Consider the following 56614-nt stretch of genomic DNA (forward strand, 5'->3'; position numbering starts at 1 on the left):
ATGTGATCGGTTTTCACCGGCCCGTATTTGGTCGCGACCGTGGTGCCTTCGACCAGCGGCAGCAGGTCGCGCTGCACGCCCTCGCGCGACGGACCGCCCGAAACCTCCGAGCGCGCGGCAATCTTGTCGATCTCGTCGAGGAAGACGATACCGTCGTCAGCCGCCGATTCGAGCGCGCGCCGCACCACCTCGTCCTGATCGAGCAGTTTATCGGACTCGTCGGCAATCAGGACGTCGTAAGAATCCTTCACCGTCGTCTTTCGCGTCCTGGTTTGCTTGCCGCCCATCGCCTTGGACAGCATGTCATTGATGTTGAGCACACCGATGTTGGCACCCGGCATGCCGGGAATTTCGAAGCCGGGCATGCCGCCGGTGCCGGTGTCAGACACCTCGACTTCGATCTCCTTGTCGTCCAGTTCACCTTCGCGCAGCTTCTTGCGGAAGGAATCGCGGGTTGCTGGCGAGGCAGTCTTGCCGACCAGCGCCTCCAGCACACGTTCTTCGGCATTGACGTGGGCGCGCGCCTTGACGTCCTCGCGCATCTTCTCGCGAGTAAGCCCGATAGCGATTTCCACGAGGTCGCGCACGATCTGCTCGACGTCGCGGCCGACATAGCCGACCTCGGTGAATTTCGTGGCCTCGACCTTGACGAAGGGCGCGCCAGCAAGCTTTGCCAGCCGCCTCGAGATTTCGGTCTTGCCGACGCCCGTCGGGCCGATCATCAGGATGTTCTTCGGCATCACCTCTTCGCGCATATGGCCTTCGAGCTGCTGGCGCCGCCAGCGATTCCTCAGCGCGATCGCCACGGCACGCTTGGCGTCCTTCTGGCCGATAATGAAACGGTCGAGTTCGGAAACGATCTCGCGGGGGGAAAAATTGCTCATCTTACCAAAACCCACTCATTGTATTGCACTTTGCCATTGCCGGATGGACTCGAACGGATGCGCCAGCATGATGACGTTGAGCGTCAGATTGTCCCGGATGACATAGCCCGTGCCGACCTCGAAGAAGATAGCCAGCGCCACGACCAGCCATATAGGAAGCGTTTTCGCCAACGCAAAGCCCAGCACCATCGCCAACGTGTCGGACACCGAGTTGATGACGGAATCCCCATAATAATCGAGCGAAATGGTGCCGGCGCGGTAACGTTCGATGATGATGGGGCTGTTTTCCAGGATTTCCCAGCCACCCTCGATCAGCATGGCCGCGACCAAACGAAACCACACCGACTGGCGCGGAAACAGCCACCGCATCAGGGCGTAGAACAGAAAGCCATGAATGATGTGAGAGGGCGTGTACCAGTCGGAGATGTGCTGTGAATTTTCCGAACTCTGAACGATGCCATGCCACAGTTTGACATAGCCGCAGGTGCAGATCGCCGGATGGCCCTGCAGATGCAGCACGAAAGCCTGAACGGCAAGCAGGCCCACCGCGATGGCCAGACCGCCTTTCCAGGTCAACCCAGCGCCCAGCCCCATGCGCGGCTTCGTAGTTTCGCTGCTCGGACTATTCATGCGCCGCCTTCCTCCTCAGCATCGATAGCCATCAAGCAAACTTCCCCCTGTTCGGTCTGCCTGCGTCCGATGGGCCGGAACCCGACCTTCTCATAGCAACGTATTGCCGCCGCATTGGCCGGGTCGGGATCGACGATGACACGCAGTGCACCTTCTTCAAGCAGCATTGCCACGAAATCAGAGAGCAGCCGTGTGCCGTGGCCCTTGCCGATCAGGTCAGGTTCTCCGATGAACTGGTCAATGCCGAGCGTTCCGAAAGGCTGATCTGCATAAGTGTTCCCGCCCTCTTCAAGATGAGGGTCATAGCTCTGGATATAGCCCAGCGGGCGGCCGTCAAGCTCAACGATAAAGGGCTCGACGGAGATGCTGTCGACATGCCCGGCGATAGTCTCCAACTCGCCATCCTTATCGCCCCACCAGGTCGCGACATGCGGCTCTGCCAGCCAGCGGGCCAGCAATTTCATGTCCGAGCCTGTGAGCGGCCGAAAGTCGTAGTGCTGCACGTCAGGCCGCGTCCAGCGTTTCGACCACGAAATTGTGATTGGTATAGACGCAGATGTCGGCGGCGATCTCCATCGCCTTGCGGGCGATCTCCTCGGCATCCTTGTCAGTGTCTATCAGCGCGCGCGCCGCGGCCAGCGCATAATTGCCGCCCGAGCCGATAGCCATAACGCCCTTCTCCGGCTCCAGCACGTCGCCATTCCCGGTAAGCGCCAGCGAAACGGACTTGTCTGCGACCAGCATCATCGCTTCCAGTCGGCGCAGATAGCGGTCGGTGCGCCAATCCTTGGCCAATTCCACACAGGCACGCGTCAATTGGTCGGGATATTGCTCCAGTTTGGATTCCAGCCGCTCCAGCAGGGTGAACGCATCGGCGGTGGCACCAGCGAAGCCGGCGATCACGCCGCCGCCCTTGCCGATGCGGCGTACCTTGCGGGCATTGCCCTTCATGATGGTCTGGCCGAGGCTCACCTGGCCGTCACCGGCGATCACCACCTTGCCGCCCTTGCGCACGCTGATGATGGTTGTGGCGTGCATGGTCAGTTCATTTCCCATTCTTTTCTCCGATCCATGCGGCCCACTTCTCGGCAGCCTGCACGTTACGAGGGGTGTTGGCCGCATATGTATGCGCCGAAGCAGCTTTTGCAAACCGATGCAAGCACGACGCGTCTTGCCGATTTTGCCAACTGGCAATCCCCGGATCATGCTGCTAGAAGGCTTTCGTTTTCAAGCACGGGAACTCAACATGACCGCCCGTTCCGCAGAAGTCAGCCGCAAGACCAAGGAAACCGACATTTCAGTGTCGATCCTCGTGGATGGCACCGGCGTCTCAGACATTGAAACCGGAGTCGGCTTCTTCAACCACATGCTGGATCAGTTGTCGCGTCATTCGCTGATCGACATGAAGGTGCGCGCCAAGGGTGACCTGCACATCGATGACCATCATACTGTCGAGGATACCGGCATCGCGCTTGGGCAGGCACTGGGCAAGGCGCTCGGCGAACGTCGTGGCATCATGCGCTATTCTTCCATCGATCTCGCCATGGACGAGACGCTGACACGCGCGGCCATTGATGTGTCGGGCCGTCCATTCCTCGTCTGGAACGTCGGCTTTTCCTCGCCCAAGATCGGCACATTCGATACCGAACTGGTGCGTGAATTCTTCCATGCCTTCGCTCAGAACGCCGGCATCACCCTGCACGTCACCAACCATTATGGCGCCAACAACCACCATATCGCGGAAACCTGTTTCAAGGCTGTGGCGCGCGCTCTGCGCATGGCGACCGAGCGTGATCCGCGCCAGCCGGATGTCGTTCCCTCCACCAAGGGTTCGCTGAAGGGCTGATCGATGTCCGCCTATGTCATAATGAAACCGCCGAACGGCATCAGCGCCGATGCGCGGCTATTGCGCGACGGTTTTTCCTGGCTGGCCTTCCTGGTGTCACCGCTCTGGCTTTTATGGCATCGGCTCTGGCTGGAAGCGTTATTCGTCTTTTTGATGATAAGCGTGTTCAACGCGGTTGGCGAGGCTACCGGTCATGGCGTGATTGGGATGGCCATGAGCGTTCTTGTTTCTCTCTTTATAGGATTGGAAGGGCAGCGCATGCGCCTTGCAGCACTCGGTCGCGGCGGCTGGCGCGAGAGCGGCGTGATCGAAGCCGACGGCGAGACAGACGCGGAAACCCGCTATGCACTGGAAGCTGCCGAACGTCCTGACCAGGAAGCGCCGCTGCCTGAAATCGTCCCCGACAATATGCAGGTACGGACCGGGCGCACCGACCTCATGCTCGGTATTTCCAATCACAGTGGAAGATACTGATCATGCGGGTCGCCATCCTCGATTATGGTTCCGGCAATCTGCGCTCGGCCACGAAGTCTTTCGAGCGTGCTGCCCGCGAGGCGGGCATTCCTGTCGAAGTCGACCTGACAGCCGACCCGCAACGCGTGCTTGACGCGGATCGCATCGTGCTGCCCGGTGTCGGCGCATATGCCGATTGCGCCGCCGGCCTGCATGCGATTCCCGGCATGTGGGAGGCCATTGAGGAGGTCGCGGTGAAGCGAGCGCGCCCCTTTCTCGGCATTTGCGTCGGCATGCAGTTGATGGCCGAGCGCGGGTTGGAAAAGACGGTGACGCAAGGCTTCGGCTGGATAAGCGGCGACGTGAAGAAGATCGTGTCTACCGATCCAGAATTGAAAGTTCCGCAGATCGGCTGGAACACCATTCGCCTGACGCGCGACCATCCGCTTTTTTCCGGCATTGCCACGGGTGATGGCGGGCTGCATGCCTATTTCGTCCATTCCTACCATCTTGCGGCGAAAAACGCCGGCGAGGTGCTGGCACAGACCGATTATAGCGGACCGGTAACAGCGGTGGTGGCACGGGACAATTGCGCCGGCACGCAATTTCATCCCGAAAAAAGCCAGGCGCTCGGCCTGGCGTTGATTGCCAATTTCCTGCGTTGGAAACCTTGAGGTGAAGCCATGAGCAAGAAGGGTTACTGGATGGCGATGGTCAACGTCCGCGATCCGGACGTCTACCAGAAATACATCGACGCCAACGGCGCTGCATTTTCCAAATATGGCGCCAAATTCATCATACGCTCCGGCCGCCATTCCAATCCGGAAGGGCCGACAGGCAATCGTCACGTCGTCATTGAGTTTGAATCCTACGAAACCGCGCTCGCCTGCTACGATTCGCCGGAATATCAGGAAGCGTTGAAATCCAGATTGGCCGCTTCAACCGCTCATGTCGTGATCGTGGAAGGTATTTAAGCCGTGATCCTTTTTCCCGCCATCGATCTCAAGGATGGCAAATGCGTTCGCCTGAAGCTCGGCGATATGGCGACTGCCATTGTCTATAATGACGATCCGGCGGCACAGGCCCACGCCTTCGAGGAACAGGGTTTCGAGTGGCTGCATGTGGTGGACCTCAATGGCGCGTTCGAGGGTCAGAGCGTCAATGGCGCAGCGGTCGAGGCGATTCTCAAGGCAACGAAGAACCCGGTACAGTTAGGTGGCGGCATCCGCACGCTTGCCCATATTGAAAGCTGGCTGGAAAAGGGCCTTGCGCGCGTTATTCTCGGCACAGTAGCGGTGCGCGATCCCGAACTCGTCAAACAGGCATGCGAGGCGTTTCCGGGCAGGATTGCCGTCGGCATTGATGCCAAAGGCGGCAAGGTGGCGGTCGAAGGCTGGGCGGAGGCCTCAAGCCTCGGCGTGATCGAACTGGCGAAAAAGTTTGAAGGCGCCGGCGTCGCGGCCATTATCTTTACGGATATCGATCGCGACGGCGTTCTTGCCGGGATCAATTGGAAATCGACTATTACGCTTGCAGATGCGGTGTCCATTCCGGTCATAGCCTCGGGCGGGCTTGCCTCCATCGCCGATATCGTACGCATGACCATGCCGGACGCCACCAAACTCGAAGGCGCCATTTCCGGCCGTGCGCTTTATGACGGCCGCATAGACCCGCATGAGGCGCTGACGCTTCTGGCACGGGCCGGGAGCAAAGGCCAATGAAACTCACCATCATTCTCGCACCTTATGACAGCGGGTATTATCATGGCGGTTGCGGACGAGGGCCTGACGCGATCGTCGCTGGCGGATTGGTGGAGGAACTGACACTACACGGCCACGATGTCATCGTCGTCGATATTGGCGAGATCGGCAACGAGCAGGGCCGGGAGATTTCCACCGGATTCGCTGTTTGCTCGGCAATTTCGGAAAAGATCACCGCAAGCCGCAAGGATGGCCGGCTCCCGGTGGTGCTGTGCGGCAATTGTCTGACGGCGGTAGGCGCGGTGGCCGGCGAGTCTGCGGATTCCATCGTCTGGGCCGACCAGCATGGCGACCTCAACACGCCCGAAACCTCCACTTACGGCTTCCTGGACGGCATGGCGCTGGCAACGGTAATCGGTCTCTGCTGGCGCCCGATGGCAAATGCCGTACCGGGCTTCAAGCCGCTGGAGGCTTCCCGCTGCATGCTGGTCGATGCGCGTGACCTCGATGCCGGCGAAAGGCATACGTTGGAAGGTCTGCCGATTCTCCACGGCACATGCGCAGAGGCGCCCGGCCTTGCCGACAGGTTGGCCGCAGCCGGCGGCCATCGCACGCATCTGCATATCGACCTCGACATTCACGATCCGGAAGTGCTGCAGGCGAACCGCTATGCTTGGCCGGGGGGCCCCAATCCGGACGAACTGCGCGAATCCATGCGTGACGTGGCGGCTTCCCTGCCTGTGGTCGGCATCACCATTTCCGCCTATGATCCGGCATTCGATGCCAAGGGCGACGTGCCGCCCGCGGTCGGCAGGCTGCTGGTCGATGTCCTCGACGCGTTGAGGAAAAAGGCATGACCCTCAAGGCCCGCGTCATTCCCTGCCTGGACGTTAAAGACGGCCGCTCCCGTGCGCCCACAGCCGCGCAGCGGCGAGGACGTGCAAACTGGAGAAAAGACGCGGGTGGAGTGTGCCTATGCTGAAAGCTCGCGTCATTCCCTGCCTTGATGTCAAGGACGGCCGCGTCGTCAAGGGCGTGCAGTTCGTCGATCTCGTCGATGCCGGCGATCCGGTCGAGGCGGCGCGCGCTTATGATGAGGCGGGTGCGGATGAATTGTGCTTTCTCGACATCACCGCCTCATCCGACAATCGTGAGACTATCTTCGATGTAGTCGCCCGCACCGCCGAGCAATGTTTCATGCCGCTGACGGTGGGGGGCGGCGTGCGCGAGGTGGCCGACATCCGCAAGCTTCTGCTTGCCGGCGCCGACAAGGTGTCGATCAACACGGCGGCGGTGAAAAATCCTGATTTCGTGGCGCGCGGGGCCGACAAGTTCGGCGATCAGTGCATTGTCGTCGCCATCGACGCCCGGCAGGTGTCGCAGGCGGGCGAGGCGCTGCGCTGGGAAATTTTCACCCATGGCGGGCGCAACAAGACCGGCATTGACGTTGTGGAGTTCGCATGCCGGGTCGCAGGTCTCGGCGCCGGCGAAATCCTGCTCACCTCTATGGATCGCGACGGCACCAAGGCTGGCTATGACACCGCCCTCACCCGCGCGGTGGCCGACGCGGTGCATGTGCCTGTCATTGCTTCGGGCGGCGTCGGCAATCTCGACCACATGGTCGAAGGCATTCGCGACGGCCACGCGACGGCGGTGCTGGCGGCGTCGATCTTCCATTTCGGCACCTATACCATTCGCGAGGCGAAGGAGCATATGGCGGCCGCCGGTCTGCCCATGCGACTCGACCCATGACTCGACATCGCTCCGAGTCCGGCCTAAAGGGCGGCGCATGACGCAGTTTTCGCTGAACGACCTGGAAAAAATCGTGCATGAGCGCGCGCATTCCGGCGACCCGGAATCATGGACGGCCAAGCTTTACGCGAAAGGCATCGGCAAGGCGGCGCAAAAACTCGGCGAGGAAGCGGTCGAGACGGTTATTGCCGCCGTCAGCGGTGATACCAAAGCGGTGATATCGGAAAGCGCCGATCTTATCTATCATTGGCTGGTGGTGCTTGGCATCAGCGGGGTTTCCCTCGACGATGTGCTGGCGGAACTGGAGCGCCGCACCGAGCGCTCAGGGCTTGCCGAAAAGGCTTCGCGCCAACGGACGGATTGAGCCGGTGCCGGGTCGGGCACGGGCAGGAGACGCGATGGACCAACTCGCCCCCACCGAGAAATATTCTCCCTATCTGTTCTTTCCCGCCGCCGAATGGGCAAAATTCCGCGCCGACACACCGCTGACGCTCACCGAGGACGAGGTGCGGCGCCTGCGTTCGCTGAACGACCCTGTCGACCTCGAGGAGGTCAAACGCATCTATCTGTCGATGTCGCGGCTTTTATCGGCGCATGTCGAGGCCAGCCAGCTTCTGTTCCGGCAGCGCAGGGCCTTCTTCAATGTCACGGAGGTCGCCAAGACACCATTCATCATCGGTATCGCCGGCTCGGTCGCCGTCGGCAAATCGACCACCGCGCGCGTGTTGAAGGAACTTCTGGCGCGCTGGCCGTCGAGCCCGAAGGTCGATCTGGTGACGACTGACGGCTTCCTTTTGCCCAACGAGATCCTACGCCGCGAAAACCTCATGGACCGCAAGGGTTTTCCCGAAAGCTATGATGTCGGGGCGCTGCTGCGCTTCCTCTCCGGCATCAAGTCCGGCCAGCGCGACGTCCGCGCGCCGCTTTATTCACATCTGACCTATGACGTCATGCCTGGCCAGTTCGTCACCGTGGACCGGCCCGATATCCTGATCTTCGAGGGTATCAACGTATTGCAGCCGGGCAAACTGCCCAAGGACGGCAAGATCGTGCCGTTCCTCTCGGATTTTTTCGATTTCTCGATCTATATCGATGCTGACGAGAAACGTATCCGCGACTGGTACACCGCCCGCTTCATGCGCCTGCGGGAAACTGCTTTCCGCAATCCCGAATCCTTCTTCCACCGCTATTCGCAATTGTCCGAAAGTGCGGCGCGCGCGATCGCCGAAGGGCTGTGGACCAATATCAATTTGAAGAATTTGCGCGACAACATCGTGCCGACGCGTGCCCGCGCCGATCTTATCCTGCGCAAGGGCGCTAATCATCTGGTCGAGGAAGTGGCGCTGCGCAAGCTGTAGCGCCATTTATGGCATGGTCACGCGCCTCAGCGTCAGATTGATGCGCCCGCCCTTTTTCAGCAGCGTTGAGGTGTCCGGATAGATGCGATCGACGCCATGATAGGCGAGGCGCCCGGCGCAGCCCAGCACGATCACGTCGCCGCTTGTCAGGCGCAATGAAACCGTCTTGCCCTTGCGCTCGGGCGTTCCGACGCGAAACAGACAGTCGTCGCCGAGCGAGATCGAGACAACGGGTGCGGCGAATTCCTTCTCGTCACGGTCCTGATGCAGGCCCATTTTCGCGATATCCGTATAGAAATTGACCAGACATGCCTGCGGCGGATGTGCGTAATCCGCCACATCCGCCAGAGCTCCAGCAGCGCATCCGGAATGGGGGGCCCACGGTGCACCCGTTATGGGGTGGGTCGGCTGGTAGCGATAGCCGTTTTCCTTGTCCGTCACCCAGCCAAGGCTGCCGCAATTGGTCATGCGCACGCTCATCGGTTTGCCGCTGCGCGGCATGGTCGGCACATAAAGCGGTGCAGCCTCGACCACGGCTCGGATGATCTCGACCAGTGCTGCCTGCGCATGCGCGTCGAGATAATCGGGGAGATGGCGTACGCCTTCGGGCAAAGTCTCTGTCATGGCCGTGTCCTGTCCGACAGGTACAATGCATGAGCGAAGAACTGCGACGACCCGAAAGCCACCTCTACCGGTTTATGCGCCACGCACCTGATAATCCTTCACCGCCGAAAAGCGGATCGCTTTCCAGCGCTCGGCCTCGTAGTTCAGCGAGAATTCGTGCTGAGCCAGAAACACCGGGTCGTCGTCGAGATCGCGGGCGATATCGCCGCGATGCACCTCGACGAAACGTGAAAGGTCCGCTTTGTCGTCGGCATCGATCCAGCGGCAGACGGAAAAGCGGGCAATCTCGAAATCCACCGGCAGCGAATATTCGATCTTCAGGCGCTCTTTCAGCACATCGATTTGCAGCGCCCCGACCACGCCGACAATGGCTGGCGAACCATCCTCCGGCTGGAAGAGTTGCACGACGCCTTCTTCGGCCATCTGCTGCAGCGCTTCCTTGAGCTTCTTGGCTTTCATGGCGTCGCCAAGGCGAACACGCCGCAAAATTTCCGGCGCGAAATTGGGTACGCCCCGAAACAGGATTTCCTCGCCCTCGGTCAGTGTGTCGCCGATCCTCAGCGTGCCGTGATTGGGAATCCCGACCACGTCACCGGCATAGGCTTCGTCGGCGGTGATGCGTGAGCGGGCGAAGAAGAATTGCGGTGCTGACAGCGACATCGGCTTGCCGGTGCGCACCAGCTTGGCCTTCATGCCGCGCTGGAGGATGCCGGAGCAGACGCGCACGAACGCGATGCGGTCGCGGTGGTTGGGATCCATATTGGCCTGGATCTTGAAGACGAAGGAGGTCATCTTCTCCTCCGTCGCTTCCACTTTGCGGATGTCGGCCTCTTGCGCGCGCGGTGCCGGGCCGTAGGCGCCCAGCGCCTCGATCAGATCACGTACGCCGAAATTGCGCAGCGCCGAGCCGAAATAAACCGGTGTCAGGTGTCCCTGCCGGAAGGCATCGAGGTCGAAAGGCCGACAGGCCTCGCGCGCGAGTTCCAGTTCCTCGATGAAGGCGGGGCGGTCATTCTCGGGCAGGAGACCGGCGGCACGATTGGAATCCGGCCCGTGGACGGGCGTGCGCTCCTTCTCCGCATCACCACGCCGCACAGCATTTTCGGCCAGATGATAGGTGCCGGCAAAGGTCTTGCCCTGGCCTATCGGCCATGTGACCGGTGCGGTGTCGAGGGCCAGTTTCTGCTCGATCTCGTCGAGAATTTCGAACGTGTCGCGGGCCTCGCGGTCCATCTTGTTGACAAAAGTGACGATCGGGATGTCACGCAGGCGGCATACCTCGAACAGCTTCAGCGTGCGCGGTTCGATACCCTTGGCGGCGTCGATGACCATTACGGCGGCATCCACCGCAGAGAGCGTGCGATAGGTATCGTCGGCGAAGTCTTCGTGACCAGGCGTGTCGAGCAGGTTGAAGACATTGTCGCCATATTCGAACGTCATCACCGATGTGACGACCGAAATGCCGCGCTCGCGCTCGATCTTCATCCAGTCCGAGCGGGTCTGGATACGGTCCTTCTTGGCTTTCACCTCGCCGGCAAGCTGGATGGCGCCGCCAAACAGCAGCAGTTTCTCCGTCAGTGTCGTCTTGCCGGCGTCCGGGTGCGCGATGATCGCGAAAGTGCGGCGGCGCGCGACCGCTTGGTTGATGGTTTCGGCCATGTCAGGATTTCCGTTGGATGCGCCGGCTTCTACCAGCGGTTTTGTGGCGTGTCGAACGGAAACGGCATGTGGACGCTGGCCCATTGGCCATGCGGGCGGCCGAATGCCATAAAGGCTGCTGTTTCATGCGGGAGTCATCATGGGCGTTGCCAAAAAAATCGTCGTTGTCGGCTCCGGCATAATCGGCGCGTCAATCGCGTGGCATCTGGCCAAGGCCGGCGCGGCTGTGACGGTGATTTCCGAAAGTGCGGTCGGCGGCACGGCCACGCCCTGTTCCTTTGCCTGGATCAATGCGAGCTGGGGCAACCCTGAAGCCTATGTGCAGTTGCGCATGCGTTCCATGACAGAGTGGTCGCGTCTGGCAACGGAAGTGCCCGGCCTGCCGCTAGCCTGGTGCGGCGGTCTTTGCTTCGACATGCCGCAAGCCGAACTGGAAACCTACGCCGCGCAGCACAATTCCTGGGGTTATGGGATTCGCGAGGTCAATGCGGCCGAGGCGGCGCGCATTGAACCCAATCTCACCGAGCCGCCGGCCTTCGCTTTACACGTGGCGACGGAAGGGGCGGCAGAGCCGGTTGCCTTGGCAAAGGCACTTCTCGCCGATGCCGCCCGGCATGGTGCCAAGATTATTGCCGGCAACGTTGAGGCGCTCAAGCTGGCGAATGACAAGATAGTGGGTGTGGAGACGGCAGCGGGGCCGCTTCTGGCTGATGAGGTGGTGATTGCCGCCGGTGCGGGCGCTCCGGCGTTGCTGGCCACGGCCGGGGTCGAATTGCCGCTGGAAACGCCGCCCGGTCTCGTCGTGCATTCGCGGCCGCATGCACCTTTGCTGAACGGCATCGTGCTTTCGGAGCCGCTGCATATGCGCCAGACAGCGGCAGGCCGCGTCATTGCGGGAACCGACTTTGGCGGCACCGATCCGGGGTTCGAGCCCGAAGAGACAGCGCGGCGGGTATTTTCCCAGCTCAAGGCCTTGCTGCGCAATGCCGATCAACTCGAACTTGATTTTTTCACGGTCGGCTACCGCCCGACACCCATTGACGGGTTTCCGGCTATCGGGCGTGCGGTCGGCCTTGACGGACTTTATGTCGCCGTCATGCATTCGGGCGTGACGCTGGCGCCGGCCATCGGCCTGTTTGCCGCGCGCGAAATACTGGAGGGCGAGCGCGATGCCCTGCTCACACCTTACGGACTGGACAGATTTTAGGAATAGTCGCCTGACTATTCGGCGGGCACAGGCTGCCGACCGCGATTATGGGTCCGCTCATAAAGTTCGCGCACGATGCGGCTCGCCGTCGTTTCGAACATGAACGGCAGGACAGCGTGGACAAGGGCGGCAAGTGCCGCAGCGAGCAGCCGCGAGGAGAACCATGCAGCAAAGGCCATGTGACCGAAATAGGTTTCACCGACCTTTGCCGGATGTTCGGTGAAAAGTCGCGCCAGCGGTGCAGCCATGATGATGTCGTCCTCGAAAGAGCTATGGCCGCATCATGACGCAGCCAGATGGGTGAATAATCCCAATTTGTCCTTGATAAGTGCTGTCCTTTGGGACATCCGTCTCATATGAATGCGGAAATCGACGCGATTGATCGAAGATTGCTGGCGGAACTGCAGCGTGACGGCACCTTGTCCGTCGACCAGCTTTCCGAGCGCGTCTCGCTGTCGCGCAATGCCTGCTGGCGTCGGGTCAAGCGGCTGGAAGAGACCGGCGTCATCACCGGCCGCGTGGCGCTGGTCGATGCCGAGACGGTCGGGCTTGGCCTGTCTGTGTTCATCCTCGTGCGCACCTCCAACCACGATCCGCAATGGCTGGCGCGGTTCCGCGAGGCCGTTACCGGCTTTGCCGAGATCATCGGCGCGTATCGTATGTCGGGTGACCTCGATTACGTGCTGCGCGCCCGCGTCTCTGATGTGAAGGCCTATGACCGGCTGTATCAGCGGCTGATTGCCAAGGTGCCATTGTCGGATGTTTCTGCTTCCTTCGTCATGGAGGAGATCAAGGAAACGACCGTGGTGCCGGTCGAATTGCGCTGACTGAGCTTTCACTCGCGTATCGTTGATATGAATATTCCGCCCATATCGGCGCTTGCCGGTTGACGCGGGGCGACACCTGTCCGATAGGCTCGCGCCATGTTGAAATCATCTTCCCCCTCCGTCATCGGTCCCGCCGTCGGTTTCGTGCGCCTGCCGCATGCCGCTGATCTGCCGCTTCCTGCCTATGAAAGCGCCGGTGCCGCCGGCCTCGACCTGCGCGCTGCCGTTCCTGAAGACCGACAGTTGCTGATCCTGCCAGGCCGCCGCGCTCTGGTACCTACCGGGCTGGTCATTGAAATTCCCGAGGGTATGGAGGGGCAGATCCGGCCGCGTTCAGGGCTGGCGTTCAAGCATGGCATCACCTGCCTCAATACACCGGGCACCATCGACAGCGATTATCGCGGCGAGGTGCAGGTACTGCTGGTCAATCTCGGCGACGAGGATTTCGCCGTCACACGCGGCATGCGCATCGCCCAGATCGTTTTCGCACCGGTCGTGCAGGTCGGCATCGAAGAGCGCGGCCTGGCCGGCTCTACCGCGCGCGGGAATGGCGGCTTCGGCTCCACCGGCACAGCCTGATGACCTGGCCAAAGCTCGTTATCTTCGATTGCGACGGCGTTCTGGTGGACACCGAAGGGCTTGCCAACCGCCGCCTTTCGCAATGGCTGACCGAGGCCGGCTACGCGGCAAGCTACGAGCACTGCCGCAAGCATTTCTCCGGCCGCAGCATGGCTTCGGTGCAAGCGGAACTGGCGGAGGCGGGGCTTGAACTCGGCTATGACCTGCCAACCCGCTGGTATGGCGAACTGGACAGCCTGTTTGCGGAGGGCGTCGAGGCTGTGCCGCATGTGCATGAATTCATCGACGCTGTGCGCACGGCCGGCATCACCTATTGCGTGGCCTCGTCCGCACGCATTTCCAAGATGAACATCACGCTTGGCAAGACCGGCCTCTTGCCGCTGTTCGAGCATGCCATGTTCAGCGCCACCATGGTTGCACGGGCCAAGCCCTTTCCGGACATATTCCTGCATGCGGCGCAAGTCATGGGCTTTGAGCCCGCCGATTGCATCGTCATCGAAGACAGCGTCGCCGGAACCAAAGCCGGCATAGCTGCCGGCATGCGGGTTTTCTCCTATTGTGGCGATCCGCACGCGGAACGTGAGGGGCTTGCCAGTGCCGGCGGTATCCTCTTCGAGGACATGCGCGCTCTGGCGGATATTGTCCCTATTCGTTGAGATGTTTTCAGTGCGCGGCGGTGCGTCAGGAGCCGCGCACTGAGCCAATGGCATTCGTTTGCCCGCCGCCAGACGGCGCTGTAGGATTGCGCCAATCTTCTACAAAAAGGACGGCGTTCCATGGACAAGGGCAAGATTTTCCGTGACCTGCATGCCTCGACCTTCGTCATTCCCAACCCTTGGGATGTCGGCACGGCGAAGCTTCTGGCCTCATTCGGCTTCAAGGCGTTGGCGACGACCAGTGCCGGCTTTGCCTTCTCGCGTGGCCTTGCCGACGGCGCGGTCAATTTCGAGATGATGATCGCGCATTGCCGGGAATTGGTGACCGCAACCCATCTGCCGGTTGCGGCCGATCTCGAAAAGGGCAAGGGCGACAGTTCCGAACAGGCCGCCGAGACCATTTTTGCCGCCGAGGCAGCCGGCCTCGCCGGCTGTTCTATCGAGGATTTCTCCGGCGACGACGATAAGCCGATTTATGATTTCTCTCATGCGGTCGAGCGGGTGACGGCGGCGGTTGAGGCGGCGCGTTCGCTCAAGCGCGATTTCGTCTTTACCGCGCGTGCTGAAAACTTCCTGCATGGCCGGACCGATATCGATGACACGATCAAGCGGTTGCAAGCCTTTGAGAAAGCCGGCGCTGACGTGCTCTATGCGCCCGGCATCACCGATATAGGCATGGTGCGCACCATCTGTTCGGCGGTGACACGACCGGTCAATGTGCTGGCGGTTCCGGATTTCACCGTGAGCGCCCTGGCCGAGGCCGGTGTAAAGCGCATCTCGCTCGGCTCCAAACTGGCGAATTATGCGTTTGGCGCACTGGAAAAGGCGTCGCGGGAGATCATCGCGGAGGGTAGTTTTGCGTTCAGCCGTGATGCCATGGCCTATGGCCGCTTGCAGTCGATGTTTGCAAAGCCCGCCAAATGACCGCACCTCTGACCGTCATCGACATGCACACCGGCGGCGAGCCGCTCAGGATTGTCACTGGTGGTTATCCCCAGCTTCCCGAGGGCCTTACGATCCTGGAAAAGCGCGCTTATGTGCGGGACCATCTGGATCATCTGCGCCGGCTTCTGATCTTCGAGCCGCGTGGCCATTATGACATGTATGGCGCGCTTTTGGTCGAACCCAACCTGCCGGGTGCCGACCTCGCCGTGCTGTTCATGCACAATGAAGGCTATTCGACCATGTGCGGTCACGCTGTCATCGCGCTGGGCCGCTATGCGGTGGACGTGGGGATTGTCGAGCGCCGGGAGCCGGTCACGACTGTCAATATCGAATGTCCTTGCGGCCTGGTCGTCGCTTCGGTCGAGATCAAAGACGGGAAGGCTGGTGCTGTCTCCTTCGAGAGTGTGCCGGCCTTTCTGTTCGCGCGCGACGAAACGATTGTCCTGCCCGGCCACGGCAATATCGCCTTCGACATTGCCTATGGTGGCGCGTTCTATGCGCTGGCCGATTGCCGGCAGTTCGGGCTGGAATTCGGCAAGAGCCGCACGCGAGATTTCATTGACGCGGCAACGGCGCTGACCGAAAAGCTCAAGGCGGAATTCCCGCTTGCCCACCCGGAGCACGCGGACCTTGCCTTTCTCTACGGCACGATCCTGAGCGATGGCGCCGACACCTTTTCGGTTGAGCCGACAAGAAATGTCTGCGTCTTTGCCGAAGCCGAGGTGGACCGCTCGCCGACCGGTTCGGGTGTGACGGCGCGGCTTGCGGCGATGCATGCCAAAAGCGAGATCGACATTGGCCAGACACGGATTTTCGAAAGCATCGCCGGTTCGCGCTTCACCGGCGCGGTAGCACGCACTGCTACGGTCGGCTCACATGCGGCGATCGTTGCCCGCGTTAGTGGCCGCGCGTTCTACAGCGGCAAGACGGAATTCATCATCGAGCCGGATGACGAACTCGGCAAGGGTTTTCTGCTGCGCTGAAGACCGGCCAGCCCGGCGTTTGCAAAACCCGCCCCCTATGGGCTACATCGCCAGCGGCCATCCGGCCGAACAGGCTGCTCGGAGATTTTGATGCCGGAATTTGACGTGCTTTGCATCGGCAATGCGATTGTGGACATCATCGCCCAGTGCGACGAAGCCTTTCTGGAAACCAACGGCATCATCAAGGGCGCGATGAACCTCATCGATGCGCGGCGCGCCGAATTGCTCTATTCGCGCATGGGACCGGCGGTGGAAACCTCGGGCGGAAGCGCCGGTAACACGGCGGCCGGCATTGCCTCATTCGGAGCGCGTTCCGCCTATTTCGGCAAGGTCTCGACGGATCATCTCGGCGGTATCTTCAGCCACGACATCCGCGCCCAGGGCGTTGCCTTCGACACCAAGCCATTGTCCGGCGAGCCGCCGACGGCGCGTTCCATGATCTTCGTCACGCCGGATGGCGAGCGGTCCATGAATACCTATCTCGGCGCTTGCATCGAACTTGGACCGCAGGATGTCGAGCCTGAAAAGGCGTCCGGCGCCAAGGTTACCTATTTTGAAGGTTATCTGTGGGATCCGCCTCGCGCCAAGGAGGCGATTCGCCAGACGGCCGGGTTTGCGCACGAAGCCGGCCGCGAGGTCGCGATGACCTTGTCCGACCCATTCTGCGTCGATCGCTACCGCGACGAATTCCTCGACCTGATGCGCTCGGGCACAGTCGATATTGTCTTTGCCAATGAGCATGAACTCAAATCACTCTATCAGATGGAGTCTTTCGATGCTGCGCTGGAGAGCATCCGCAAGGATTGCCGGCTGGCGGCGGTAACGCGCTCGGAAAAGGGCTCGGTGATCGTGCGTGGGAAGGAGACGGTTCCGGTCGAGCCAATCGCGATCAGGGAATTGGTGGACACCACCGGTGCCGGTGATCTCTACGCCGCCGGCTTCCTGTTTGGCTACACGCAGGGACTTGATCTCAAGGCCTGTGGCGATCTCGGCTCGCTGGCCGCTGGGCTGGTCATCCAGCAGATCGGTCCGCGCCCGCGCCAGAATTTGCGCCACGAGGCCGAGAAGGCAGGACTGTTGCAATTGATGTAGGATGCGCTGCCGCAGTGGCTCTCGATCAGAGGCCGTTTGCCGCTTGCGCGATGGCGGCGCGCAATTCGTCCAGCCCTCCGCCTTTTTCCGATGAGGTGGCGAGCACCGCCGGATAGGCGGCAGGGCGTTTCCTGATCCTTTCCAACGTGTTGGCAATCAACCGGGGCAGGCCGGCCTCTTTGATCTTGTCGGTCTTGGTGAGCACGATCTGGTAGGAAACGGCCGCCTTGTCGAGCAACGACAGCACCTCCTCGTCATTGGCCTTGATGCCGTGCCGGGCATCGATCAGAACATAGACCCGCTTCAGCGTCACGCGGCCTTTGAGGTAGTCGAAGACGAGTTTCGTCCATGCATCCACCTTGTCCTTCGGCGCGCTGGCATAGCCGTAGCCGGGCATGTCGATCAATGCCATCGGCGGCAGGTCGTCCTCTCCGCCAGAATAGCCGTCCGGCACAAAATAGTTCAATTCCTGTGTGCGGCCGGGTGTGTTGGACGTTCGCGCCAGCCCTTTTTTTCCGACCAGCGCATTGATCAACGATGATTTGCCGACATTCGAACGACCGGCAAAGGCGATTTCCGGCGGCCCCTCCGGCGGCAGGAATTTCATCGCCGGCACGCCGCGGATGAATACCCACGGCCGCATGAACAAGTCGGCGTCAATCACAGCCGAATCGTTCAAGCGGCATCCTCCAGCAGTTGGAGGTCGGCACCGCGTATGGCGTTGAGATTGCGACTGATCTTGTCTGCCGGCCAGTCCCACCAGGCAATTTCCACAAGCCGCTGGATCGTCACGTCGTCGAAACGCTTCTTCACCACGCGGGCAGAATTGCCGACGGCGACGGCATAGGGTGGCACATCCTTTGCCACGACCGTGCCGGCAGCTATGATCGCACCGTCACCAACCTTGACACCCGGCAGGAAGGTGGCGTCGAGACCAATCCACACATCATTACCGATCACGATGTCGCCGCGCGACTGCTTGCACCACGTGGCGGTATCGAAACCTTCCTCCCAACCCTCGCCGAAAATGTTGAACGGATAGGTGGAGAAGCCAGCAAGATCGTGATTGGCGCCGTTCATGATGAAGCGGACACCCTCGGCGATGGCGCAGAACTTGCCGATGATGAGCCGGTCACCCAGGAAAGGGTAATGATAGAGCACGCATTTTTCGACAAATTTTTTCGGCCCTTCGGGATCGTCGTAATAGGTGTATTCTCCGATCTCGACGTTCTCCGCGTCAACCAGCGGCTTCAGGAAGCCGACACGCGGGTGAAGCGCCAGCGGGTGTCTGGTGTGGGGATTGGGCCCGGTCATGGCAATCTCCTTCGTCGAAAAGTCGTCAAAACGGTTTGAACGAATGGGGTTCGCACCGGTGCGACATGCGTCATGTTTATCGGCCATGACCCGGCCCGTCCATAGGCCAGCGCGGCACTGCCATATGCCTGCGCGAGGGATCGCTAGTCGCGGCGTGCCCCTGTAAAAAAAGACCCCGGACATTGCCGGGGCCTGAGGCTGTCTCACAGGATGCGCCGGCTACTCCGCCGGCGAGGGTTTCTTCTTGAACATGCCTGCCAGATTGTCCCATAGCTCGATCTTGACGCCTTGCCGCTTCATGATGATGCCCTGCTGGACGATCGACAGAGTGTTGTTCCAGGCCCAGTAGAGCACCAAACCGGCTGGAAAACCTGCCATCATGAAAGTGAAGATCACCGGCATCCAGGTGAAGATCATGGCCTGGGTCGGGTCCGGCGGTGTCGGGTTCATGCGCATCTGCAGGAACATCGTGATGCCCATGATGGTGGGCAGCACGCCAATATGCAGGAAGGCGGGTGCTGCAAAAGGCAGCAGCCCGAACAGGTTGAACAGCGAGGTCGGGTCGGGCGCCGCGAGGTCATGAATCCAGCCGAAGAACGGCGCATGCCGCATCTCGATGGTGATGTAGAGCACCTTGTAGAGCGCGAAGAAGACCGGAATTTGCAGCGCCACGGGCCAACAGCCGGCGATCGGATTGATCTTCTCAGTCTTGTAGAGCTCCATCATCGCCTTTTGCTGCTTCATCTTGTCATCCGCGTATTTCTCGCGGATCTCGGTCATTTTCGGCTGGACCTTCTTCATATTCGCCATCGAGGCATAAGATTTGTTGGCGAGCGGGAAGAATACGCCCTTGACGATGACTGTCGTGGCCAGAATCGCCAGTCCGAAATTGCCGAAGAATTTGTAGAGCGTGTCGATCAGCCAGAACATCGGCTTGGTGATGAAGTAGAACCAGCCCCAGTCGATCAGAAGGTCGAACTGGCGGATATGGCGGTCCTTCTCGTAGGCGTTGATGGTCGAAACTTCCTTGGCGCCGGCGAAAACCAGCGTCTGTTGTGTGTTGGACTGGCCAGGAGCCACCGTGAACTGATCGGTCAGATAGTCCGACTGGTAGCGCGTTCGCCCGTCGTCGAAATAGCCGAAGCGCGGCTGGAAGGCCTGCTTTTCCGAAGGCACCAGCGCCACCGCCCAGTATTTATCGGTGATGCCGAGCCACCCATCGTTCGATTTACCGGGCTTGACCTGCTTGTCTTCCTCGATCTTGGAATATTTGATCTCCTGGAGCCCTTCCGTGCCAGTGACGCCGATCAGCCCCTCGTGCAGCACATAGGTGCTGCGATCGTCAGGCTTGTTGAAGCGGGTCACGCGGCCGTAACTGCTAAGCGAGACGGGCGTGCTGGCGTTGTTCGTCACCGTATCGTCAAAGGTGAACATATACTCGTCGTCAACGGAGATGGTGCGCTTGAAGGTCAATCCCCTGTCGTTGGTATAGGAAAGCGTCACCGGCGTTGTTGGCGTCAGCGTCTTGTTACCCTCGACGGTCCACACCGTATCCGGCCCCGGCAGCTTGCCGGCTGCCGATGATCCGGCAAAGCCGATTTCGGCGAAGTAGCCGTCCTTCAACGTTGAGGGGTTGAGCAAAACGATTTCGGGCGAGTTCTTGTCCACCGTTTCGGTGTAGTGCTTGAGCTTGAGATCATCGAGGCGCGCGCCGACCAGATTGATCGAGCCAGACAGGCTTGGTGTGTCGATCTTGACGCGCGCGCCCTCAGCCAGCGTGTCGGCACGGTCGGCCAGAGGCAGGCCGTTTACACCAGGAGCATCGGGAATTGTTCCCTCTTGCTGAGGTGTTGCGGCGTCATTCGGCGCCGGCGCCTTTTCTGCCTGCTTCTGCTCCTGGCGCTGCGCTTCGACGCGCGCGGTTTCGCGCTGCGTCTCGATGCGTGGGTTCATGTAGAACACCTGCCAGAGCGTCAGGATCAGCACCGACAGCGCGATGGTGATGAAGAAGTTGCGGTTGTTTTCCATCTGGAAATTCAGCCTCTGGACTTATCGTGTTCCGTGAATGCGGCGGGAAAGCTCTGCTTTCAATTGGCTGAACGGTGCGTGCAGCACGTCAGCGCGCCCGATAATGACATAATCATTGCCCGGCGCCATGTCATCTGCGGCATGAAGGCGAACGGCTTCCTTGAGTCGCCGCCTTATGCGGTTGCGTATCACCGCATTGCCGGCTTTGCGAGTCACGGTGAAGCCGACACGCGGCTGCCCGTTGTCGCCGCGGTCCAGAATTTCGAGCAGGAAAAACCGGCCGCGCCGCTTCTCGCCGCGCTGCACGGCGAGAAATTCTGCGCGTTTCAGAAGCCGGCGAGGCTCCTGCCGCGCAGGCTTGCCGGTTTCGGGCAACGGTTCGTTTCCGTCAGGCGCTGAGGCGCTTGCGGCCACGCGCGCGACGAGCGACGATGACGCCGCGGCCGCCCTTGGTGGCCATACGTGCACGGAATCCATGCCGGCGCTTGCGGACGAGTTTGGAGGGTTGGTAGGTGCGCTTCATTTGTTTAAATACCGCGGAGTGCGGCCCTTCTTGGTTCTGTCACTAGGTAACAGGAGCTTTTGCCGGGCTTTGCTTGGCGCGACCGAAACCGCGCCGGGACGGATGGCCCGAGCGTGAGCAGGCTTATAGATAGAAGGTTTTTCGGAGTCAATGCATCCTCAATGTGGCTCAGATGAGCAATTGCAAGCGGTGCTGCCCCGACCTTCGGCGACAAATTGGCAAAGGCGTCGTCATCGCCTACGTTTAGCTATGACCAACTGGTCGGCCGTGGCATTGGGGACGCATGAGCGCGCGAAGTTCGCCAGATGACGAAAATTCCGGTGTAGCGGCCGATGGCATACGCGCCGTGCCGCTGGCACGCGGCCTGTCGACCAAACTTCTGCTCCTGACCATCGTCTTCGTGCTTCTTGCCGAAGTGCTGATCTTCCTGCCGACGATTGCGGTCTATCGGGTCAACCGGCTCAAGGAGCGCCTGGGTACGGCCGCCGCGGTCTCCGTCGTCCTGGTGCAAGGCGATACAGCTTCCCTGTCACGCACGGCACAGAACGACGTACTGATGGCGATTGGCGCCGAGGCCATTGCCGTTCGCGACGGCGGCGTTTCCCGCCTTCTGGCCATATCGGAGACGCCGCCCAAGGTGGATGCACATATCGACCTCGCCCAGACCTCCATGCTGAGCGAGATGTCGAGCGCGCTCGACACGCTGTTCTTCGGAGGCGATCGTACATTGCGCGTTTTCGGACCGGTTGGCGACAGTGAAAAGGAATTCGAGCTCATCATGCCGGATCGTGCGCTTCGCGAGGCCATGCTGGCCTATTCGTGGAAAGTCGCTATCCTCGCGCTATTGATTTCTCTGTTTTCGGCGGCTCTCGTCTATATCGCCATCGATCGTGTCATGATCCGGCCGATCCGTCGCATGACCCGCTCCATGCTGGCATTTTCCGAAGCTCCGGACGACCCGGCCCAGGTCATCAAGCCGGCTGCGCGCAGCGACGAGATCGGTGTCGCCGAACGGGAATTGTCGGCCATGCAGACGCGTCTGCAAAAGGTACTCGCCGACCAGAAACATCTCGCCGACCTTGGCCTTGCCGTCTCCAAGATCAACCATGACATGCGCAATATCTTGTCATCTGCGCAACTGATGTCGGACCGCCTGCGCGAAGTGAAGGACCCGACGGTCCAAGCCTTCGCGCCTAAGCTGCTGCGCGCCCTCGACCGGGCCGTATCTTATTCCGAGGGTGTTCTGGCCTATGGTCGCACACAGGAACTGCCGCCAGTCCGTCGCCGGTTGCGGTTGCACCAGCTCATCGAGGATGTGCGGGGCCTTCTGAACGTTGAGGATGGCATCGAATTCGTAAACGCGGTCGATGCGGCCTTCGAGATCGACGCCGATTCCGACCAGTTGTTTCGCGTGCTTACCAATCTCAGCCGCAATGCCGTGCAAGCAATGGCCGGCGACACGGAGAGCGCGCTGGTGCGCAGGCTTACCATTTCGGCGGAGCGGCTCGGCAGCGTTTGTCGGATCCTGGTCAGCGACACCGGCCCCGGCCTGCCGCAAAAGGCACGCGAGAACCTGTTTGCCGCCTTCCGCGGCTCGGCCCGCAGCGGCGGTACGGGACTCGGCCTCGCCATCGCGCAGGAACTGGTGCGGGCGCATGGTGGCGCGGTCGAGTTGCTGGAAAGTGTCGGTGGACACACCACCTTCGCGATAACCATCCCCGACCAGCCTGTCAGGCTGGAGCGGCCAGGCAGCGGAGTTCGCCGCTTGGCATAAGTGGAAGCCCGTTTCGGGAGACATGCGAAAAAGCAAGGCTAAAACGTAAGGAACGAATCGACTTTGCTGAGATGATTGCGTTCCGGGCGTGGCGCGAAAAACTTTATCGAGGTCGTCTTGCTTTTCGCAGCATCACTCGCTAGGTAGCAGCTCAATTCACTGCTGATCGAATGATCGGCTGGTAAGGCTGTGTCAAAAGCAGCCTGTCGCGCGCCCGTAGCTCAGCTGGATAGAGCACCAGACTACGAATCTGGGGGTCAGGAGTTCGAATCTCTTCGGGCGCGCCATTCAAACCCTTAAAAACGTTGGATAAATTACTCCCCGCAAAACGCGGCGCCCGACCAAGTTTTCGCCGGATTTCCCGCTCATACCAAGTTCATACCATGCGGCATTTTAAAGCAGATCCCCTTGCCCGCACGTCATCGCAAATTGAGAACGACACCTTTCGGTGTCAGTCCGTTTCCCTGAAAACCGCCGAAATCCCATTAGGCAGCAGCCCAACGAAAAGCCCCGGTTTCCCGAGGGCTTGGGCTGGCGGGGTATTTGGGCGGGGGACTTTGCCAGCCGGAACCCGGCCAACACCCTGCCGGCGGCGTAGTCAAATCTAAATGACCCTTCGTCGGGGCCGGTCGGTCCCGCGTTCCGCTTTGCAGCGCTATGCTAACGCTCCTACGGTACATTTATTAACCGAACTCATGGCCGCGTTATGTCCCTTCCGGTCAGCATGACATTGTCCCGATGTCGGACATGCTTCCCTGCATCCTTATGCGTTGCATTCACTATTGGCCTTCCGGCTCGCGCATCGGTGCAATCCTCTGACCTCTACCGCCCCGAGTGCTAGAATTCATTCGAATCATGGGGTTCGGGCAATGGATGATTTCAGGAAGCTTCTCGTTCTAGGCGTCAACGAGGCGCTAAAGAGCGGGCATTTGTCGCTTGTCGCGCCACCGACCGACGCGCCAACCGATGAAGACGGCCACTTTTTACGACCCTCGTTGGTTTGCCCTCAGTTATCCTGTGGATGCGCACTCTGTTCTGTAAACGGCGGCAGGAGATTCGTTTGGTGTATTCATCGAGGGTGCATCAGTCTGGGGTTCGTCCCGATCGCGATCAGATCGGCAATCAGGTTCAACACGATGTAGGTGACGGCAAACAGGAGCGCGCAGGCCTGCACCACCGGGACGTCGCGTGCGCGAACCGCGTCTACAAGCGCCTGGCCGATGCCCGGATAGACGAATACCGTCTCGATGATGACGGCACCGACGATGAGGTAGGCCAGGTTGAATGCGACCACGCTCGCGATCGGCGCCAGCGCGTTCGGAAGCGCATGACGCAAAACAACGCGCAGCGGGGGAGAACCTTTGAGCTTTGCCATCTCGACATACGAACTGCCGAGAACGCCGATGATGGCAGCACGCGTCATGCGCATCATATGCGCCACAATGACCAGTGTCAGGGTCAGCACGGGAAGAGCCAGATGAAGCGTGCCCGTAACGCGCAATCAGCTCTCCCATCAGCCTGACGCCGTCTTTGGCGCTCGTCGCACGCTCGAGCACAATGCGGGAGAGATCGCTATAATTCGGACCGGACTGGTCCGGTGGCGTCATCGCAATCAGCTCTGGACGCGACGGCGACCAGATATCCCGGACAGCTACGCCGTGTTCATTCAGCCCGCCATTAGTTTGCGGCGCCGGCGTTCCCTTGTAGTAACTATAGTTGAGGTCTCATGTCACACGTTCGAATGGAAACCGCGCCCGCAAATACCTAACCGTCATCGCCCTCGCTACCGACTCCGGCTGCAAGGCCCACCAATCGACGATAGGCTGAACTGAAACCCTTGAGCGAGATATCGGTCTTCACCGGCTGGCCGGAATTGGCGGTCATCAAGACGCTCGCCGCTTCCGCGGTTTCGAATTTCTCGACGACCTCTTTCGGGAACTCGATTTCCGCCAGACAGCCGCTGGGGAGACAGGTGCGATAGGCTCCCTGCAACACAACTTCCTCGGCGATCTGAACACGGACACCATCCGACAGAAGCAACCCAAAGGGCAGGATCAACGTTGCCTTCGAGCCTTCTGCCGTCATGCCGATGGCAAAGGTTAATACGCGTTGACGGGTCTTCTGCTGCAACAACTCCTGAGACATCTGACAAAGACGTCGGGACTTCTCACCTTGTGATTGGTTGGCGCATTGCACTGTCCATGCGTCATAGGTCTCGGACAACGATGTCGGTCCCGTCATCTCGATTGCTCCTTGGGCTGCCGCGGTTGTGGCTGGCGACACGCTGATCAAGGCGATCAGGAGGTGCCGTGAAAGCTTGAGCTTCTTCATGATGTTTTTCGCATTCTTGCCAATCGTTGTGATGAAGTTTAGCCTCGCCCTCGTACGGCCCGAAAGAACTTACCAACGCATACGGAAGCCGACCGAGCCGCCAATGGCGTTGTTATCGCCCATGTTCTCAAGGCTCGTATTGACCTGCGCCTCACCATAGATGGCATATTTGTCGTCCGCCCAGTTCAGCGTGCCACCCACGCCGAGCCCCCCGTAAAGCCGGTCATTACGGCTCGCGAACGAGACGTCGGATACCATGACGCGCGACTTGCCGGCGAACTCGTAATAGAGGTTGGCGATGCCGTAGAGATGCGAGCGGTTGATCTGTCCATTCGCTCCGCGCCATTCAAAATCGTGATTGGCCGCCATACCGAACCGGCCGACAAGACTTTGGCTACGATCGAGAGAAACATCGGCCCCGAAAGCGTCGGTGAAGTCGTCGAAACTCACCGAGGAGTAGGCAAGCTGGACCTGCGGGGTCAGCGACCAGGCACCACTCAGGGCAATGTGCTGGCCTGCTTCGATGCTGAGCCCATAGCCGATACCATTATTACCGTTCACGAGCCGCTTTCCGGCAGTCGCCGAACTTAAGTCGCTGTCGAACCATGTCACCTGTGCTTGAGCGTCCGCATAGAAACCGTCCTGCCCGTACCAGGTTAGCGTCGCGCCGAGCCCATAGCCGGTGGTGTCGATACCGCCGATGCCATAGGGCGAGCGGACATTGGACGAGACCGTGCCGTATTGGACGAACACTCCACCGATAAAACGCCCGGCATCGTTTTCGGCAAGCAGTCCGTCCACGCCGGTCTGCAATTTCCACACGCTGGTGTCGTAAGTCGCCCTGCTGGTGGACTGTGCCGGTTTGAAATCGGCATGGGCGGCTTCGATTCGTGCCCAGACACCGTTGCCGGCAGCGCCCCGATCCTCCTTGGCATCAGTGCCCTGTGCGCCATTCGTCGCATCGTCCCGTGTCCGCTTGCCCCACACCCGGTTACCAATACGCTGCTGCATGGTGCCAAGCTTGCTAAGCTGCTGCATCGCGGCAGCATAGCCTTCGTAGACGGGCACACCCGGCTGATAGAGCGGAGGCTCGGGTTCGCCGGGTTCCTGCGGGTCGAGCAGTGTCGAGCGCAAATACCAGTCGCCGTCGGCGGTATCCACGATGCCGTTTTTGTAAAGACGGTAGCCGTAAGCGCCCGCGACGACAGCCTGTTCGCCTTCGAACAGATAATCTCCCTTGAGGGCGAAGCTGCCGTCGGAATCACCGCCGATGTCGATAATCTTGATGCCATCCCGCGTTTGGGCACCCAATCCGCCCCGGTTGATGACATTCACCGCCGTGGTGCCGGAAGTATCTCCTTCCACGACCAGAAGGTCCGTTGGAGAATTATCTCCGCCCAGGGTCGTCTCGATTTCGAGCACGCCGCCGTCGCCGACATAATCGCCTGCAACCGTCAAGGTGCCGATGCTGCGTCCCGGTCCCATGACACCCGCATTGGTGACATCGTCCACCTGGCCGTTACCCTCGAGCCGACCACCGGCCGCTATGTCGACTTCTCCGCCGAGGATGCCGTCGACCGCTAATGTGCCGCCCTTGATCTGGCTGCTGCCAGAATAGCCGTTGTTATCTGCGGTGAAGACAAGCGTGCCTGCGCCGTCCTTGGTCAACGCGCCAGCACCAGACAGAAGGCCGTTCCAGGTGAACGTCGTTGCCGCATCGGTCAGAACCGTGCCGTCGCCGGTCAGCCCGATCGAGCGATCGCTCGTCATGTCTGCCGTGGTGCGCAGCGCGCCACCGTTGAACGAAAGGCCGCCGGCCTTGCCGCCAAGTGCGGTATCGGCTGCCACCTGCAAGGTACCACCCGTGATCGACGTGCCACCGCTATAGCTATTTGTGCCAGCGAGAATGAGCGTGCCGGCGTCCGACTTTACCAATTCGCTCGCGCCGGAGAGCTCCGAGGCGATCGTCGCGGTAAAGTTGCCACCAGCTACCGTACCGTCGCCGACTCGGATCGTCGCCTGGGCGCCGACGAGTTCCACCGCGTCACCGGTAATCGTGTAGCCATTCGTGGCGAACTGCATGCCGGAAGCGGTGATCTGCCCGAGGCTGTTGTCGATTGTAACCGTGCCCGATTCCCCGCCGAATACGGCGAAACCACCATTCTGGTAGGCAGCATTCAGTGCGCCGGCATCATCGGTCCAGTTGTTTCTGCCACCTGCAACCTGCCAGACCCCATCGCCGCCATTGATGACACCATCGAATTTCGGGCCGGCCTCGCCATCCCAGAAATTCATCAGCATACCGCTTGAGGTCACCAGATTGACCTGGCCGGCAATCGCCGTCTGAACGACTGCGGGACTGCCGTTGGGCATCAATCCGATATCAAGACCATTGTCCGTCAACGCGCCGCCATAGTTGATGACGCGATAGACACCGGCGCCGAAGTCGCCGCCGACAGATTCGGCGACGTCGATCGTGCCGTCGAGGATGAGATCTCCGCCGACATTGATCAGGTCGTTGAGAGCACCGCCTTCGACATTGGCCTCGCCGAACTCCATCGCCAGCGTCGATCCGCCATCGAGCGTCATATTGCCGTTGATGGTGAGCGTTCCGGCGCCATTGCTTCCCGGCGTGATCGTACCGCCCGCAGCGACGGTCACATCACCGCCGATGATACCGGTACCGCCGAGGGTCGCCGACCCCACGCTTGTCAAACCCGAGGCGACGGACTGATCGCCATTGACCAGCAGCGTGCCGTTGCTGACGGCGGTGCCGCCGGTATAGCTGTTGTCGCCCGTGAGGATCAGCGTGCCGAGGTCAGCCTTGACGAGTTCGCTCGCTCCGGTGAGTTGTGCGGCGATCTCGGCGCTGTAGTCCGCGCCGGACGCTGTGCCGTCGCCGACGCGGATCGTCGCCTGTGGTCCCGTAAGTTCCAATGCATCGCCTGTAATGGTATAGCCGTCGCTCGCGAACTGCAGTCCTGAGGCGCTGACCTGGCCGAGGCTGTTGTCGACCGTGACCGTTCCCGAGGTCGCCGAGAAAACGGCGAATGTATCATCCGCATAGGGAGCGTTGACGACGCCGTCTATATCCGTCCAGTCGTCATTGCCCGTATTGTTCTGCCAGACGCCATCGCCGCCATCGACCGCACCGTCGAACTTGGGACCGGCATCACCGTCCCAGAAGTTGAGCGTAAGCCCGGCGGTGTTGACCAGATTAACCTGCCCGGCCACGGAAGTCTGTACGGCGGATGTGCTGCCTGCCGGCATGATGCCAACGTCTAGGCCATTGTCCGTGAGTGCCCCGCCATAGCTGATGACGCGGTAGATGCCAGCATCGAAGCTGCCGCCCGGTGAAAGGTTTACGTTGATCGTTCCGTCGAGCGTCAGATCGCCGCCCACTTCGGCAAGATCGTTGAGTGGACCACCCACGACGTTCGACCGGCCGAAATCATAGGCAAGCGTGGAGGCGTCGCCAGCGAGTGACAGATCGCCATTGATGGTTAGCGTGCCGACTCCATTGCTGCCCGGCGCGAGCGTGGCGCCATCGACAACTGTTACACTGCCGCCAATTATACCGATGCCGCCCAGCGCTGCACCCGAGGCGACGCCGGTTGCTCCGGTCGCTGCGGATTGATCGCCATTGATGAGCAGCGTGCCGGCGTCGACATTCGTCGCGCCCGCATAGCTGTTGGCCGCGGTCAGGATCGCGGTTCCGGTGCCGATCTGATCGACGCTGCCCGAGCCGGAGATCAAACCGTCAAAAGTCAGTTCGTCAGAGCGATTGAACGCCAGCGCGCCGTCATTGACGACATCGCCAGCAATGCTCCCGCTGGTGCCGCCATTACCGAGCTGCAGCGTTCCGCCGGCAATCGTCGTTCCGCCGGTATAGCTGTTGTCGGCAGTGAGAATGGTCGTTCCCGTGCCAATCTGGGTGACGCTGCCCGAGCCGGAGATCATTCCGCCGAAGGCGACGCTGTCGGACCGGTTGAAGGCCAGCGTGCCGTCATTCACGACATCGCCGCCGACGACGCCGCCGGTGCCGCCATCGCCGAGCTGCAATGTGCCGGCGGTGATTGCCGTTCCTCCGGTATAGCTGCCATCGGCAGCGAGAATGAGTGTACCGGCCCCATCCTTGGTCAACGCTCCGGAACCGGAAACGGTGTTGTCGAGGGTGAGCGTCGTGCCAGCATCGGTAAGCAGCGCGCCATCGCCATCGAAAGTCACCATGCGATTGGTCGTCAGATCGGCCGTGGTCTGCAAGGTGCCGCCATCGAGGCTCAATGCGCCACCCGCGGCGCCGAGATTGGCGTCGCTCGAGACGCTGAGCGTACCCCCCTTTATGGCGGTATCGCCGGTGTAGCTGTTTGCTGCGGTGAGTATCAGGGTGCCAAGATCGGTTTTCACCAACCCGCTAGCGCCGGTCAGTTGCGAAGCAATGGTCGCACTGAACCCCTTGCCCACGGTCGAACCGTCGCCGACACGGATCGTCGCCTGCGGCCCCGCAAGCGTCAGCGGATCGCCGTTGATCCGATAACCGTCGCTCGCAAACTGCATGCCGGAAGCACTGACGGCACCGAGATCACTGTCGATGGTGACCGTGCCGGAGGCGGCCGAGAAGATGGCGAAAGAGCCATCGGAATAAGGCGCGTTCAGCTCGCCCGTGGCTTCGACCCAGTTGTTGTTGCCGGCACTGCTTTGCCAGACGCCGTCGCCACCGTTGATCACACCGTCGAATTTCGGCCCCGCGGCACCGTCCCAGATATTGAGCAACTGGCCGTCGGTATTGATCAGATTTATCTGGCCGTCGATCGAGGTGTCGACGACGACACCTCCCGACGGAATGGTGCCCGCCGTCAGACCATTGTCAGTGAGTGCGCCATCATAGCTGGCGATCCGATACAGGCCGATATCGAAGCTGCCGCCGGGCGAAACCGAAACATTGATCGTTCCGTCGAGCGTGAGGTCACCGCCGACACTGACCAGATCGTTGAGCGGGCCGCCGACGACATCGGCTTGCCCGAACTGATAATCGAGGATCGAGGCTGAACCGAGCGCGAGGTCTCCATTGATGGCGAGCTCGCCGACGCCGTTGCTGCCCGGCGTTAACGTACCTCCGCCGGTCAGATCGACATCGCCACCGAGGATCCCAGTCCCGCCGAGCGTCCCCCCTGAAGCGACGCTGGTCAGTCCGGTCGCTGCCGACTGGTCGCCGTTAATGAGCAGCGTGCCCCCCGTAACCGACGTCGTGCCTTTGTAGCTGTTGGCGCTGGTGAGGGTCGTAGTGCCGGAACCGATCTGGCTGATGCCGCCGCTTCCGGAAATCAGTCCGCTGTAGCTGTAACTGTCCGAACGATTGAAGGCGAACGTGCCCAGATTGATCGTGTCGCTGAGGATCGAACCGGTCGTACCGCCATTGCCCAGCACCAACGTGCCGTCATTGATGACAGTGGTGCCCGAATAGGTGTTGTTGCCGGTCAACACCCAGGTGCCGCTGTTGTTCTTGGCAAGGATGGTTACGCCGTTGCCGGCATCGCCGATGGAACCGGCCAGCGTGTTGTCGCCTGTATTGGTCCCGCCGAGCGCGATGGTCCGGTTCTGGTCATCGCCGGCGAGGGTCACGGGGCCTGTATCCGTAAAGACGATCGCGCCGGTGCCCGCGGATTCGATGACGGTCGTGCCCGCCGCCAGCGTGAACAGGCGATTGGTGCTATCCCCCGTGCCGGTGTAGCGCAGCGTCGAACCGTTGCCGATGATGAGATTGGACGCGTCGGCGGACGACGCGCCAAGGCTGCTGGCCAGCCCTCCGTCGGCCAGCTTGTCGACGCCGAGAACGCCGCCCTCGATCGTGGTGACGCCGGTATAGGTGCTCGCCGAATTGGTCAGGATCCAGGTGCCGCCACCGGATTTGATGAGCGAGGTCACGCCGCTGCCGTTGTCGGCGATCTCGGCGGCAATGCTGTTGTCATCGGTATTGTCGCCGGTCAGCCTCAGCGTCTGCGCACTGTTCGCGGTGGCGAAGGTGATCGGCGCGGTATTGGTGAAGCTGACCGCGCCTGTGCCCCCGGCAACGAGCGCACTGTCGGCGGAAGCGCCAAGCGTGAGCTGGCGATCCGTGCTGCTGCCCGTGCCGATATAGCTCAGCCTGCCACCATTGAGGACAAGATTGCCCGCATCCGCGCTCGATGCGCCGATCGAACTGGCGAGACCGCCATCATTGAGGCATTTGACCTCCAGCGTTCCGCTGTTGATCGTCGTAGAGCCCGTATAGTCGCTGCCACAACCGCTCAGCCCCTGCCTATTGGCGCCTTTCATGACAAGCGAGCCGTTGCCGGTAATGTCGCCGCCGAAATCGGCGGATCCGATGGGACCGCCGATGGTGAGAATCGCTCCGCCGAGCGCGATATCCCCTCCGGCAGCGTTGCCGCCGTTCAGATAGGTGAAGGCGGCATCGAATCCGTTGAGATCGAGCAGAATGCCGGCCTCGCCATTGAAGCTAGCACCAGACAGACTACCGAACGCATTGCTCGAATTGGCGCGCAGGATGCCACCGATTAACTGTGTGCCTCCGGCATAGGTATTGTTGCCGGAGAGCACCAGGGTACCGTCCCCTCCCTTCACGAGACGGCCGGCGCCAACGACCTGACCGGTAAAATCCAGCGTCGTGGCTGCCTGGGCAACGCTGATCGTTCCATTTCCTTCCTGCAGCGTGAATCCACGGTCGGTCGTGACGGTGTCGCCCGTATAGCCCAGCGTTCCGTTCTCGAAGACAAGATTGGCCGCGTCGCTGCTCGAGGCGCCGATACTGCTGTCACTCCCGCCGTCAGCAAGACAGTCGACACTGAGCGAACCCTTGATCGTGGTCGCACCGGTGTAGTCGTTGTTGCAGCCGTTCATTGTCTGCGCGAAACCATCGGCCCCGCGCGTGAACCCGCCAGTTCCGGTCATCCTGCCCGTGAACGTGCCGACGCCCCCGCTTGTCGTAAGCGTGGCAGCCCCGAGATCGACCGTCCCCGCACCTCTGAGTGCGCCGGCGGTCATATCGTATCCGCCGAGATCGAGCGTACCGCTGGCGTTGACCAGAATATTGTTCGTTTCCGAGCCGAACGCCTGGGAGGAGCCAGCGCGCAGCGTGCCGCCATTGACGACCGTGGTACCCGTATAGGTATTGATGCCGGCCAGCACCAACGTACCGTCGCCTTCCTTGCGCAACCCGCCGCTGCCGACGGCTGTGCCGGTCATGGTCAGGACCGTCCCCGCAGCCTCCACACCAATGCCGCCGCCACCGGCACCAAGCGTGAAACCGCGGTCGGTGCTGGTCGTACCACCGGTAAAGTCGAGGGTGCCGCCGGCCAGCACGATATTGGCCGAGTCGTTGCTCGCCGCGCCGATACCACTGGCCGCTCCACCGTCGGCCAACGTGTTGACCGACAGCTTGCCTCCGGAAACCATCGTCACGCCGGCATAGTCATTGCCGGCATTCGCCAGCGTCAGCGTGCCCGCGCCAGCCTTTGTAAACCCGGCATCGTTAGCGCCGGTCACCAGACCTTGGAAGGTCAGATCGGCGCCACCCGCGGCAACATCGATCGTTCGCGACGCGCCGCCATTGACGAGGGTAAACCCGCGATCGGTCGAAGTGCTCGCACCGGTATAACGCAGAGCGCCGCTTTCGAGCACCAGATTGGAGGCATCCGCCGTCGAGGCGCCGATGCTGCTTGCCGAACCACCATTGGCAATGGAACCGATCTCCAGCGTGCCACCGCTCAGCGTCGTCACGCCGGTATAACTATTGGTGCCCGTCAGCGTGACGAGCCCGGAGCCGCCCTTGGTAAAACCGGTGGCGCCACCATTGTCGACGATCTCCGAAGCGATGGTGAAGTTGCCCGCGCCGTTCTGCAGGATGCCGAGCGTGCCACTACCGGTCGCACCGGCTAGCGAGCCGCCGCTGATGGTCTGATTGCTGGCTCCCACCGACGAAGCCACGATAATGGTGCCGTCGACACCCACCGTCTGGCCGGCGCCGATGTTCACCGTCGAGTCCGCCGCCGCTGCGTATTTCAATCCGGCAAGCTGCTGACTGCCGCTGAGCGTGCCGAAGAAGGGCGTGTCGGCAGCACCACCCGCGTCACTGATCACCTCGCCGGACAGCCAATTCCCGGCATCGTCCTTGGCCGAATAATCCGCCGCCTCGAAACCGGTGATGACGCCGCCCACCACCTTTGCATAGTCACTGCCGTTGACCGTCGCCCAGCCGCCGAGGCTGGCACTGTCCGTGGTGAAGTTGCCATTCGTCGGCAGGGTGAAGTCGACAAGTCCGCCGGTGCGGGTGATTGTCCCGAAATCGACGGATAAGCTTCCACCGGCGCCCGAGGTTGCGGCGATCCGGTTGCTGCCGGCTGTAATATTCAGGCCGTCGAAGCTCTGGCTGTTGGTTGCACCGCCTGCGCCAGTAAGATCGAGCCTGCCGCCGGCCATGTTCAACGTCGAAGCGGACGAGATGATGTTTGTCGCCGGGGCGCCCGAAGCTGAGAAATCGAGCGTAAGCCCACCGCCACCAATCGAGGTGTCGCCCGTATAGCTATTGGCACCACCCAGGGTGAGTGTGCCCGCACCTGCGCTTGCGAGGCCGCCGCTACCGGCGATGACGCCTGCATAGCTGGTATCGACATCGCCATCCACCGAGAGCGTGCCGCTGCCGAGCGAAATGGTGCCCCCGGTGCCCGCCAGGGTTGGTGTCGTCAGGTCGAAACCGTCCAGGTCGAGCGTACCATCATTGACCGTGACACCAGTCGTCCTGCCGAAGGCCGAGGCATTGCCGGCACGCAGGGTACCCCCGTCCACCACGATCGCGCCGGTGTAGGTATTGGCGCCGCTCAATACCCAGGTGCCCGATCCGCTGCTCTTCAACGAGCCAGTACCGGAAATGATGCCGGAGAGCGTGTTGGTGCCGCCATAGCTGCCGCCAAGGGCGAGGTTATTGTCGGCCACAGCCTCGAAATCGATTGCACCGCTGAGTGCCAGAGCGCCGCTACCGTCATTGAGTATGCTTCCACCGGGCGCACCTTCTCCGCCGATGGTCCAGTCCCGGTTGCTGCTCGACCCCGAACCCGTATAGCTGACGACACTGCCGTTCAGAAGCGTGATGCCGCCAGCGGCGCCAGTCCCGAACGAGCTGCTGACACCGGTATCTGCGAGCGCGCCGGCGCGTACCGTAACGGGGCCCGTCGCGCCAAGACCGGCCGTGCCGACAACGGTCGCACCGCTGTAGGTGTTGGCTTCGCCCAAGGCGATGGTGCGGTTTGTGCCACCGCCCCGGAAGTCCATGGTAACGTCAGTGCCACTGCTGATCTCACCCAGCAGGTTCAGATCTGCGTCTTGCGCGGCGAAGACCATCAACCGGTCAGCCAGGATATTGGTGGAAATGTCGCCGGTGAGCGTCAGCGCGCCGGTGCCGTTGTTGAGGAAGACGGCGCCAGAGGTGCCACCACTATAGGTGAACTCCCAATCGCGATTGGAACTGTCTCCGTCACCGATATAGTGCAGCGAATCGACGAATTGGTTCCTCGCCGTGAAACGGACCGGCTCGTTGGCTGCAGAGCCGGCTCCCAGCGAACTAGCCTCACCGATATTGCCGACCGACGTGAAATAGGCATCGCCATTGACATTGAGGGTAGCTTGGCCGGTGAAATCGTTTGCGTCATTGGTCAGGCTGACGTCTTCTCTCGCAATGATCCCGCCCGCGCCCGTGAAGCGGGCGGAGCCGACACCCGCGCCCGACAAATCAGTCAACCCGCCGCTCAAATCGACGACGCGGCTGGCAGCCAGCGCTCCGGCCGAGGTCAGGGATGTGCCGTTCGACGTCACGATGCGGTTGGCGGCCGCGCCGAGCGCGGCGTCGCCGTTGAGGATCAATGTGCCGTTGTTGAGAAAAATATCCCCGGTGAAGGTATTTGCGCCGGAGAGATTGAGTGTTCCTGTGCCAGTCTTGGTCAGGCCCGATGTGCCCGCGATGATTGATTCGATGCTGGCGCTCGTAGTGTTGCCGAGCGTTGCAATCGTTGGCGTCGAGCCCGCCAAATTCAATGTTCCGCCTGTCAGCGTATAGCCTGCCGCATCGAAGGTGATGCCGCCAAGAGTGATTGGCGACGTCAAGGTTACGGTGCCGCCCGTCCCTCCGAAAAACGCCCTGTCGAGCGAGTTGTTGTCCCAGCCGGAATAGGGACCGCTCACACCATCTCCGCTCGGGCTCCAGGAAGAAGACGTCAGATTCCAGTCGCCCGAGCCGCCACGGTTGGCGGCCGTTCCATTGGGATCCCAATACCGATCCGCAGCCGCGGCGGCGCCGGCTGCCAGGCCGGTGGCAACCGCCAGCGCCAGAGATCGGCCGGCAAGATGAGCAGCGATCTCGGCAATATTCGGCGCATAGCTGGCGACCTCGCCTTTCCATTTGGTCATGCGCCCGCCGCGAAGTGTCCGGAACCACCAGCGAACGTCATGCGATCCAATGGGCTTACGGCAATCGCCGCGTAAGGTCTCAGCCGATCCCAGACCCGAGTCCGGCACAGTGGATGTCATCGACGAACGAATCATCGGCCCCTCCAGTGGTGATTCACACCGTGCAGAGACCCCATTGCGCCACGTGTCGTATATTCAGATCCCGCAGGATTTGTACCGATCGTGCAATAATCTGTATGGGCGCGACGCGTTTGATGAATGTCAGGAATTTTGCTTGGCGCCGCGATGCCGGCATTGCCGCCTTATCCTTGGCACTGATTGTGGCGAGATCGTTTTTCTGCCGATCTCTCGACGACTCTTCGATGGCGCGGCGCTATTTAGCCGGCTATTCCTCTCTCGAAGTGCGAGGGGAGATAGCCAAAACGCCTCCGAAACGCGCCGGAAAACCGTCCTGGATTGCGAAATCCGACCGACAAGGCAACATCGGTGAGATTGGCATATGAGCCTGAGCGTAAAAGTTCCTCGGCGGCCTCCAGACGCATTTGTCTCAGATAGATCATCGGTGTTGTCTGATATTGCTGCCGGAAGGTGTAGTGAAGCGCACGTGGACTGCAACCAGCCGCGCTGGCGATCATGTCGATGGTTATCGGTTCGGCGAGATTGGCACGCATGAAATCAAGCGCCCGTCGGATCGCTCTTGGCGTCAGACGGTCATTGTCTCTCGACAGGGTGTCCATGATCGAATTCGGCAGAGTGAGCAAAAGCGACGAGACGATGAGATCGCGATACTGGCTGGCCAGAACGGCGTGACGGCTCGGGATATCCCCCGTCTGTATCGATTCCAGCATGTTGTGGGCGTCGATTATGAGGCGCTGCAAAACGGCCAGGCTTGATTGCTCGCGGCGAACCAGGGGATGCCAGTCGATTCGACGCGGCGGTTCGATATGGAAATGACGGCTAAGCACATCGCTGAGAATGCGCTCCGGAACATCAACGACCAGTTTTGTTCCTTCCGGAGCGATTTGGGCCAACCTGCCTTCATTGACGGGCGTGACCAGACAATCGCCCTCGCCGGCATCTATGTTCTGTGCGCCGACGCTCGCGGAAATCGCCATCGGACCTTTCGTCACGAAGGTGAGGGTTAGTACCGGACTGTCGATTCTGCTCGTGGCGCGCACCGCGTAGTTGCCGGCCAAAGCGGCAACGCTTACGCCGTCGATATCCTGAAATCGCGCCTGCATCTCACAGGGCACCCCATCGGGCCGCTCGATCTCATAATGCGTGCCGGAAGAGTGTTCTTCCAATGTCTCGGCAATGGCATCGGCCCCGACGAGACTCAACCGGTTCTGAGACATCTATTTTTTCTGTTTTTCGGGCATGCCGTCGCACAGGCCGCAACGGCTACCGCCAGCACGTTCACGTCAGTTAATTGGGTTCGGTGACGCGCGCCTCGGATCACGCCGTGGCGTGTATCGAAGAACCATGAGAAGCCAGACGGTATTCTGGGTAGCCAGAAGGATCGCAGCCAGGCCCGACCACCACTGCTCCAGACTATGGTAGTAGAACAGGTTCCAGATCCCGTAACTCCAGAAGAATGCCGGGGTCAGCCAATGCACGCCCTGAACGATCTTCAGGCGCCACGCCCTCATGATTGAAGGAAACAGTACGATGCACGCGATCACTTCGGCTACTGCATTGATCTGGTCCATGGTGTCACCCCGCATTTGACCTTCGACCGACTACTTCGATTCCTCTCATGCTCATGGTTTGGATTCGCATCGCCTGCGATGAGGCAATGCGAGGAAGGTCATCGGCCGACAGGCCGGAATCAAGGCGAGCGGCCCGGCGGACCACGCAAGCCCACTCGAACAATTCCTGCTAGGTCTCATGATGCCCCCTCGTGCGACAGAGTCCGTTTGGTAGCCCGTCCTGTGCCCTTTTTTTGCCCGGAGCGACCTCACGGAATTGTTCGCCCGGCATGCCGAATACGTCGTTCCGCACGCGTCCGCCACGCATACAAAAAGGCGCACTTTCAATAATTTATTGTCTGACAAAGCGTCACAAAGTGTACGGTTCAGAGTAAGGCGTCATCGCAAAAATTCCACCGATCAATTCCAACGAATTCTGATGAATTCTTGCAATGGCCAGCCATGCTTGCGCTTCGGTTCAACACCTGCAAAGTTCCGGCGTCGAATCTGGGCGGGATTAAGGCAAGGGATCGGGTATGAAAGCGCAGAGATGCTTGATCTCAGGACGATTCTGGTCGTCACGCTGGCAACGGCAAGCCTCCAGGCGGTGGCCTGGATTTTTGTCTGGCGGGCATGGCGCCATCTCTATCAGCTGAAATTTCTTGCCGCCGGTTTCATTGCGATTGCGGTGGGCGTATTGTTGACGCTTCTTCGCGGGCAACATCCGGCGACACTTGAGATCGTCCTGTACAACACCATACTCAAGCTGGGTCTCGTGCTGCTCGCTGAAGGGCTCGCCCGTTTCCTGGGGCAGTCGCGTTATAGCTGGATCGGCATTTTTCTGCTGCTCTTTCAAACTGTGACCTGGAGCGTCGCTTTGACGGCGGCGCCGGATAACATTGCCGTCCGCATCCATACCTCGACTCTCTTCACCGTGGTCATCATGTCGATGATGTGCCTGGCTCTCATGCGCGACCGAACGCAACCGCGCCTGCTGCGCTGGATTACGATCGGCGTGTTGGCCGAATACTTGGTCGCCAGCATCGCCCACAGCATCATCGAATTTCGGTTGCCGTCCGACTTCCAGAGTGCCCCGGTGCTTGCCGACCGCAATGCCTGGTATCTGCTACAGGGCACGCTCTTCCTGATCGCATTCTTTGCCTGCCTGCTCTTCATGGTCAGTTCACGATTGTCCGCCGAGCTGCGTGAGAAAAACGATGCGCTGTCGAAGGAGGTGATGCGCATGCGCAGACTGGAAAGCAGGTTGAATACCAGCCTTGAAGCGGAACGCGACCTGCGACAGGAACAAGCGGACTTCATGCGTGTCGTCGGTCACGAATTCCGCACGCCGCTTGCGGTAATTCGCAACGCCGTCGAGATGATCCGCCTCACTGCCGGTGAATTTCCCGAAGCGACACGCGAACGGCTTTCAGGAATCGACAACGCCCTCAATCGCCTGTTCTCCCTGATCGACCGGTTCATGACGAACGATCGAGACAATGGCTTTCAACCTGAGCGTATCCAGGTCGTCTCCTTTCTGGGAGACGTACGGCTGCACTTCGAGATGACGGCACAGGTGAACCGTCTGCACTTTGTCGTCGAAGACAAAACCTCATCCTTCAACGTCGATCCCGATATGCTGGCAACCGTCATCATCAATCTGGTCGATAACGCTCTCAAATACTCTCCCGCCGATCGACCAGTCCGCGTTACCGCCAGTCAGGGGCGTGGCGCCGTGGTGATCGAGGTGCGCGATCGCGGCATTGGCATCCCTGCTGCTGAATTGGGCAAGATCGGCCGCCGCTTCTTTCGAGCCTCCAATGCCAAGACTGTTGCCGGAGCCGGCCTCGGGCTCTACTCAGCACGGCGGCTCCTTGCCTATCACGGAGGGACGCTGCAACTTGAGCCGAACGGCGAGGGCGGAACAACAGCCATCGTGCGTGTGCCTCTGTCACCCGGCTCATCCGACAAGATCATGCTGGAATGGGCCACTGCATGACGCACATTCTCATCGTCGAGGATGACCCCCGACAGCGTACGGATTTATCGGATTTCCTCATGCTGAGAGGTTTTACCACCACTGGGGTGGCGACGGCACGAGAAATGCGCGAAGTGCTGGCTGGCGGCGATTCGCCCGCCGTCATCGTCCTCGATGTCGGGTTGCCCGACGGAAACGGGTTCGAACTGGCAGCCGAAATCCGCCGGGCCCACGCTTGCGGCATTGTCATGCTGACAGCGCTCGGCAGCAGCGAAGACCGCATCCAAGGCTTTGAAAGTGGCGCCGACATCTACCTCGTCAAGGAGAGTACGTTGCGGGAGGTCGAAGCGGCGATCCGCAGCCTGTTGCGACGAACCGGTGATTTTTCCGGTCCAGTGTCAGGCCATGACGACCGCTGGATCCTCGACAGCACGAACTGGCGTCTGACTGCGCCAAACCAGCATGCGCTCAGACTCACGGCGACCGAATTTGCCTTCATGAACATGCTCTGCACGCGAGCACGCGAGGTTTGCGGGCGAGAGCAACTGATGGAAATACTGATGCGTCCCCGCTCCAGTTTCGACAACCGCCATCTCGACGCCCTCGTCAGCCGGCTGCGCCACAAGATCGAGCGTCATTTGAAGCTTCCCGCGCCGATCAAGGTGATCTATGGGGTGGGCTATACTTTCACGGCCCAAGCCACAGTGGAATGAACACACAGATGTCGGTGCATTTCATATGGTTGTGTTGCAAACTTTTTGAAGGGTGCTTGGGTAGCAATTCCAGCAAGCGGCGCCCTTGACGCCTACCTCGAAGTCATCGCTGATGTTCCAAACCGAGCCGCCGCCGGTCATCGTCGCAGTGCCGGTAGAACCGCCCTAGGTACCCGGCGTCGTAAAGCCGGTCTGGACCTTACCGCCATCGGCGATAGTGAGCGTGCCCTTGCCCCAGAAGCCGACATGGAATTGGATCGGCGGATCGCGAGCTGCTCCGCTATTGAGGCCATACCTCGCCTGCAATGACCTTTCCAAAAGGTTTGCGACAGAACCTTTCCCGCAGCTTGAATGAACATTGGAAGAAATTCACGACGAGCCGAACCAACCGGTATAGATCGGCAAGAACGGCGGCAGCTGCAACGCCTTTGTAGCGATGATAGCCGACAATGCGGCGGACGAGCGATCCGTTCTTCTGTTACACAAAGGCCCGATTGTTCTTGCGGTAGGAACGACACCGCGTGACTTCCGGTAGGAGGTCCGGCGCTCGTCCAACGGATAAAGCTCGCTGATCTCGGCATTCACTTGCCCGGCTGCGGCACGCGAATTTATGCTGTAGCGTGAGTTCCTCTACGCATGTGTGACACCATTCTGAAGACCGGGACATCAGCGCCACTACATTCCTGGGCGTGGGGCGTGTTTGGCTAATTGAGACGCAACCCTTCGGATACGGCAACCCCTCGAACGTAACGGTGGTTTACCTGCGGATCGCCCATCCCGGATCACTTACAGACGGCTGGCAACCTCAAGTCGCCGAACCATAAACGGTTAGTGCTCTGCGACGGACCTTGTTACGGATAACTACGCTCTCCGAATCGAAAGACGATTGTGATATTCTACACCTTCATCCATGTGCCCGCTGCTCAGAACCCAGTTGATCATGAACTACTACCATGCAAATGCCCTGGATAGAGGCTCATCGTTTCGGCCAGCGAGGGCATGGAAGGCGCAGTGCCGGCGCGCGTGACGGAGATGCCGGCCACGGCACAGCCGAACCGAACCGCTTCGACGGCGGAAAACCCTTTGGCGAGGGCGGCGGCAAAGCCGCCATTGAACGCATCGCCGGCACCTGTCGTCTCGACAACCGGACCGGCGGAAACCGCGGGAAAGTGAATAGACTGGTCCTTGCCGTGAAGGAGTGCACCGCGTTCGCCAAGCGTAATGATCGCCGCCCGCGCACCCTTAGCCAGCAGGATTTCGGCCGCGGCTCTGGCGTCTTCGACATTCGCCACTGAACGCCCAGTCAAAGCCTCGGCCTCAGTCTCGTTTGGCGTAATGTAATCGCAGAGCGGATAGAGCGCGTCGGGCAGATCGGCGGCCGGCGCCGGGTTGAGGACGGTTGTCACACCAGCCTCGCGGGCAATCTGCAAGGCGCGGATGGCCGCATCGACCGGCTGTTCGAGTTGCGTGACAAACACGCTTGCCGAGCGGATCAATGCCGCACGGGCCTCAATGTCGCGCGACGTGATGAGGGCGGCGGCGCCCGGCGAAACGATGATGGCATTATCGCCGGTGCGGTCATCGATAAAGATATAGGCCGCACCCGTATAGCTTTCGGGCGTGGCGATCACCGCCGGGCTGACGCCGGCATCGCGCCACGTCTCCATTGCCATGTCGGCGAAAGTGTCGACGCCGAGACGGGTGATGAAATGTGTCTCGACCTCCAGTTTCGCCGCCGCCACCGCCTGGTTGGAACCTTTTCCTCCAGGGCCGAGCTTAAAGCCCGATCCGAGTATGGTTTCGCCCATGACCGGCTGGCGCGGCGCACGATAAGCGGTATCGGCGACGAAGACGCCGAGTATGACAACCGGACCGGGCACCTCCCTACTCCGCTTCCGGGGGAACGACGCCCTTGCGGAAGGCGAAGCAGCCATAGAACCGGCGTTCGCCCGTCTGGATCACGCAATAGGCCTGCTTGGCGCGTTCGTAAAAGGCATAGCGCTCGACGCCGATCATCGGCCGCGATTGGCCTTCGGCGCGATCGAGGACCGCCTGGACCTCCTGCTGTACCGGCGGAACCTCATTCGGCTGCCCGACGATTTCCATTCGCCCTGCCGCATCATCGACAAAAGAATCCAGCGGATAAAGCGACAAAATGGCCTCGGCAGCCTCAGCGGCAGTCACATTGTCGATCCTGAGCACCCGGCCAAGCCGTGTCTGGCGGGCAATCGAATCCGAGGGGAAGTTGGTGTCGGCAATGATGAGATCGTCGCCGTGCCCCATCGCGCGTAACGCATAAAGAACATCTGCGTTAAGCAGCGGATTGATTCCCTTGAGCATGTCGTCCTGCCTGTTGCCTCGATCAGATACGTTTGCCGCTGACCGCGTCGAAAATATGGATATGCCCTTCCCGGGGCTTGATCCGGATCGTCGCGCCCGGCTCGAATTGATGCCGCTCCCTGAACAGGGCAACGATCTCCGTTTTGCCTGCGTGGGTGTAAACCAGCGTTTCCGATCCGGTCGGTTCCATCAGGATGATCTGAACCTCGACGCCATCGTCGACGAGATCGAAATGTTCCGGCCTGATGCCGAACACGACCTCCCGGCCCTCCGCCAGGGACATGCCCGGCGGCATGGGCAGCACTGCCCCGCCGACGTCGATCGAGCCGCCGCCGCGCGTGACCACGCCCTTGAGACGGTTCATCGAAGGCGAGCCGATGAAACCCGCGACGAACAGATTGGCCGGGCGATCGAACAGTTCCAACGGCGCGCCGATCTGTTCGACCCGGCCATCATGCATGACGACGATCTTGTCGGCCATGGTCATCGCCTCGATCTGGTCGTGCGTGACATAGATGGTGGTCGTCTTGAGCCGCTGGTGCAGTTCCTTGATCTCTGTGCGCATCTGCACACGCAATTGGGCATCGAGGTTGGACAGCGGCTCATCGAACAGAAAGACCTGCGGATCGCGCACGATGGCGCGGCCCATGGCGACACGCTGGCGCTGGCCGCCCGAAAGCTGACGCGGATAGCGTTTCAAAAGCGGGGTCAGCGCCAATATGTCGGCTGCCGCGCGCACCTTCTGCTCCACCACTTTCGGATCGACCTTCTTGAGCTTCAATGCAAAGCCCATGTTCTGTTCGACCGTCTTGTGCGGGTAGAGGGCGTAGCTCTGGAACACCATGGCGATGTCGCGGCGCGCGGGCGACAGATTGTTCACCGCCTTGCCACCGATGACGATGTTGCCCGCCGTCACGCTTTCCAGCCCGGCAACCATGCGCAGCAGGGTTGACTTGCCACAACCGGACGGCCCCACCAGCACCACGAACTGCCCGTCGGAAATACCGATGTTGACGCCGTGAAGGACCTGCGTCGCCCCATACGATTTAGCCACGTCACGGATAGCGACTTCTGCCATGTCCCCCTTCTCATTTTTTATTGAGCCAGGGCACGAACCCTAACGAAGCATATGAGCGAAATCTATTACATCGCGGCGTTGACTCCGCAATGGGTTCTGACAGAATTGATCAAAGCATTGGCGAAACGCGAGTTTCAACAGTGAATTTTTCGGCCACCACAGGGTGACCCGAAGCTGGGAGGAAGTTGAATGAAAGTAGGACTGTACGACCAATTGATGCGTCGCGGCGCAACGCGCCGCGACGTGCTGAAGGGAGCCGCCAGCATGGCGGCGCTATCTGCCGCCTCGGCAGCAGGGCTTGGCGCCCTTGCCGGACCGGCCATGGCCGACGAGGCGCTGCGCGCCCAGATTCTGCAGATTCCAGGCGTCGGCGCGGGATCGCCGACGGACGCGGACTGGCAAAAGGTCGGTGAACTGTGCCTGGGCGCCACCAAGGCCAGCGTCAAGGAAGGCGAATTCGCGGGCATCGAGTTGACGTTCATGGGCCTGAACAACCAGAACCTGCACAACTTCCTGTTCCGGGGGTTCCTCAAGCCTTGGGAAACCTATACCGGTGCGAAAATCAGCTGGATCGACCTGGCGCAGGCCGACTACAACGCCCGCCTGCAGCAGTCGATCGCAACCGGGACCGTCGATTTCGACATCCTCGAAATGGGTGCGCCGTTCGAAGGCGATACCGCGAGCAAGGGCCTGCTGGACGAAATGCCGGATTGGGTCAAGACGCAGGTCGATATGGACGACCTGGTCGAGTACCTCAAGCCGCCGGTCGGCACCTGGGACGGCAAGACCTATCGCGTCACCGTCGATGGCGATTGCCACACCCTGTCGTTCCGTAAGGATTACCTGACCGATTCCGCCATCTCCGGCGCCACGGGCATGACCACCATGCCCAAGACCTGGCAGCAGATGGATGAGTTCTCGAAGAAGATCAAAGGCCAGAAGGACCCGCTCACCGGCTTGCCGGCCTTCGGCTTCCTCGATCCGCTGAAGGGCTGGGGCGGGTTCGGTTTCTATTTCCTGGAAGATCGCGCGTCCGCCTATGCCAAACATCCGAGCGACCCGGCCTGGCTGTTCGATCCGGACACGATGAAGCCGCGCGTCAACAATCCGGCCTGGGTGCAGGCCATCCAGGATGTGATGGACCTCATTGCCGCGGGCGCCTATCCCGCGGACCAGATCAATGCCGACCCCGGCACCACCGCCTTCCAGCAATTCCTGGCAGGCACCGGCGCCGGCTTGTGCTGGTGGGGCGATGTGGGCTCGATGGCGCGCACCTCCAACACGTCCGTCGTCGGCGACGTCGTTGAGTTCTCCATCAATCCCGGCTCGGATCGCGTCTATAATTCGAAGACAGGCGAGTGGGAAACGCCGGAAGGGGGCAATTTCGCACCCAATATGGCCTTTCTCGGTTGGGGCGTTTACGTCACCAAGCGCGCCGCGGGAGATGAAAACAAACGCAAGGCTGCATGGTCGGCTGCCGCGCATCTCGGCGGCAAGGACCTGAGCCTGTGGACTTCGGCCTATCCCTCGGGCTTCCAGCCTTATCGCAAGTCTCACTTCAATTTCGATGAGTGGGAAAAGGCGGGTTACGACCGTGCCTATATCGAGGATTACCTCGGCAGCAACGCGGACAGCTACAATCACCCCAACGCGGCCATCGAGCCACGCATTCCGGGCATCTTCCAGTATTATTCCGTGGCTGAAGACGAACTGGCCAAGGGCTATGCAGGCCAGTACAAATCGGCACAGGAAACGGCCGACGCCATTGCCGCCGCCTGGGAGAAGATCACCGACCAGATCGGGCGTGACAGCCAGATCAAGCTCTACAAGGCATCGCTTGGTATGTCCTGATGCCAACCGGGCGCGCATGCACAGGCATGCGCGCCTTTTTCATCTCCCATCAGATGGCCATCCGTAGCCGCATCATGGAAAACCAGGGGCCACCGAACCGATGAGCCAAGGCGATCTTCTTCATGTCGTCACGGAAGACGACATTTCCGATTCGCGGCGCATGTTCGGGCACGGCATCGTCTGGGCGTCCGCCCTGCTGCTGGCCGGCATCGCAATCGCCCAATACGCCCAGGTCAGCGGGTATGCCGATTTTGGCTTCCAGACATGGAGGCCGACGCTCTATGCTTACATTTTGTGGTCGGTGTGCCTGTGTTGGAGCAAGGTGCTCATCTATGGCGAGCACGGCAAGCGGGTGCTGTTCGTGCTTCCTGCAGCACTCTTTGTCGTTTCGCTGACGGTTTTCCCACTGTTGTTCGGGCTCATCATCGCCTTTTCGAACTGGAATCTCGCCTCACCGCTGGGGCGGCAATTCAATGGCCTGGACAATGTTCGCCAGATGTGGGCCGACCCGTTCTACTGGAACGCCCTGCTCAACATGGTGTGGTACACGCTGGCGATCTTCGTCGAATATGCCATCGCCTTCGGTCTTGCCCTGCTTTTGAACGCCGACATAAAGGCGCGCAAATTCTTTCGCGTCGCCTTCCTCCTGCCGTTGATGCTGTCGCCGGTGGCTGTAAGCTGGATGATCGGCAAATCCATGCTGGAAATCCGGTTCGGGCCTATCGCCCGCCTTGCCCGCTGGCTCGGCTGGGAAACGCCATCCTTCTTCGGCTCGCCTGAAATCGCGCGCCTGATCATCATGATGCTGGATGCCTGGACCTTCATCCCCTTCATGATGATCATGATCCTGGCCGGGCTTCAGGCCATTCCGAAGGACCTGACGGAAGCCGCACGCGTGGATGGGGCCGGGCCGTGGAAGACGTTCTGGGAGATCGTTTTCCCGCTGATGCTCCCTGTCTCGATCACCGCAGTCATGATCCGCATCATCTTCAAGCTGAAACTCGCCGATATCGTCATCAACCTGACGGCCGGCGGACCGGGCGGCGCGACCGACACCGTGACCTCGTTCATCTTCCGCGAATATCGCGACCGCTCGAATGTCGGCTACGGCACGATGCTGGCAATGTTCTATCTCGTCCTCATAGTCATTTTCATGACCATTCTGATGAAGCTGGCGGACCGCTTCTCGAGGCCACGCACATGACCATCCAGGCAGTTCACGACAATGAGGCGGATAGTGCGGGGCGCGCATGGCGTTTCGGCACCAAGACGACGATCTATCTCCTGCTCATCCTGTGGGCGATAATCTGCCTGTTTCCGATCTATTGGACAATAACGACCAGCTTCAAGATGGCGCCTGCCGTCATGAAGGGCGCGCTCATTCCCTGGATAGACTATGACCCCGCCTGGCTTGGCTGGCGATCGCTCGGCCTGTCGCCGGAGACGATCACCGCTTCCAGCACCGTACGTGACGAATTCATGAAGCGGTTCATGAATTCCGTGATCGTCTCGGTCGTTTCCTCGGCGCTGGCGGTCATGCTGGGCTCTCTGGCGGCCTACGGCCTGTCGCGTTTCTCCTACCGCTTCGGCTTCATGAAGAATTCCGACATCCTGTTCTTCTTCCTATCGCAACTGATCCTGCCGCCGGTCGTCCTGGCGCTGCCCTTCCTGCTTCTCTACCGGGAACTGGCGCTGCTGGACACGCGCATCGGGCTGATCCTGCTCTATACGCTTTCCGTGTTGCCGATCGTGATCTGGATCATGCGCGACCAGTTTTCCTCCATTCCCTCCGACCTCGAAGAGGCGGCGCTGATGGACGGACTGTCCATCTGGGGTGCATTCTTCCGCGTCATCCTGCCGATTGCCCTACCCGGCATGGTTGCCGCCTTCATCCTGAGCCTCGTGCTGACGTGGAACGAGTATTTCTTTGCATCCCTGCTCACCTCGACCAACGCAAACACGCTACCGGTCATGGTGGCGTCGCAAACCGGCAGCCAGGGCATCGCCTGGTGGTCGATGGCGGCGCTGTCGCTGGCGGCGATCCTGCCGCTTATCGTGATCGGGATCGGGCTCGAACGCTATCTCATCAAGGGCATGACGGCCGGCGCGGTGAAGTAACCCCGCGCAACCGGCGTGAAGGTGCCGCGGACCATCGCCCCTTCAGAGTTTAGCGACGTCCAGCCCCGCGCCGCAAACAAGCCCGCCGACAACATTGCCCCTGGAAACGGCAATCTTCCCGGATCTCAAGGCAGCAATGGAAGCAGCGCCGCTGAGGTCGGCCGCTATGCCCAGTTCGAACCACAGCCATTTCGCTGCCGACTCCATGTCTTCGTCGGTGACGAGAACCAGTTCATCCACATGGTCGCGCACGACGCCGAAAACGCCGGGATCGGTTTCGCCGCAACTCATCGTGGCAACCTTGCTGGTGACGCTTGGCAACCGCACGACATGTCCCGCATCGATGCTGGCTTTCAGCGTCGGGGAGCCGACCGGCTCGATGCCGATAATGCGAATCGACGGCTTGAGCGCCTTGAGCGCAACCGCCATGCCCGAGATCAACCCACCCCCGCCGATCGCCACCAGCACGGTGTCGAGTTCGGGCGCCACTTCCAACAACGCCAGCCCGATCGTGCCCTGCCCCGCCATCACATACGGATCGGCGAAAGGATGGAAATAGGCGGCACCGGTTGTCTCGGCCAGGGAAAGCGCTGCAACATTCGCCTCGTTCCAAATCTTGCCGACGACCTCGACGCGGGCGCCGCGAAGACGCAGTTTCTCGCGCTTTTCCTCGGTGCTGCTTTCCGGCACGAAGACGGTTGCTGCGACACCTGCATGCTGCGCGGCATGTACGACCGCCAGCCCATGATTGCCGCCCGATGCGGTAACGATGCCCCTGGCCACCGCGTCGGCGGGCAGGCTGAGCAGTTTGTTCATCGCGCCGCGCGCCTTGAACGAACCGCTGACCTGAAGGTTTTCCAGCTTGAGCAGCAGCCGCGCCGGTGTTGCGGGTCCTGAAACGTGTGTCACCTCGACGGTCGGCGTGTCCCTGATATGCAGTGCAATGCGCCGCGCCGCCGCGCGGATATCGTCCAGATCAATCATGCCGGTTCTCCTTCATAGGCCGAGGCTACGACAACGACGCAATTGCCCGGCCGCACCCGTCCTGGCTGGCGGCGACCATAGACGATGCCGCTTGCCCTGTAATGAAGGTCGACAGGGCGGCGCTGCGGCTGGGTCAGAAAATGGATACGGGCGCAAGCCTGCCCGGCCTCGACCTCGGTGCCGAGCGGATGCAGCGGTTCGAGGAAACCGTCATCTTCGGCAAGGACATGCGCGAGCGGCGACAACTTGCAAAGCCGGGTCGGGGTAGCGGAGGCTGCGACCGGCCTCGTGATCGCGCCGACGCTTGCCAGCACATTGCGGATGCCGTGCCGGCACAACGCCAACGCATCGATGGACACGGTGCCCTTGCCCGCCATCTCCGTGCCGACCGACGTCATGCCATAGCGCGCCGCCGAGGCTGTTGCCGTGCGCGGATCGCCCCGGTTGTCGATCACCACGGTGACCGGCGCGCCGAATGCCATTGCAGCGCGCATATTGTCCTGATGCTTTTGCGGCGTGTTGCCCGGCTCGATCACCGCGCTGGGCAGGATATCGAGCGAAGACCCGCCGGAGTGCAGATCAAGAAACACATCGCCCAAGGGAAACAGCACGTCGTGCACGAAAGCGGCAATCTGCTCGGTCGTGGTGCCGAGCGCGTTGCCGGGAAAAACCCGGTTCAAATTCAGGCCGTCGATGGGCGAATTACGCTGCGCGGCCTGCACGGCCGGCTGGTTGATGGCCGGAATGACGATTAATCGGCCGCTGACTTGTTCGATGTCGATATCGCGGATCAGTTCGCCCAGCGCGATCGGGCCTTCATATTCATCGCCATGATTGCCGCCCTCAAGGATCACGGTCGGGCCTTTTCCATTGGCGATGACGGCAATGGGAACCGGGACCACGCCCCAGGCATCGTCATTGCCCGAAAACGGCACATGGAACTGGCCGACCTGCCTGCCCGGCCGGTCGAAATCCACGGTGCACGAAATCATCTTTTTCGAGAGATTATCCGCCATTTTTGCTTTCTGTCTTTCGATGCCCAAGGAGAACACCTGACCTTTGGTCGAGTGCCCTTGCGGCCATTGTTTTTCACTAATAAAAGCGCGGGATCATGTTCTGATCCCGCAGTTGATCTCTATGACCATAACACCGAGACCCCGCACAGCCGCCCACAGAAAAACGTCCGCCACGGCAAAGGCCGAGGCGGCAGGCAAACAGCGCTATGGCGCGCCGGCGCTGGAAAAAGGGCTCGATGTGCTCGAACTGCTGGCGGACCTTTCGCAGGGCGTCAGCCAGAGCGAAATCGCCCAACGGCTCGGCCGGTCCCTGCAGGAAGTCTATCGCGTCGTCATGGTGCTGGAACGGCGCGGGTTCATTCAGCGCCGCCCCGACGAGGACGGTTATTTCCTGTCCAGCCGGATGTACGAACTGGCCAGCCGCTATCCACCCCTGGCGCGTCTGGTGGACATCGCGGTTCCGCTGATGAACGAGGCGGCCGCCGCGGCCAGCCAAGCGCTGCATATGGCGGTGCTCGACGCGACCAATATCCGCATCATTGCCCAGGCCGACAGTCCGGCGCCATTCGGCTTTCGCCTGCGGGTCGGCACGAAGAACACGGCGATGGCGACCGCTTCGGGCCGCCTTCTCGTGGCCCTGCAGCCTCCGGCCATTCGCGACTGGGTGCTGGACGACATGCGGAAGAACCTGTCGCCGGCGGAAGCGAAAGCTCTGATCCAGCGCATCGAGAAAATCCGCATCAAAGGCTACGAGATGGTGGTCAACGAAAGCCTGCAGGGCATCACCGATGTCAGTTTTCCCCTGCTCGATCACAGCGGCTTTGCGCAAGCCGTGCTGACCATGCCCTATCTGGCCGCAACGCGTCAGACGATCGGCTTCGATGCCGCCTGTGCGTCGGTCTTTCGCGCCGCCCAGGCGATTACTGAAATGTTGGGAGGGGTTGCGCCAATCGTCAGCTTTCCGCTGACGCGCAGCATCGTCCGGCGCCCCTCCAATCGGGCTTGCTGAACGGCTTGTCATTGCCGCCCACTCGCCGGAATTGGCCGGTGCTCGAAAATCAGGTCCAGCCAAAGCGGTTCGCCGTTCTGATCGGCGATCTCTTCGAATACATGTGACAGCGACGCCGTCCATTTTGCCTGAATTTCGCTGGCGGCCGTAATGCGCGCCGCATGGTTATAGCCCCATCGGGTGCGCAGGCTGCTGATAACCAGATCGCCGCGCCGCCAGATGCGATAATCGTAAACGCCGGCTTCATCGAGCAGTGTCATGATTTGCGGCCACACCGCCCGGTGCGCCCGGTCATATTCCGGCCCCATGCCGGGCTTGAGCCTGTAGAGAAAGACCAGCGGCTCGTGGTCATGCGCGCCAGCGTGCATCACGGCCTCGTGGCGGCGCCGGCAAGAGGAGGTTCGGGAACCACTCCACCCAGGCGGCTGGACTTGAGCGCGGCGTCCACCAGCAGCATGGTGTGCAAGGAGTCACCAACATTCGTGACCAGACGCTCGTCCTCGCCCGCTGCAAAGCGTTGAAGATTGGCCATGACATAGGCGAAGGAGTCCGGCACCCTTTCTCCCATCAGCGGAACCTCGGCCCATGCCTGACCCTCATGACAGATTTCCAGCCGTTCCGGCTGCGGGTGCAGGTAATCGAGCAAATAGCCGACGCTGAGATGCGCAGCACCCTTGATACCCTCGACCCGAATGGTGGCTTCGGTGTGCCGTGGCCCATGGCCGTAGGTGTGGTTCAGGGACAAGGCGCAGCGGACACGCTCGCCATAATCGAGAATGATGCTGGAGCGTGCATCGGCCTGACCGGCATAGCGCGGATGCTTAACCGACTTGGCATAGACACTGTCCGGTTCGCCCAGAAGACCACGAATCCAGTCGAGATAGTGGATCGAATGAAGCGGGATCTCCACGGCCGGCATTTTTGGAATGAACGACCACAGTTCCCACGGCATATAGACCGCCAGATGGATTTCGACATCGACGATTTCACCGAACAAGCCACGGCGCACCGCATCCTCGATGGCGAGCATGGACGGCGTGAAGCGCAATTGAAAATTGGTCGCCGCAACGATTTCTCGCTCATCGAGTGCGGCAACGATCTCGCGGGCTGAAGCGCCGTCCGGCCCCAGCGGCTTCTGGATCAGCACAGTTGCCCCTTTTGGCAGGCGTTTGGCGGTTTCGAGCACGGCAGTTGGCGGCAAAGCCAGATCAAAAACGCCCTCCGTCGAACAGGCGGCAATGGCTTCATCCAGTGAAGCATGAACGACCGGAATGTCAAAATCGCGTGCGAGTTGACGGGCCGCCGCGGCTTCGACGTCAAAGACCCCGACAACCGGCAGCCCCATCTTCCTGTAGGCTGGCAAATGCGCGTCACGCACTATGCCGCCGCAGCCGATGATGGTGATCGAGCGCCGCTGCGAGGGCATCGGCCAGGATTGCCGCAAATCGGCAAAGGACGTGTCAGGCATCTTGCTCACGGCTATATCATTAGCGAAAGGCTGAATTGATATTTGATAGGTACTCTGCTGTAGTGAGTCAATTGAAGGAGGAGGCTCGGCCATGCCGATCGGAGGAGAAAAACGCCATCCTGACACAGCGGCGCAATTGCATCTGGCCCGCTGATGGCTGTGCACAGCAAGGGTGACGGGTTGTATGATGGGCCGATTGTCGATGCCCACCACCATTGGTGGGACACAGCCCTCGGTCGCCACCCCTGGCTGAAGGGTCAAAGCGGCCCGGTGCTTGGGCAGTCCTGCCTGCCGCACGATTATCTGCGCGCCGCCACCGGTTATGATTTGCGCGCCAGCGTCCATGTCGAAGCCGGCTGGGACCCGGACGATCCGCAGGGCGAAATCGCCTGGCTCGACAGCCTGCCGCGCCCCGAAGGGATCGCTGCACGCTATGTCGCCTATGCCGATCTGGCATCGCCGGATGTCGAAGCGACATTGGCGGCACTGGCCAGAAACAAGCGTGTGACGGGCGTGCGCGCCATTGTGAGTTGGCATCCAGACCCCTCAATGTCGCGGGTGACGGAGCGGCATCTGATGATGAACACGGACTGGCGCGCAGGCCTCAGTTGTCTCGAACCGCTCGGCTTTTCGCTCGACCTGTTGATGTCGCCCTGGCAGGTTGACGACGCCTGCGATCTGTTTGCCAGCTTTCCAGGCATTCGCTTTGCCATCAACCATTGCAGCTCTCCTTTCGAGCGAAGCACCGAGGGTATGGCGGCATGGGCCGAGGGTTTGAAACGCCTCGCTAGCGCCCCGAATGCCTTCCTGAAAATCTCCGATCTCGTGGCCTACGATCCCGACTGGACCGAAGAAAGCCTCACCACCGTCGCGCGCGCCTGTCTCGCCGCCTTCGGCGCGCGGCGCTGCATGCTCGGCAGCGATCACCCGGTGGCAACGCTTCATGCCACGTTCCATCAGACCTATGAGCATTTTCGTCGCGTGTTCTCGGATCTTAGCCAGGAGGAACAACTCGCCCTGTTTGCCAGCAACGCCACGGAGTTCTACCGTGTGCCATCGCATCCATGCGAGGAATAGACATGCCGCCATCCTTGACGGCAACGCGCAAAATCGCCTGCACATCACTGTCGCTGCCATGCTTCGGCCTCGGCACCGCGCATCTGGGCGAACTCTATGGCAAGGTTGACGAGGAGCAATCGCGCGCCACGCTGGAGACGGCATGGCGGGCAGGCGTTCGCTATTACGACACGGCGCCTTGGTATGGGCGCGGCCTTGCCGAGCATCGTCTCGGCAGCTTCCTTCGCACGAAGTCGCGCGGCGATTTCATCGTAACGACCAAGGTCGGCCGCACACTCCACCGGCCTGAAAACCCCACCGCCTTCGACCGCGCGCCATGGGCCGGCGGGCTGAATTTCGATATTCGTTTCGACTATTCCTATGACGGTATCATGCGCGCCTACGAGCAGTCGCTGCAGCGGCTGGCCCTCGATACGCTCGATGCGTTGGTTATCCACGACCTCGAAGCGGGCTATCATGGCGAGGCGCTGGCAGGGCATCTCGACGATCTCGAAAACAGCGGGATGAAGGCACTTGCCGAGTTGAAGGGCAGCGGCCAGATCAAGGCGATCGGCTGTGGCATCAACACGTCAGATGCGCTGCGCGAGATGGTGCGCCGGCTCGACCTGGATTTCTGCCTGGTGGCAATGCCCTATACGCTGCTCGATCAGCGCGATCTCGATGAGGGCATGAATACTTGCGCCAGGCGAGGCGTCTCGGTCATCATAGGCGCGCCTTTCGCGTCCGGTATCCTGGTGTCCGGCTCCCGTGCAGGCGGAGCCTATGGTTATGCCAAAGCCCCCGATGCGATCCGAGAAAAGGTTCACGCCATCGAAGCGGTCTGCGAAGAATACAACGTAGCTCTACCGGCTGCCGCGTTACAATTCGTGCTCGCCCATCCGGCCGTCGTCTCGGTTATTCCAGGTGCGGCCAAGCCGGTGGAGTTGACGCAAAATCTCGCATCGCTGGAAACGCAAATCCCGGCATTGTTCTGGCAGAGGTTGCGCGAGAAGAAACTGATTGATCCGCGCGCGCCTGTTCCAAGCTAACGAGGCGAGTTCGATGACTTCGATCAGCGCGCCGTCGCGGCATTAATTCAGCGGTCAAATTTGAAACAATGAGATATGGGCTCCCAGTTTCATCCTGTCCGGCATTTCATCATTTTTAGCCTGAAAACCAACCATTTACGTGAATTCGACACGTCAATTCGTGCGATCCATGTTGCGCATGTTGCAATCGGATGCCCGTAATTTTTCCAAGGGTTTCCGAGCAAGCAGCGCGCCTCCGTGCGGCATGGCACGCGATATGGATTGATGCTCCGCCTCGATCGCTCGTCGATCGCGCGTGCTGACTAAAGACGTTACTGAGCGTTTCTCGTATCACTGTCTGGACCTTGGAATTTTTGAGGATCACGCTGCTTGCCGGTGAGCAATGGAGATGATTTCTTCGATCCATGAGAACTGCGCTCTTAACCGCGATCGCGATGTTGGCTTTCGCGACAAATTCTGTCCTGGCAAGACTTGCTCTTTCAGACGGCTCGATCGACCCACTCGCGTTTACCGGCATCAGATTGATGTCGGGTGCGGCAGTGCTTGCGATTATCTTGTTCTACCGACGAACTTCCGAGGTTCTACGGACTTTCCCAAGAACAGGAAATTGGACCGGAGCCGTCTCGCTCCTACTTTACGCGATCACCTTCTCCGTCGCCTATGGCATGGTCAGCGCCGGTCCGGGAGCGCTCATCCTCTTTGCAAGCGTGCAGATAAGCATGGTCGCATGGGCCGTAGCCAAGGGCGACAGGCCCGCGCTTTTCGAGTGGCTCGGCATGTTCATCGCAATAGCCGCACTGACCTATCTCGTTTTCCCCGGCTTGACCGCTCCACCATTGTCGGGAGCAGCACTGATGGCGATCGCCGGAGCATCGTGGGGGACATACTCCTTGATTGGGAGAGGATCGCGATCGCCCTTGGCGGACACGGCGGGGAATTTCATTCGTTGCGCTCCGATCGGTGCCGTCGCAGTTCTCGCTGGCGTTATCCGATCTCACCCAACCAGCGGGGGCGTGGCCTATGCACTGTTCTCCGGCGCCATCGCGTCCGGCTTGGGCTATATCATCTGGTACGATGTTCTGCCCAAACTCTCCCGGACCACCGCGGCGGTCGTTCAACTGACAGTGCCTGGGATCGCAGCCTTAGGAGGCGTGGTTCTCATAGGTGAACCGTTGACTGGCCGGCTCCTGATTGCCATGGCCGGGATCGTCGGCGGGGTATCGGTCACCTTGTTCGCCACAGACCGCAGACGACGCAAAATGCCGCCGGTCTGATACGCGCGTATGGCCATGGACTGGCGGCATACGGGGCACCGTTGCCCTCCTGCTGATCACAGATGCCTTGTCGGCGTTGGGGACTTTGCCGTATGCACGGCTGGTCCCCCCTTCCGGTCTTCTCACGATGCGTCGTTTCGATTTTATTGAACTTGCCGTCATGCTGGCTACAGTGGTGCAATGGCTCGTGCTGGCAACCATCACCGGCGCAATCATCGGAACCGGCACAAGCCTGTTTCTGCATGGACTGTTCTTTGCGACAGACCGCACAGCTGATGTCCCGCTATGGCTTCAGACGCTGCTGTTGCCAGTTGGGGGGCTGCTAAACGGCCTGCTGCTATACTACGGCTATCGAGCTAACACCGGCGACCTGAAGGATTCGATCTTCGCCGCGGTGAATACCCAATCGGGCCGGATGCCATTTCGGACCATCCTGATCAAGCCTATCGCTGCCATCATCACGCTCGGCAGCGGTGGTTCTGCGGGCAAGGAAGGACCTTGCTCGCACATTGGCGCGTCGCTGGCCTCGGCGGTCGGCCAGGCGCTTCGATTGAACACGGAACTTCGACTGCGGATCGTGGCCTGCGGTGTGAGTGCTGGCTTCGCGAGCGTGTTCGGCACACCGATTGCAGGCGCCATTTATGGCGTCGAGGTGTTGGCGATCGGGCGCGTCAGGCACGACTTCCTCTTGCCGGCAATCGTTGCGGGCGCCGCATCCTACCATGTCAGCATACTGTGGGGCGTTCCCTACCAGTATTACCAGCTTCCGGCACTGCCGGGGTTCTCCGAGACGCTGTTTTTGAAAACAACGGTGCTCGGTGTTATCTGCGGCATTGTCGCCCTCGTGTTCGTGGAATTCGTCTATCGTACTGCCTGGCTTTCGGTCCACCTCAGGAATCGGTTCAAGGTCTGGCCGCCACTGATGCCGCTTGGTGGCGGTGTTCTACTTGCCCTCCTGATCCTGATCATTCCAACTGATTATCTCGGACTCAGCCTTTCTCTCATGGATCGGGCACTGGCAGGAGAGCCGATGCCGTATTTTGGTTTCCTATGGAAAAGCCTGCTTGTGGCCATCACCATCGGCTCGGGCTTCTATGGCGGTATCGTCACTCCACAATTTGTCATCGGCGCTGTGGCAGGCAGCGCCTTTGCTCACCTGCTCGGCATGGATGCAATGCTTGGCGCGGCCGTTGGGCTGACCAGCGTGGTGGCAGCGGCATCGAATACCCCGATCGCCGCCGTTCTGATGGGCGTCGAACTGTTTGGTGGCTCAATCGGCACGGTCTACATCGCCGGCGCTGCGATCGCGGCCTATCTCATGATCGGGCATCGAAGCATCTACCCCGAACAACGCCTTGCCTACTCCAAGTCG

At 60.7% G+C, this 56614-nt stretch carries 50 protein-coding genes, 1 tRNA gene and 5 pseudogenes (2 of these 56 cut by a window edge); 28 read left to right on the forward strand and 28 right to left on the reverse strand.

Annotated features, from left to right (window positions below):
* The 4 genes in view from hslU to hslV are tightly spaced (at most 32 nt apart) and all read right to left on the reverse strand, a layout consistent with a single transcriptional unit that may run on beyond the window.
* On the reverse strand, positions 1–884 hold the 5' portion of the coding sequence (gene hslU, locus BFN67_RS06115; RefSeq protein ID WP_080918752.1) for an ATP-dependent protease ATPase subunit HslU. Its footprint begins 427 nt before the window's first position; only the first 884 of its 1311 coding nucleotides appear in the window; its start codon is at positions 882–884; the stop codon falls past the left edge of the window.
* Positions 885–899: 15 nt separating this feature from the next.
* On the reverse strand, positions 900–1478 hold the full coding sequence (locus BFN67_RS06120; protein WP_139789053.1) for a DUF2585 domain-containing protein: 579 nt from the start codon (positions 1476–1478) through the stop codon (positions 900–902).
* A gap of 32 nt (positions 1479–1510) precedes the next feature.
* On the reverse strand, positions 1511–2050 hold the full coding sequence (locus BFN67_RS06125) for a GNAT family N-acetyltransferase (protein ID WP_280951310.1): 540 nt from the start codon (positions 2048–2050) through the stop codon (positions 1511–1513).
* Entirely contained in the window at positions 2019–2570 is a 552-nt protein-coding gene (gene hslV / locus BFN67_RS06130; protein WP_080918755.1) for an ATP-dependent protease subunit HslV, read from the reverse strand. Before hslV ends, BFN67_RS06125 begins: the two co-directional genes overlap by 32 nt.
* A 190-nt stretch (positions 2571–2760) precedes the next feature.
* Between hslV and hisB the strand changes: the two genes are divergently transcribed.
* The 5 genes and pseudogenes from hisB to hisA form a co-directional block, all read left to right on the forward strand.
* Positions 2761–3360 (forward strand): imidazoleglycerol-phosphate dehydratase HisB, encoded by a 600-nt coding sequence (hisB, locus tag BFN67_RS06135; RefSeq protein WP_080918818.1) that lies wholly within the window; start codon positions 2761–2763, stop codon positions 3358–3360.
* 3 nt (positions 3361–3363) lie between these two features.
* Positions 3364–3834 (forward strand): DUF2628 domain-containing protein, encoded by a 471-nt coding sequence (locus BFN67_RS06140; RefSeq protein ID WP_080918756.1) that lies wholly within the window; start codon positions 3364–3366, stop codon positions 3832–3834.
* Between the two features lie 2 nt (positions 3835–3836).
* Positions 3837–4487: an imidazole glycerol phosphate synthase subunit HisH gene (hisH, locus tag BFN67_RS06145; protein WP_080918757.1), complete on the forward strand. Its 651-nt coding sequence runs from the start codon at positions 3837–3839 to the stop codon at positions 4485–4487.
* A gap of 9 nt (positions 4488–4496) precedes the next feature.
* Entirely contained in the window at positions 4497–4787 is a 291-nt protein-coding gene (locus BFN67_RS06150) for a DUF1330 domain-containing protein (protein ID WP_080918758.1), read from the forward strand.
* A 3-nt stretch (positions 4788–4790) separates the two neighbouring features.
* A pseudogene (gene hisA, locus BFN67_RS06155) lies at positions 4791–5480 on the forward strand (1-(5-phosphoribosyl)-5-[(5-phosphoribosylamino)methylideneamino]imidazole-4-carboxamide isomerase); the annotation flags it as partial.
* Here the strand turns inward: hisA and BFN67_RS25285 are convergent.
* Positions 5443–5547, reverse strand: a pseudogene (locus BFN67_RS25285) (hypothetical protein); the annotation flags it as partial. The pseudogenes hisA and BFN67_RS25285 overlap by 38 nt on opposite strands.
* Here BFN67_RS25285 and BFN67_RS06160 point away from each other — a divergent pair.
* The 4 genes from BFN67_RS06160 (at position 5531) to coaA (ending at position 8623) form a co-directional block, all read left to right on the forward strand.
* On the forward strand, positions 5531–6370 hold the full coding sequence (locus BFN67_RS06160; protein WP_080918760.1) for an arginase family protein: 840 nt from the start codon (positions 5531–5533) through the stop codon (positions 6368–6370). The pseudogene BFN67_RS25285 and the gene BFN67_RS06160 overlap by 17 nt on opposite strands.
* Before the next feature lie 118 nt (positions 6371–6488).
* Positions 6489–7265 (forward strand): imidazole glycerol phosphate synthase subunit HisF, encoded by a 777-nt coding sequence (gene hisF / locus BFN67_RS06165; protein ID WP_080918761.1) that lies wholly within the window; start codon positions 6489–6491, stop codon positions 7263–7265.
* Positions 7266–7302: 37 nt separating this feature from the next.
* Positions 7303–7629, forward strand: a complete 327-nt coding sequence (locus BFN67_RS06170; protein ID WP_080918762.1) for a phosphoribosyl-ATP diphosphatase — start codon at positions 7303–7305, stop codon at positions 7627–7629.
* Positions 7630–7663: 34 nt separating this feature from the next.
* The gene (gene coaA, locus BFN67_RS06175) at positions 7664–8623 is read left to right on the forward strand and encodes a type I pantothenate kinase (protein WP_080918763.1); all 960 of its coding nucleotides are present in this window, start codon (positions 7664–7666) and stop codon (positions 8621–8623) included.
* 6 nt (positions 8624–8629) lie between these two features.
* Here coaA and BFN67_RS06180 read toward each other — a convergent pair whose 3' ends face one another.
* Positions 8630–9247 carry an alpha-ketoglutarate-dependent dioxygenase AlkB family protein gene (locus tag BFN67_RS06180; protein WP_080918764.1) on the reverse strand — a complete coding sequence of 206 codons (618 nt, stop codon included), beginning with the start codon at positions 9245–9247 and terminating at the stop codon, positions 8630–8632.
* Positions 9248–9319: 72 nt separating this feature from the next.
* Entirely contained in the window at positions 9320–10906 is a 1587-nt protein-coding gene (locus BFN67_RS06185) for a peptide chain release factor 3 (protein WP_080918819.1), read from the reverse strand.
* 139 nt (positions 10907–11045) lie between these two features.
* Here BFN67_RS06185 and BFN67_RS06190 point away from each other — a divergent pair, with 139 nt between their 5' ends.
* Positions 11046–12113, forward strand: coding sequence for an NAD(P)/FAD-dependent oxidoreductase (locus BFN67_RS06190; protein WP_080918765.1), 1068 nt, complete (start codon positions 11046–11048; stop codon positions 12111–12113).
* Between the two features lie 14 nt (positions 12114–12127).
* On the opposite strand, the gene BFN67_RS06195 is transcribed toward BFN67_RS06190, so the two are convergent.
* On the reverse strand, positions 12128–12361 hold the full coding sequence (locus tag BFN67_RS06195; protein ID WP_080918766.1) for a DUF6356 family protein: 234 nt from the start codon (positions 12359–12361) through the stop codon (positions 12128–12130).
* Between the two features lie 108 nt (positions 12362–12469).
* Between BFN67_RS06195 and BFN67_RS06200 the strand changes: the two genes are divergently transcribed.
* From BFN67_RS06200 to BFN67_RS06225, 6 genes are all read left to right on the forward strand, one after another.
* Complete coding sequence (locus BFN67_RS06200; RefSeq protein ID WP_080918767.1) at positions 12470–12940, forward strand: Lrp/AsnC family transcriptional regulator; 471 nt, start codon at positions 12470–12472, stop codon at positions 12938–12940.
* Positions 12941–13036: 96 nt separating this feature from the next.
* Entirely contained in the window at positions 13037–13519 is a 483-nt protein-coding gene (gene dut / locus BFN67_RS06205) for a dUTP diphosphatase (protein ID WP_080918768.1), read from the forward strand.
* Positions 13519–14175, forward strand: coding sequence for an HAD family hydrolase (locus BFN67_RS06210; RefSeq protein WP_080918769.1), 657 nt, complete (start codon positions 13519–13521; stop codon positions 14173–14175). Before dut ends, BFN67_RS06210 begins: the two co-directional genes overlap by 1 nt.
* Before the next feature lie 120 nt (positions 14176–14295).
* Entirely contained in the window at positions 14296–15099 is an 804-nt protein-coding gene (locus BFN67_RS06215; protein WP_080918770.1) for an isocitrate lyase/PEP mutase family protein, read from the forward strand.
* Complete coding sequence (locus tag BFN67_RS06220) at positions 15096–16103, forward strand: proline racemase family protein (protein ID WP_080918771.1); 1008 nt, start codon at positions 15096–15098, stop codon at positions 16101–16103. Before BFN67_RS06215 ends, BFN67_RS06220 begins: the two co-directional genes overlap by 4 nt.
* Positions 16104–16193: 90 nt before the next feature.
* Entirely contained in the window at positions 16194–17195 is a 1002-nt protein-coding gene (locus BFN67_RS06225; protein ID WP_080918772.1) for an adenosine kinase, read from the forward strand.
* Between the two features lie 25 nt (positions 17196–17220).
* Here the strand turns inward: BFN67_RS06225 and yihA are convergent, their stop codons facing one another.
* The 5 genes from yihA to rpmH form a co-directional block, all read right to left on the reverse strand.
* Positions 17221–17838 (reverse strand): ribosome biogenesis GTP-binding protein YihA/YsxC, encoded by a 618-nt coding sequence (gene yihA / locus BFN67_RS06230; RefSeq protein ID WP_080918820.1) that lies wholly within the window; start codon positions 17836–17838, stop codon positions 17221–17223.
* 32 nt (positions 17839–17870) lie between these two features.
* Positions 17871–18509 (reverse strand): CatB-related O-acetyltransferase, encoded by a 639-nt coding sequence (locus tag BFN67_RS06235; protein WP_080918821.1) that lies wholly within the window; start codon positions 18507–18509, stop codon positions 17871–17873.
* Positions 18510–18728: 219 nt separating this feature from the next.
* The gene (gene yidC / locus BFN67_RS06240; RefSeq protein ID WP_080918773.1) at positions 18729–20537 is read right to left on the reverse strand and encodes a membrane protein insertase YidC; all 1809 of its coding nucleotides are present in this window, start codon (positions 20535–20537) and stop codon (positions 18729–18731) included.
* Between the two features lie 21 nt (positions 20538–20558).
* Positions 20559–20912 (reverse strand): ribonuclease P protein component, encoded by a 354-nt coding sequence (gene rnpA, locus BFN67_RS06245; protein WP_080918822.1) that lies wholly within the window; start codon positions 20910–20912, stop codon positions 20559–20561.
* 13 nt (positions 20913–20925) lie between these two features.
* Positions 20926–21060: a 50S ribosomal protein L34 gene (rpmH, locus tag BFN67_RS06250; RefSeq protein ID WP_080918774.1), complete on the reverse strand. Its 135-nt coding sequence runs from the start codon at positions 21058–21060 to the stop codon at positions 20926–20928.
* Between the two features lie 283 nt (positions 21061–21343).
* Here rpmH and BFN67_RS06255 point away from each other — a divergent pair, with 283 nt between their 5' ends.
* Entirely contained in the window at positions 21344–22834 is a 1491-nt protein-coding gene (locus tag BFN67_RS06255; RefSeq protein ID WP_080918775.1) for a sensor histidine kinase, read from the forward strand.
* A 210-nt stretch (positions 22835–23044) separates the two neighbouring features.
* Positions 23045–23121: transfer RNA gene (locus BFN67_RS06260), tRNA-Arg, on the forward strand.
* Positions 23122–23903: 782 nt separating this feature from the next.
* Here BFN67_RS06260 and BFN67_RS24715 read toward each other — a convergent pair.
* The 6 genes and pseudogenes from BFN67_RS24715 to BFN67_RS06290 form a co-directional block, all read right to left on the reverse strand.
* A pseudogene (locus BFN67_RS24715) lies at positions 23904–24308 on the reverse strand (ABC transporter permease); the annotation flags it as partial.
* Between the two features lie 61 nt (positions 24309–24369).
* Positions 24370–24441, reverse strand: a pseudogene (locus tag BFN67_RS24720) (hypothetical protein); the annotation flags it as partial.
* A gap of 157 nt (positions 24442–24598) precedes the next feature.
* Positions 24599–25165, reverse strand: a complete 567-nt coding sequence (locus BFN67_RS06275; RefSeq protein WP_245295166.1) for an invasion associated locus B family protein — start codon at positions 25163–25165, stop codon at positions 24599–24601.
* A gap of 69 nt (positions 25166–25234) precedes the next feature.
* The gene (locus tag BFN67_RS06280) at positions 25235–35620 is read right to left on the reverse strand and encodes an autotransporter outer membrane beta-barrel domain-containing protein (RefSeq protein WP_245295167.1); all 10386 of its coding nucleotides are present in this window, start codon (positions 35618–35620) and stop codon (positions 25235–25237) included.
* A 377-nt stretch (positions 35621–35997) separates the two neighbouring features.
* Positions 35998–36975, reverse strand: a complete 978-nt coding sequence (locus BFN67_RS06285) for a helix-turn-helix transcriptional regulator (RefSeq protein ID WP_080918776.1) — start codon at positions 36973–36975, stop codon at positions 35998–36000.
* A gap of 66 nt (positions 36976–37041) precedes the next feature.
* Complete coding sequence (locus BFN67_RS06290) at positions 37042–37329, reverse strand: hypothetical protein (protein ID WP_139789050.1); 288 nt, start codon at positions 37327–37329, stop codon at positions 37042–37044.
* Positions 37330–37585: 256 nt separating this feature from the next.
* Here BFN67_RS06290 and BFN67_RS06295 point away from each other — a divergent pair, with 256 nt between their 5' ends.
* On the forward strand, positions 37586–39307 hold the full coding sequence (locus BFN67_RS06295) for a sensor histidine kinase (RefSeq protein ID WP_245295168.1): 1722 nt from the start codon (positions 37586–37588) through the stop codon (positions 39305–39307).
* A complete protein-coding gene (locus BFN67_RS06300; protein WP_080918779.1) occupies positions 39304–39999 on the forward strand; it encodes a response regulator transcription factor in 696 nt (231 codons plus the stop codon). Before BFN67_RS06295 ends, BFN67_RS06300 begins: the two co-directional genes overlap by 4 nt.
* A 21-nt stretch (positions 40000–40020) precedes the next feature.
* Here the strand turns inward: BFN67_RS06300 and BFN67_RS25175 are convergent.
* The 5 genes and pseudogenes from BFN67_RS25175 to BFN67_RS06325 form a co-directional block, all read right to left on the reverse strand.
* Positions 40021–40149: pseudogene (locus BFN67_RS25175) on the reverse strand (hypothetical protein); the annotation flags it as partial.
* A gap of 15 nt (positions 40150–40164) precedes the next feature.
* On the reverse strand, positions 40165–40305 hold the full coding sequence (locus BFN67_RS23910) for a hypothetical protein (protein ID WP_158083481.1): 141 nt from the start codon (positions 40303–40305) through the stop codon (positions 40165–40167).
* 632 nt (positions 40306–40937) lie between these two features.
* A complete protein-coding gene (gene rbsK / locus BFN67_RS06315) occupies positions 40938–41879 on the reverse strand; it encodes a ribokinase (RefSeq protein WP_245295169.1) in 942 nt (313 codons plus the stop codon).
* Positions 41880–41883: 4 nt separating this feature from the next.
* On the reverse strand, positions 41884–42339 hold the full coding sequence (locus BFN67_RS06320) for an RbsD/FucU family protein (RefSeq protein ID WP_080918782.1): 456 nt from the start codon (positions 42337–42339) through the stop codon (positions 41884–41886).
* 22 nt (positions 42340–42361) lie between these two features.
* On the reverse strand, positions 42362–43417 hold the full coding sequence (locus tag BFN67_RS06325; RefSeq protein ID WP_080918783.1) for an ABC transporter ATP-binding protein: 1056 nt from the start codon (positions 43415–43417) through the stop codon (positions 42362–42364).
* Positions 43418–43606: 189 nt separating this feature from the next.
* On the opposite strand from BFN67_RS06325, the gene BFN67_RS06330 reads away from it, so the two are divergent.
* The 3 genes from BFN67_RS06330 to BFN67_RS06340 all read left to right on the forward strand — a co-directional run bounded on the left by BFN67_RS06330 (position 43607) and on the right by BFN67_RS06340 (position 47386).
* Entirely contained in the window at positions 43607–45268 is a 1662-nt protein-coding gene (locus tag BFN67_RS06330; RefSeq protein WP_080918784.1) for an extracellular solute-binding protein, read from the forward strand.
* Between the two features lie 100 nt (positions 45269–45368).
* Complete coding sequence (locus BFN67_RS06335) at positions 45369–46472, forward strand: carbohydrate ABC transporter permease (RefSeq protein WP_080918785.1); 1104 nt, start codon at positions 45369–45371, stop codon at positions 46470–46472.
* Complete coding sequence (locus BFN67_RS06340) at positions 46469–47386, forward strand: carbohydrate ABC transporter permease (protein ID WP_080918786.1); 918 nt, start codon at positions 46469–46471, stop codon at positions 47384–47386. The genes BFN67_RS06335 and BFN67_RS06340 overlap by 4 nt, the downstream gene beginning before the upstream one ends.
* 42 nt (positions 47387–47428) lie before the next feature.
* Here the strand turns inward: BFN67_RS06340 and BFN67_RS06345 are convergent, their stop codons facing one another.
* A complete protein-coding gene (locus BFN67_RS06345) occupies positions 47429–48370 on the reverse strand; it encodes a threonine ammonia-lyase (protein ID WP_080918787.1) in 942 nt (313 codons plus the stop codon).
* A complete protein-coding gene (locus tag BFN67_RS06350) occupies positions 48367–49386 on the reverse strand; it encodes a succinylglutamate desuccinylase/aspartoacylase family protein (RefSeq protein ID WP_080918788.1) in 1020 nt (339 codons plus the stop codon). Before BFN67_RS06350 ends, BFN67_RS06345 begins: the two co-directional genes overlap by 4 nt.
* A gap of 121 nt (positions 49387–49507) precedes the next feature.
* Between BFN67_RS06350 and BFN67_RS06355 the strand changes: the two genes are divergently transcribed.
* Positions 49508–50395 (forward strand): IclR family transcriptional regulator, encoded by an 888-nt coding sequence (locus BFN67_RS06355; RefSeq protein WP_080918789.1) that lies wholly within the window; start codon positions 49508–49510, stop codon positions 50393–50395.
* Between the two features lie 8 nt (positions 50396–50403).
* Here BFN67_RS06355 and BFN67_RS06360 read toward each other — a convergent pair whose 3' ends face one another.
* Positions 50404–50763: an L-rhamnose mutarotase gene (locus tag BFN67_RS06360; protein WP_080918790.1), complete on the reverse strand. Its 360-nt coding sequence runs from the start codon at positions 50761–50763 to the stop codon at positions 50404–50406.
* On the reverse strand, positions 50763–51863 hold the full coding sequence (locus BFN67_RS06365) for a Gfo/Idh/MocA family protein (protein ID WP_080918791.1): 1101 nt from the start codon (positions 51861–51863) through the stop codon (positions 50763–50765). Before BFN67_RS06365 ends, BFN67_RS06360 begins: the two co-directional genes overlap by 1 nt.
* Before the next feature lie 153 nt (positions 51864–52016).
* Between BFN67_RS06365 and BFN67_RS06370 the strand changes: the two genes are divergently transcribed.
* The 4 genes from BFN67_RS06370 to BFN67_RS06385 all read left to right on the forward strand — a co-directional run.
* Positions 52017–52940 carry an amidohydrolase family protein gene (locus tag BFN67_RS06370; protein WP_080918792.1) on the forward strand — a complete coding sequence of 308 codons (924 nt, stop codon included), beginning with the start codon at positions 52017–52019 and terminating at the stop codon, positions 52938–52940.
* A gap of 2 nt (positions 52941–52942) precedes the next feature.
* Entirely contained in the window at positions 52943–53968 is a 1026-nt protein-coding gene (locus BFN67_RS06375) for an aldo/keto reductase (RefSeq protein WP_158083482.1), read from the forward strand.
* Between the two features lie 404 nt (positions 53969–54372).
* Complete coding sequence (locus BFN67_RS06380) at positions 54373–55242, forward strand: DMT family transporter (protein WP_080918794.1); 870 nt, start codon at positions 54373–54375, stop codon at positions 55240–55242.
* Between the two features lie 127 nt (positions 55243–55369).
* Positions 55370–56614, forward strand: the 5' portion of a protein-coding gene (locus tag BFN67_RS06385; RefSeq protein WP_245295170.1) for a chloride channel protein. The gene runs 105 nt beyond the window's last position; 1245 of the gene's 1350 nt are visible here — the first part of the coding sequence; it begins with the start codon at positions 55370–55372; its stop codon lies off the right edge, out of view.

Source organism: Manganibacter manganicus (assembly GCF_002075885.1).
GTDB classification, from domain to species: domain Bacteria; phylum Pseudomonadota; class Alphaproteobacteria; order Rhizobiales; family Rhizobiaceae; genus Mesorhizobium; species Mesorhizobium manganicum.

What these genes read in the sequence shown, in the direction of transcription:
- BFN67_RS06120 (WP_139789053.1), bottom strand. Translation starts at nt 1,478, where the DNA reads ATGGGGCTGGGCGCTGGGTTGACCTGGAAAGGCGGTCTGGCCATCGCG.
- hslV (WP_080918755.1), bottom strand. Translation starts at nt 2,570, where the DNA reads ATGGGAAATGAACTGACCATGCACGCCACAACCATCATCAGCGTGCGC.
- hisB (WP_080918818.1), top strand. Translation starts at nt 2,761, where the DNA reads ATGACCGCCCGTTCCGCAGAAGTCAGCCGCAAGACCAAGGAAACCGAC.
- BFN67_RS06140 (WP_080918756.1), top strand. Translation starts at nt 3,364, where the DNA reads ATGTCCGCCTATGTCATAATGAAACCGCCGAACGGCATCAGCGCCGAT.
- hisH (WP_080918757.1), top strand. Translation starts at nt 3,837, where the DNA reads ATGCGGGTCGCCATCCTCGATTATGGTTCCGGCAATCTGCGCTCGGCC.
- BFN67_RS06150 (WP_080918758.1), top strand. Translation starts at nt 4,497, where the DNA reads ATGAGCAAGAAGGGTTACTGGATGGCGATGGTCAACGTCCGCGATCCG.
- BFN67_RS06160 (WP_080918760.1), top strand. Translation starts at nt 5,531, where the DNA reads ATGAAACTCACCATCATTCTCGCACCTTATGACAGCGGGTATTATCAT.
- hisF (WP_080918761.1), top strand. Translation starts at nt 6,489, where the DNA reads ATGCTGAAAGCTCGCGTCATTCCCTGCCTTGATGTCAAGGACGGCCGC.
- BFN67_RS06170 (WP_080918762.1), top strand. Translation starts at nt 7,303, where the DNA reads ATGACGCAGTTTTCGCTGAACGACCTGGAAAAAATCGTGCATGAGCGC.
- coaA (WP_080918763.1), top strand. Translation starts at nt 7,664, where the DNA reads ATGGACCAACTCGCCCCCACCGAGAAATATTCTCCCTATCTGTTCTTT.
- BFN67_RS06180 (WP_080918764.1), bottom strand. Translation starts at nt 9,247, where the DNA reads ATGACAGAGACTTTGCCCGAAGGCGTACGCCATCTCCCCGATTATCTC.
- BFN67_RS06185 (WP_080918819.1), bottom strand. Translation starts at nt 10,906, where the DNA reads ATGGCCGAAACCATCAACCAAGCGGTCGCGCGCCGCCGCACTTTCGCG.
- BFN67_RS06190 (WP_080918765.1), top strand. Translation starts at nt 11,046, where the DNA reads ATGGGCGTTGCCAAAAAAATCGTCGTTGTCGGCTCCGGCATAATCGGC.
- BFN67_RS06195 (WP_080918766.1), bottom strand. Translation starts at nt 12,361, where the DNA reads ATGGCTGCACCGCTGGCGCGACTTTTCACCGAACATCCGGCAAAGGTC.
- BFN67_RS06200 (WP_080918767.1), top strand. Translation starts at nt 12,470, where the DNA reads ATGAATGCGGAAATCGACGCGATTGATCGAAGATTGCTGGCGGAACTG.
- dut (WP_080918768.1), top strand. Translation starts at nt 13,037, where the DNA reads ATGTTGAAATCATCTTCCCCCTCCGTCATCGGTCCCGCCGTCGGTTTC.
- BFN67_RS06210 (WP_080918769.1), top strand. Translation starts at nt 13,519, where the DNA reads ATGACCTGGCCAAAGCTCGTTATCTTCGATTGCGACGGCGTTCTGGTG.
- BFN67_RS06215 (WP_080918770.1), top strand. Translation starts at nt 14,296, where the DNA reads ATGGACAAGGGCAAGATTTTCCGTGACCTGCATGCCTCGACCTTCGTC.
- BFN67_RS06220 (WP_080918771.1), top strand. Translation starts at nt 15,096, where the DNA reads ATGACCGCACCTCTGACCGTCATCGACATGCACACCGGCGGCGAGCCG.
- BFN67_RS06225 (WP_080918772.1), top strand. Translation starts at nt 16,194, where the DNA reads ATGCCGGAATTTGACGTGCTTTGCATCGGCAATGCGATTGTGGACATC.
- yihA (WP_080918820.1), bottom strand. Translation starts at nt 17,838, where the DNA reads ATGCGGCCGTGGGTATTCATCCGCGGCGTGCCGGCGATGAAATTCCTG.
- BFN67_RS06235 (WP_080918821.1), bottom strand. Translation starts at nt 18,509, where the DNA reads ATGACCGGGCCCAATCCCCACACCAGACACCCGCTGGCGCTTCACCCG.
- yidC (WP_080918773.1), bottom strand. Translation starts at nt 20,537, where the DNA reads ATGGAAAACAACCGCAACTTCTTCATCACCATCGCGCTGTCGGTGCTG.
- rpmH (WP_080918774.1), bottom strand. Translation starts at nt 21,060, where the DNA reads ATGAAGCGCACCTACCAACCCTCCAAACTCGTCCGCAAGCGCCGGCAT.
- BFN67_RS06255 (WP_080918775.1), top strand. Translation starts at nt 21,344, where the DNA reads ATGAGCGCGCGAAGTTCGCCAGATGACGAAAATTCCGGTGTAGCGGCC.
- BFN67_RS06275 (WP_245295166.1), bottom strand. Translation starts at nt 25,165, where the DNA reads ATGAAGAAGCTCAAGCTTTCACGGCACCTCCTGATCGCCTTGATCAGC.
- BFN67_RS06280 (WP_245295167.1), bottom strand. Translation starts at nt 35,620, where the DNA reads ATGACCAAATGGAAAGGCGAGGTCGCCAGCTATGCGCCGAATATTGCC.
- BFN67_RS06285 (WP_080918776.1), bottom strand. Translation starts at nt 36,975, where the DNA reads ATGTCTCAGAACCGGTTGAGTCTCGTCGGGGCCGATGCCATTGCCGAG.
- BFN67_RS06290 (WP_139789050.1), bottom strand. Translation starts at nt 37,329, where the DNA reads ATGGACCAGATCAATGCAGTAGCCGAAGTGATCGCGTGCATCGTACTG.
- BFN67_RS06300 (WP_080918779.1), top strand. Translation starts at nt 39,304, where the DNA reads ATGACGCACATTCTCATCGTCGAGGATGACCCCCGACAGCGTACGGAT.
- BFN67_RS06320 (WP_080918782.1), bottom strand. Translation starts at nt 42,339, where the DNA reads ATGCTCAAGGGAATCAATCCGCTGCTTAACGCAGATGTTCTTTATGCG.
- BFN67_RS06325 (WP_080918783.1), bottom strand. Translation starts at nt 43,417, where the DNA reads ATGGCAGAAGTCGCTATCCGTGACGTGGCTAAATCGTATGGGGCGACG.
- BFN67_RS06330 (WP_080918784.1), top strand. Translation starts at nt 43,607, where the DNA reads ATGAAAGTAGGACTGTACGACCAATTGATGCGTCGCGGCGCAACGCGC.
- BFN67_RS06335 (WP_080918785.1), top strand. Translation starts at nt 45,369, where the DNA reads ATGAGCCAAGGCGATCTTCTTCATGTCGTCACGGAAGACGACATTTCC.
- BFN67_RS06340 (WP_080918786.1), top strand. Translation starts at nt 46,469, where the DNA reads ATGACCATCCAGGCAGTTCACGACAATGAGGCGGATAGTGCGGGGCGC.
- BFN67_RS06345 (WP_080918787.1), bottom strand. Translation starts at nt 48,370, where the DNA reads ATGATTGATCTGGACGATATCCGCGCGGCGGCGCGGCGCATTGCACTG.
- BFN67_RS06350 (WP_080918788.1), bottom strand. Translation starts at nt 49,386, where the DNA reads ATGGCGGATAATCTCTCGAAAAAGATGATTTCGTGCACCGTGGATTTC.
- BFN67_RS06355 (WP_080918789.1), top strand. Translation starts at nt 49,508, where the DNA reads ATGACCATAACACCGAGACCCCGCACAGCCGCCCACAGAAAAACGTCC.
- BFN67_RS06360 (WP_080918790.1), bottom strand. Translation starts at nt 50,763, where the DNA reads ATGCACGCTGGCGCGCATGACCACGAGCCGCTGGTCTTTCTCTACAGG.
- BFN67_RS06365 (WP_080918791.1), bottom strand. Translation starts at nt 51,863, where the DNA reads ATGCCTGACACGTCCTTTGCCGATTTGCGGCAATCCTGGCCGATGCCC.
- BFN67_RS06370 (WP_080918792.1), top strand. Translation starts at nt 52,017, where the DNA reads ATGGCTGTGCACAGCAAGGGTGACGGGTTGTATGATGGGCCGATTGTC.
- BFN67_RS06375 (WP_158083482.1), top strand. Translation starts at nt 52,943, where the DNA reads ATGCCGCCATCCTTGACGGCAACGCGCAAAATCGCCTGCACATCACTG.
- BFN67_RS06380 (WP_080918794.1), top strand. Translation starts at nt 54,373, where the DNA reads ATGAGAACTGCGCTCTTAACCGCGATCGCGATGTTGGCTTTCGCGACA.